The organism is Limnohabitans sp. Rim11 (genome assembly GCF_001269365.1).
Classification (GTDB): Bacteria; Pseudomonadota; Gammaproteobacteria; order Burkholderiales; family Burkholderiaceae_C; genus Limnohabitans_A.
Genome location: NZ_CXOM01000004.1, coordinates 54,944 through 112,244, shown reverse-complemented (window position 1 = coordinate 112,244; position 57,301 = coordinate 54,944). Strand labels below are relative to the sequence as shown.

General features: G+C 51.7%; 53 protein-coding genes and 1 tRNA gene (2 of these 54 cut by a window edge). 25 read left to right on the top strand and 29 right to left on the bottom strand.

Annotated elements, in window-relative coordinates:
* The 4 genes in view from lptG to AMM03_RS11610 are tightly spaced (at most 35 nt apart) and all read left to right on the top strand, a layout consistent with a single transcriptional unit that may run on beyond the window.
* Positions 1-733, top strand: partial view of an LPS export ABC transporter permease LptG gene (lptG, locus tag AMM03_RS11625; protein WP_090131808.1) — the 3' portion only. Its footprint begins 374 nt before the window's first position; only the last 733 of its 1,107 coding nucleotides appear in the window; its start codon lies beyond the left edge, outside the window; the stop codon is at positions 731-733.
* Between the two features lie 6 nt (positions 734-739).
* Positions 740-1,126, top strand: coding sequence for a sirohydrochlorin chelatase (locus AMM03_RS11620; RefSeq protein WP_090131806.1), 387 nt, complete (start codon positions 740-742; stop codon positions 1,124-1,126).
* A 35-nt stretch (positions 1,127-1,161) separates the two neighbouring features.
* On the top strand, positions 1,162-2,103 hold the full coding sequence (locus AMM03_RS11615; RefSeq protein ID WP_090131804.1) for a CysB family HTH-type transcriptional regulator: 942 nt from the start codon (positions 1,162-1,164) through the stop codon (positions 2,101-2,103).
* A gap of 19 nt (positions 2,104-2,122) precedes the next feature.
* Positions 2,123-3,283 (top strand): pyridoxal phosphate-dependent aminotransferase, encoded by a 1,161-nt coding sequence (locus AMM03_RS11610; RefSeq protein WP_228764686.1) that lies wholly within the window; start codon positions 2,123-2,125, stop codon positions 3,281-3,283.
* On the opposite strand, the gene def is transcribed toward AMM03_RS11610, so the two are convergent.
* Genes def through smc form a run of 4 tightly spaced genes read right to left on the bottom strand, consistent with a single transcriptional unit; the run spans position 3,280 to position 10,571 of the window.
* Positions 3,280-3,819, bottom strand: coding sequence for a peptide deformylase (gene def, locus AMM03_RS11605; RefSeq protein ID WP_090131800.1), 540 nt, complete (start codon positions 3,817-3,819; stop codon positions 3,280-3,282). The genes AMM03_RS11610 and def overlap by 4 nt on opposite strands.
* A gap of 14 nt (positions 3,820-3,833) precedes the next feature.
* On the bottom strand, positions 3,834-5,945 hold the full coding sequence (gene ligA, locus AMM03_RS11600; RefSeq protein ID WP_369793711.1) for an NAD-dependent DNA ligase LigA: 2,112 nt from the start codon (positions 5,943-5,945) through the stop codon (positions 3,834-3,836).
* Between the two features lie 12 nt (positions 5,946-5,957).
* A complete protein-coding gene (locus AMM03_RS11595; RefSeq protein WP_090131796.1) occupies positions 5,958-7,004 on the bottom strand; it encodes a cell division protein FtsZ in 1,047 nt (348 codons plus the stop codon).
* Between the two features lie 39 nt (positions 7,005-7,043).
* Entirely contained in the window at positions 7,044-10,571 is a 3,528-nt protein-coding gene (gene smc, locus AMM03_RS11590) for a chromosome segregation protein SMC (RefSeq protein ID WP_090131795.1), read from the bottom strand.
* Positions 10,572-10,706: 135 nt separating this feature from the next.
* On the opposite strand from smc, the gene dapC reads away from it, so the two are divergent.
* From dapC to AMM03_RS11570, 4 genes are all read left to right on the top strand, one after another.
* Complete coding sequence (gene dapC, locus AMM03_RS11585) at positions 10,707-11,924, top strand: succinyldiaminopimelate transaminase (RefSeq protein ID WP_090131793.1); 1,218 nt, start codon at positions 10,707-10,709, stop codon at positions 11,922-11,924.
* Positions 11,921-13,093, top strand: coding sequence for a succinyl-diaminopimelate desuccinylase (gene dapE / locus AMM03_RS11580; RefSeq protein WP_090131791.1), 1,173 nt, complete (start codon positions 11,921-11,923; stop codon positions 13,091-13,093). Before dapC ends, dapE begins: the two co-directional genes overlap by 4 nt.
* A gap of 4 nt (positions 13,094-13,097) precedes the next feature.
* A complete protein-coding gene (prmB, locus tag AMM03_RS11575; protein ID WP_090131788.1) occupies positions 13,098-13,967 on the top strand; it encodes a 50S ribosomal protein L3 N(5)-glutamine methyltransferase in 870 nt (289 codons plus the stop codon).
* 88 nt (positions 13,968-14,055) lie between these two features.
* Complete coding sequence (locus tag AMM03_RS11570; protein WP_090131785.1) at positions 14,056-16,071, top strand: ABC-F family ATP-binding cassette domain-containing protein; 2,016 nt, start codon at positions 14,056-14,058, stop codon at positions 16,069-16,071.
* A 95-nt stretch (positions 16,072-16,166) separates the two neighbouring features.
* Here the strand turns inward: AMM03_RS11570 and AMM03_RS11565 are convergent.
* From AMM03_RS11565 to tolB, 6 genes are all read right to left on the bottom strand, one after another.
* Positions 16,167-16,242: transfer RNA gene (locus AMM03_RS11565), tRNA-Lys, on the bottom strand.
* A gap of 26 nt (positions 16,243-16,268) precedes the next feature.
* Positions 16,269-17,060, bottom strand: coding sequence for a tRNA threonylcarbamoyladenosine dehydratase (locus tag AMM03_RS11560; protein ID WP_090131784.1), 792 nt, complete (start codon positions 17,058-17,060; stop codon positions 16,269-16,271).
* A gap of 3 nt (positions 17,061-17,063) precedes the next feature.
* The gene (locus AMM03_RS11555; protein ID WP_090131782.1) at positions 17,064-18,170 is read right to left on the bottom strand and encodes a YeeE/YedE family protein; all 1,107 of its coding nucleotides are present in this window, start codon (positions 18,168-18,170) and stop codon (positions 17,064-17,066) included.
* Positions 18,171-18,175: 5 nt separating this feature from the next.
* The gene (ybgF, locus tag AMM03_RS11550; RefSeq protein WP_090131780.1) at positions 18,176-18,955 is read right to left on the bottom strand and encodes a tol-pal system protein YbgF; all 780 of its coding nucleotides are present in this window, start codon (positions 18,953-18,955) and stop codon (positions 18,176-18,178) included.
* A 13-nt stretch (positions 18,956-18,968) separates the two neighbouring features.
* Positions 18,969-19,481 (bottom strand): peptidoglycan-associated lipoprotein Pal, encoded by a 513-nt coding sequence (pal, locus tag AMM03_RS11545; RefSeq protein ID WP_090131779.1) that lies wholly within the window; start codon positions 19,479-19,481, stop codon positions 18,969-18,971.
* Positions 19,482-19,508: 27 nt separating this feature from the next.
* Positions 19,509-20,804 (bottom strand): Tol-Pal system beta propeller repeat protein TolB, encoded by a 1,296-nt coding sequence (gene tolB / locus AMM03_RS11540; protein WP_090131777.1) that lies wholly within the window; start codon positions 20,802-20,804, stop codon positions 19,509-19,511.
* A 65-nt stretch (positions 20,805-20,869) separates the two neighbouring features.
* On the opposite strand from tolB, the gene msbA reads away from it, so the two are divergent.
* Positions 20,870-22,660 (top strand): lipid A export permease/ATP-binding protein MsbA, encoded by a 1,791-nt coding sequence (msbA, locus tag AMM03_RS11535; RefSeq protein ID WP_090131776.1) that lies wholly within the window; start codon positions 20,870-20,872, stop codon positions 22,658-22,660.
* 6 nt (positions 22,661-22,666) lie between these two features.
* Here the strand turns inward: msbA and rng are convergent, their stop codons facing one another.
* Positions 22,667-24,142, bottom strand: a complete 1,476-nt coding sequence (gene rng / locus AMM03_RS11530; protein WP_090131774.1) for a ribonuclease G — start codon at positions 24,140-24,142, stop codon at positions 22,667-22,669.
* Positions 24,143-24,169: 27 nt separating this feature from the next.
* Complete coding sequence (locus AMM03_RS11525; protein WP_090132110.1) at positions 24,170-24,499, bottom strand: ATPase with chaperone activity; 330 nt, start codon at positions 24,497-24,499, stop codon at positions 24,170-24,172.
* Positions 24,500-24,633: 134 nt separating this feature from the next.
* On the opposite strand from AMM03_RS11525, the gene AMM03_RS11520 reads away from it, so the two are divergent.
* On the top strand, positions 24,634-25,062 hold the full coding sequence (locus tag AMM03_RS11520; protein ID WP_228764695.1) for a DUF192 domain-containing protein: 429 nt from the start codon (positions 24,634-24,636) through the stop codon (positions 25,060-25,062).
* Positions 25,063-25,072: 10 nt separating this feature from the next.
* Here AMM03_RS11520 and AMM03_RS11515 read toward each other — a convergent pair whose 3' ends face one another.
* From AMM03_RS11515 to AMM03_RS11495, 5 genes are all read right to left on the bottom strand, one after another.
* The gene (locus tag AMM03_RS11515) at positions 25,073-25,357 is read right to left on the bottom strand and encodes a DUF1840 domain-containing protein (protein WP_090131771.1); all 285 of its coding nucleotides are present in this window, start codon (positions 25,355-25,357) and stop codon (positions 25,073-25,075) included.
* Positions 25,358-25,379: 22 nt separating this feature from the next.
* On the bottom strand, positions 25,380-26,402 hold the full coding sequence (locus tag AMM03_RS11510) for a hypothetical protein (protein ID WP_090131769.1): 1,023 nt from the start codon (positions 26,400-26,402) through the stop codon (positions 25,380-25,382).
* A 96-nt stretch (positions 26,403-26,498) separates the two neighbouring features.
* Positions 26,499-28,127, bottom strand: coding sequence for an FMN-binding glutamate synthase family protein (locus AMM03_RS11505; RefSeq protein ID WP_090131767.1), 1,629 nt, complete (start codon positions 28,125-28,127; stop codon positions 26,499-26,501).
* 46 nt (positions 28,128-28,173) lie between these two features.
* Positions 28,174-28,680, bottom strand: a complete 507-nt coding sequence (locus AMM03_RS11500; RefSeq protein WP_090131765.1) for a DUF1993 domain-containing protein — start codon at positions 28,678-28,680, stop codon at positions 28,174-28,176.
* 35 nt (positions 28,681-28,715) lie between these two features.
* On the bottom strand, positions 28,716-30,116 hold the full coding sequence (locus AMM03_RS11495) for a M20 family metallopeptidase (RefSeq protein ID WP_090131763.1): 1,401 nt from the start codon (positions 30,114-30,116) through the stop codon (positions 28,716-28,718).
* Between the two features lie 186 nt (positions 30,117-30,302).
* Between AMM03_RS11495 and AMM03_RS11490 the strand changes: the two genes are divergently transcribed.
* Positions 30,303-30,800, top strand: a complete 498-nt coding sequence (locus AMM03_RS11490) for a cupin domain-containing protein (RefSeq protein ID WP_090131761.1) — start codon at positions 30,303-30,305, stop codon at positions 30,798-30,800.
* A 7-nt stretch (positions 30,801-30,807) separates the two neighbouring features.
* Here the strand turns inward: AMM03_RS11490 and AMM03_RS11485 are convergent, their stop codons facing one another.
* Entirely contained in the window at positions 30,808-31,785 is a 978-nt protein-coding gene (locus tag AMM03_RS11485; RefSeq protein ID WP_090131760.1) for a Bug family tripartite tricarboxylate transporter substrate binding protein, read from the bottom strand.
* 82 nt (positions 31,786-31,867) lie between these two features.
* Here AMM03_RS11485 and selD point away from each other — a divergent pair, with 82 nt between their 5' ends.
* The 7 genes from selD to AMM03_RS11450 all read left to right on the top strand — a co-directional run bounded on the left by selD (position 31,868) and on the right by AMM03_RS11450 (position 38,516).
* Complete coding sequence (selD, locus tag AMM03_RS11480; protein ID WP_090132108.1) at positions 31,868-32,941, top strand: selenide, water dikinase SelD; 1,074 nt, start codon at positions 31,868-31,870, stop codon at positions 32,939-32,941.
* Entirely contained in the window at positions 32,938-34,014 is a 1,077-nt protein-coding gene (gene mnmH, locus AMM03_RS11475; protein ID WP_090131758.1) for a tRNA 2-selenouridine(34) synthase MnmH, read from the top strand. Before selD ends, mnmH begins: the two co-directional genes overlap by 4 nt.
* Positions 34,015-34,027: 13 nt before the next feature.
* Positions 34,028-34,540 (top strand): TlpA family protein disulfide reductase, encoded by a 513-nt coding sequence (locus tag AMM03_RS11470; protein WP_090131756.1) that lies wholly within the window; start codon positions 34,028-34,030, stop codon positions 34,538-34,540.
* Between the two features lie 136 nt (positions 34,541-34,676).
* Entirely contained in the window at positions 34,677-35,807 is a 1,131-nt protein-coding gene (locus tag AMM03_RS11465) for a transglutaminase-like domain-containing protein (RefSeq protein ID WP_090131754.1), read from the top strand.
* A 165-nt stretch (positions 35,808-35,972) separates the two neighbouring features.
* A complete protein-coding gene (locus tag AMM03_RS11460) occupies positions 35,973-36,170 on the top strand; it encodes a hypothetical protein (RefSeq protein ID WP_090131752.1) in 198 nt (65 codons plus the stop codon).
* Positions 36,171-36,289: 119 nt separating this feature from the next.
* Complete coding sequence (locus AMM03_RS11455; protein ID WP_194942873.1) at positions 36,290-37,507, top strand: MFS transporter; 1,218 nt, start codon at positions 36,290-36,292, stop codon at positions 37,505-37,507.
* 94 nt (positions 37,508-37,601) lie between these two features.
* Complete coding sequence (locus AMM03_RS11450) at positions 37,602-38,516, top strand: Bug family tripartite tricarboxylate transporter substrate binding protein (RefSeq protein WP_194942872.1); 915 nt, start codon at positions 37,602-37,604, stop codon at positions 38,514-38,516.
* Between the two features lie 16 nt (positions 38,517-38,532).
* Here AMM03_RS11450 and AMM03_RS11445 read toward each other — a convergent pair whose 3' ends face one another.
* The 5 genes from AMM03_RS11445 to AMM03_RS11425 form a co-directional block, all read right to left on the bottom strand.
* A complete protein-coding gene (locus AMM03_RS11445; protein ID WP_194942871.1) occupies positions 38,533-39,096 on the bottom strand; it encodes a hypothetical protein in 564 nt (187 codons plus the stop codon).
* Positions 39,080-40,327 carry a hypothetical protein gene (locus AMM03_RS11440; RefSeq protein WP_228764685.1) on the bottom strand — a complete coding sequence of 416 codons (1,248 nt, stop codon included), beginning with the start codon at positions 40,325-40,327 and terminating at the stop codon, positions 39,080-39,082. Before AMM03_RS11440 ends, AMM03_RS11445 begins: the two co-directional genes overlap by 17 nt.
* 52 nt (positions 40,328-40,379) lie before the next feature.
* Positions 40,380-42,527 (bottom strand): TonB-dependent receptor family protein, encoded by a 2,148-nt coding sequence (locus AMM03_RS11435; RefSeq protein ID WP_090131746.1) that lies wholly within the window; start codon positions 42,525-42,527, stop codon positions 40,380-40,382.
* Positions 42,528-42,667: 140 nt separating this feature from the next.
* The gene (locus tag AMM03_RS11430) at positions 42,668-43,138 is read right to left on the bottom strand and encodes a copper chaperone PCu(A)C (RefSeq protein ID WP_090131744.1); all 471 of its coding nucleotides are present in this window, start codon (positions 43,136-43,138) and stop codon (positions 42,668-42,670) included.
* 110 nt (positions 43,139-43,248) lie between these two features.
* On the bottom strand, positions 43,249-43,623 hold the full coding sequence (locus AMM03_RS11425) for a hypothetical protein (RefSeq protein WP_090131742.1): 375 nt from the start codon (positions 43,621-43,623) through the stop codon (positions 43,249-43,251).
* A gap of 45 nt (positions 43,624-43,668) precedes the next feature.
* Here AMM03_RS11425 and purT point away from each other — a divergent pair, with 45 nt between their 5' ends.
* The gene (gene purT / locus AMM03_RS11420; RefSeq protein WP_090131740.1) at positions 43,669-44,808 is read left to right on the top strand and encodes a formate-dependent phosphoribosylglycinamide formyltransferase; all 1,140 of its coding nucleotides are present in this window, start codon (positions 43,669-43,671) and stop codon (positions 44,806-44,808) included.
* A 55-nt stretch (positions 44,809-44,863) separates the two neighbouring features.
* Here purT and AMM03_RS11415 read toward each other — a convergent pair whose 3' ends face one another.
* Positions 44,864-45,499: an NAD(P)H-dependent oxidoreductase gene (locus AMM03_RS11415; protein ID WP_090131738.1), complete on the bottom strand. Its 636-nt coding sequence runs from the start codon at positions 45,497-45,499 to the stop codon at positions 44,864-44,866.
* Positions 45,500-45,622: 123 nt separating this feature from the next.
* Between AMM03_RS11415 and AMM03_RS11410 the strand changes: the two genes are divergently transcribed.
* On the top strand, positions 45,623-46,825 hold the full coding sequence (locus AMM03_RS11410; RefSeq protein WP_090131736.1) for an MFS transporter: 1,203 nt from the start codon (positions 45,623-45,625) through the stop codon (positions 46,823-46,825).
* On the opposite strand, the gene AMM03_RS11405 is transcribed toward AMM03_RS11410, so the two are convergent.
* Positions 46,779-48,386 (bottom strand): GMC family oxidoreductase, encoded by a 1,608-nt coding sequence (locus tag AMM03_RS11405; RefSeq protein ID WP_090131735.1) that lies wholly within the window; start codon positions 48,384-48,386, stop codon positions 46,779-46,781. The genes AMM03_RS11410 and AMM03_RS11405 overlap by 47 nt on opposite strands.
* Before the next feature lie 4 nt (positions 48,387-48,390).
* Positions 48,391-50,337: an alkyl/aryl-sulfatase gene (locus AMM03_RS11400; protein ID WP_090131733.1), complete on the bottom strand. Its 1,947-nt coding sequence runs from the start codon at positions 50,335-50,337 to the stop codon at positions 48,391-48,393.
* Positions 50,338-50,474: 137 nt separating this feature from the next.
* Here AMM03_RS11400 and AMM03_RS11395 point away from each other — a divergent pair, with 137 nt between their 5' ends.
* Both AMM03_RS11395 and AMM03_RS11390 read left to right on the top strand, forming a co-directional pair.
* Positions 50,475-51,650, top strand: a complete 1,176-nt coding sequence (locus AMM03_RS11395) for an alkane 1-monooxygenase (RefSeq protein ID WP_090131731.1) — start codon at positions 50,475-50,477, stop codon at positions 51,648-51,650.
* A complete protein-coding gene (locus AMM03_RS11390; RefSeq protein ID WP_090131729.1) occupies positions 51,637-52,545 on the top strand; it encodes an NAD(P)-dependent oxidoreductase in 909 nt (302 codons plus the stop codon). The genes AMM03_RS11395 and AMM03_RS11390 overlap by 14 nt, the downstream gene beginning before the upstream one ends.
* Before the next feature lie 10 nt (positions 52,546-52,555).
* Here the strand turns inward: AMM03_RS11390 and AMM03_RS11385 are convergent, their stop codons facing one another.
* On the bottom strand, positions 52,556-53,719 hold the full coding sequence (locus AMM03_RS11385) for an aminotransferase class V-fold PLP-dependent enzyme (RefSeq protein WP_090131727.1): 1,164 nt from the start codon (positions 53,717-53,719) through the stop codon (positions 52,556-52,558).
* A 166-nt stretch (positions 53,720-53,885) separates the two neighbouring features.
* Between AMM03_RS11385 and AMM03_RS11380 the strand changes: the two genes are divergently transcribed.
* Entirely contained in the window at positions 53,886-54,866 is a 981-nt protein-coding gene (locus tag AMM03_RS11380; RefSeq protein ID WP_090131725.1) for a tripartite tricarboxylate transporter substrate binding protein, read from the top strand.
* A 90-nt stretch (positions 54,867-54,956) separates the two neighbouring features.
* On the opposite strand, the gene AMM03_RS11375 is transcribed toward AMM03_RS11380, so the two are convergent.
* A complete protein-coding gene (locus AMM03_RS11375; RefSeq protein ID WP_090131723.1) occupies positions 54,957-55,502 on the bottom strand; it encodes a carboxymuconolactone decarboxylase family protein in 546 nt (181 codons plus the stop codon).
* A 32-nt stretch (positions 55,503-55,534) separates the two neighbouring features.
* On the bottom strand, positions 55,535-55,783 hold the full coding sequence (locus AMM03_RS11370) for a DUF3297 family protein (RefSeq protein WP_090131721.1): 249 nt from the start codon (positions 55,781-55,783) through the stop codon (positions 55,535-55,537).
* A 200-nt stretch (positions 55,784-55,983) separates the two neighbouring features.
* On the opposite strand from AMM03_RS11370, the gene AMM03_RS11365 reads away from it, so the two are divergent.
* Together AMM03_RS11365 and AMM03_RS11360 are read left to right on the top strand one after the other, a co-directional pair.
* Positions 55,984-57,057: an ABC transporter ATP-binding protein gene (locus AMM03_RS11365; protein ID WP_090131719.1), complete on the top strand. Its 1,074-nt coding sequence runs from the start codon at positions 55,984-55,986 to the stop codon at positions 57,055-57,057.
* Between the two features lie 49 nt (positions 57,058-57,106).
* On the top strand, positions 57,107-57,301 hold the 5' portion of the coding sequence (locus tag AMM03_RS11360) for an ABC transporter substrate-binding protein (RefSeq protein ID WP_090131717.1). 1,137 nt of this gene lie beyond the right edge of the window; only the first 195 of its 1,332 coding nucleotides appear in the window; the start codon lies at positions 57,107-57,109; its stop codon lies off the right edge, out of view.

The window sequence follows — 57,301 nt, the reverse complement described above, 5'->3', positions numbered from 1 at the left end:
GCCTTGGTCTGACAAGCAAGCGCAACTTCTAAAGGCCCGTTACCAAGGTCAGATCACGGTAGGGCAAACCGGCGCATGGTTGCGCGAGAAGCAAGCCAATTCTCAATTTGCGGTCAATGTGCGTGCATTGAGCAGTCAGGGGCAGCCTGAAGGTATACGCATCAATGAGTTTGACAGTGATGGGCGCATTGTTTCTATCACCTCAGCCTCTAACGGCCACATTGGCAGTGAAGGCACATGGCAGTTGAACGCAGTTGATCGACGTGTCTTTCACCTCAAGTCCAACGATGTCTCGCGCATTGAAATTTTGAATTTACCGACATGGGAATGGAAGACTGAACTGACCTCCGAAATGGTGAGTGCCGCCCTTCTAAGTCCAGACAGAATGAAAACGATCGATCTTTTTCAATACATGCGTCACTTGGCGGCCAACGGCCAAAACGCACAACGTTATGAAATTGAGTTCTGGCGAAAAGTTTTTTACCCACTCAGCTGCTGGGTCATGTTGACACTTGCTTTGCCGTTTGCTTATTTGCATTTCAGGTCTGGCAACATTGCGGGCTATGTGTTCGGAGGCGTGATGGCAGGCATCAGCTTTTATTTGCTCAACAACGTCTTTGGCTTCATGGGCAATTTGCAAAATTGGCAACCTTGGCTCACTGCCGCAGCGCCTGCCATCATCTACAGCCTGGTTTCTTTGGCAACATTTGGCTGGCTCGTCATCCGGCAGTAATTCAATATGAACGCATCACAGGCTCAACAAGGCATCGTTTTATTTGCTCACGGCTCTAGAGATCCGCTTTGGCGTTTGCCCATTGAAGCCGTGGCCAAGCAAATTCAAGCCCTTTCACCCCAAACCCAAGTGATGTGCGCGTTTTTGGAACTCACCACGCCAGACCTGCCCACTTGCGTCAAGACTCTTTCTGACTCGGGCTTGTCCCACATAGCGGTCGTGCCCATGTTCTTAGGCATTGGCAAACACGCTCGAGAAGATTTGCCCGAGCTGATGAAACAGCTTGAAGCAGACTATCCCCACATTGAATTTGATTTGCGGCGTGCCATTGGCGAAGAGCCCAGCCTGACACTGGCCATGGCCCAGATTGCACTCAAATCTATAGATCTGTAAGGCATAATAAACCCCAACTTATAGGGTTTATTGATATGAACTTACACCAGTTCCGCTTCGTCCAAGAGGCGGCGCGTCGAAATCTCAATTTGACCGAAGCGGCCAAAGCGCTTCACACCTCTCAGCCCGGCGTCTCCAAAGCCATCATTGAATTGGAACAAGAGTTGGGCATCGATATCTTTGCGCGCCATGGCAAGCGACTGAAAAGAATCACCGAACCCGGCCAGCACGTTTTAAAAAGCATCGAAGTCATCATGCGTGAAATTGGCAATTTAAAACGCATTGGCGAGCAGTACAGCGCTCAGAACAACGGCACTTTGTCGATTGCCACCACGCACACCCAAGCCCGCTATGTGCTGCCTGTGCCGGTCGCAAAGCTTCGAGAGATTTACCCACACGTCAACATCAGTTTGCACCAAGGCTCCCCCGACCAAGTAGCCCGCATGCTCATGGACGACACAGCAGAAATTGGCATGGCCACGGAATCTTTGGCCGAGTACGAAGATTTGGTTACACTGCCCTGCTACGAATGGCAACACATGTTGGTTGTGGCGCCAGACCATCCCTTGGCGCGCAAAAAACATTTGCACCTTGAAGACATTGCCAAAGAACCACTCATTACCTACCACCCTTCTTTTACGGGCCGTACGCGCATTGACACGGCATTTGCCAATAAAAAATTGCACCCGCGCATTGCGCTTGAAGCCATTGATTCCGATGTGATCAAGACCTATGTTCGATTGGGCTTGGGCGTTGGCATCGTGGCCGAGATGGCCATGAAAGACGATCCGGTAGGAGATTTGGTCGCCATACCTTTGGGCAACTTGCTCGGCAAAAATGTAGCACGCGTGGCGTTCAAGCGCGGTGCTTACCTTCGAAATTTTGTGTACCAATTTGCAGAACTGTTAAGCGACAGGCTTACTGCTGCCTTGGTCGCCAAAGCCATGACAGGCCATGTCAACGACTACGAGTTGTGAGATATCTATGAGCGACGCGATGACGCCCCCACTAATTTCAAAACACCCCAACATGGGGACCACCATTTTTTCAGTCATGTCTGCCTTGGCCGCTGAGTCTGGCGCCGTCAATTTGGGACAGGGATTTCCAGACTTCGAATGCGATCCCAAGTTGGTGGCAGATGTCTCGGCAGCCATGCACGAGAATTTGAACCAATACCCGCCCATGCCTGGCGTTGCCCCTTTGCGCCAAGCTGTTGCCGAAAAAATTAACAAACTCTATGGTCGTCAATACGACCCCAACACAGAAATAACCATCACAGCTGGCGCCACACAAGCCCTGCTAACCATCATGCTGGCGGTGGTTCACCCTGGCGACGAAGTGATTGTGCTGGAGCCTTGTTACGACTGCTACGTGCCCAACATTGACATGGCGGGCGGCGTGGTGGTGAGGGTGCCCCTAACGCCGGGTACTTTTAGGCCAGACTTTGACAAAATTCAGGCCGCCATCAGTTCGCACACGCGGGCTATTCTGATCAATTCGCCGCACAACCCCAGTGGCATGGTCTGGCGCCATGAAGACATGTTGAAGCTTCAAGAGATTTTGGCACCCACCTCCATTGTGCTCATCAGCGATGAGGTTTACGAGCACATGGTTTACCAAGATTTGAAACACTGTAGCGCGTCAAGCTACCCTGGCTTGGCGGCTCGAGCCTTTGTGGTGTCTAGCTTTGGCAAGACTTACCATGTGACAGGCTGGAAAGTTGGTACTGTGGCAGCACCGGCTTCCCTGACCGTTGAGTTTCGCAAGGTACATCAGTTCAATGTGTTTACTGTCAACACACCGGTTCAACATGGCTTGGCGAGGTACATGCAAGACCCAAGCCCCTATCTGAACTTACCTGCTTTTTATCAGCGCAAACGAGATTTGTTCCGAGAGGGTTTGGCAAAGACCCAATTCAAAATGTTGCCTGGCGAAGGCACCTACTTTCAGTGTGTCGACATCTCTGAACTGAATGTGCCCGAGAAAAACTTGGGCGAGTCAGAATTTTGCAAATGGCTCACCCAAGAGGTTGGGGTGGCAGCCATTCCCATGTCTGCGTTTTATGGCAACAGCTTTGATCAAAACGTCATCCGTTTTTGCTTTGCCAAAAAAGACGAGACCCTGAATGCCGCCCTGCAAAGACTGGCCAGACTTTAGTCGTCTGACTCAGGTGCCAGGTTGGGAAACAACACTGAGTTGTAACCAAACTTAGAAAAGTCAGTCACCCGCATGGGATACAGAATGCCCAGCAAGTGATCGCATTCGTGTTGCACCACTTTGGCATGAAAGCCATCGGCCACGCGGTCAATGGCATTGCCAAACTCATCAAAGCCGGTGTATCTAATTTTCATGGCGCGGGGCACCACAGCACGCAAGCCTGGCACCGACAAGCAGCCTTCCCAATCGTTTTGCATTTCATCGCCCAACACCGTAATGCTGGGATTGATTAAAACGGTGGGCGGTATGGGTGCCGCGTCGGGATAACGCGGAATAATTTGGCCTGTGCCAAAGATCACCAATTGAACATCCCAACCAATTTGAGGGGCAGCCAAGCCCGCACCATTAGCGGCCACCATGGTTTCTTTCATGTCAACAATGCCAGCCAGCAATTCTGGGGTGTTGAAAGCGGTGATGGCTTGTGCTTTTCGAAGCAAGCGCTCGTCACCCATTTTTAAAATTTGTCGAACGGTCATTGGGATGTCCTTCTTTAGGGGGCGGAATTGAGTAAAAACAGTAAACCCGCTTCATCTAAGACGGGCACGCCCAGAGCCAACGCTTTGTCCAATTTGCTGCCTGCCTCTGAACCCGCCACCACGTAGCTGGTTTTTTGACTCACAGAACCGGCCACCTTGGCCCCTGCTGCTTCCAGCATGGCTTTGGCTTCCTCGCGGCCTAGATTGGGCAGCGTGCCAGTCAAGACAACCGTTTTGCCAGTGAGCGGTTGAGGCGCGCGCTCGGCTGGCGGGCCCTCTTGCCAAGTGACGCCACAGGCTCGAAGTTGTTCAACAATTTCTTGGTGATGCGCTTGTTCAAAAAACGTCCGCACACTTTGAGCCACCACAGGTCCAACATCAGACACTTGCAGCAGCTCTTCTTCAGTGGCATTCATGAATGCATCGAGGGTGCCAAAGTGACGCGCAAATTCTTTGGCTGTTGCCTCACCCACATGGCGAATGCCCAGGCCGTAAATGAATCGCGGCAAGGTAGTTTTCTTAGAAGCCTCTAAGGCGTTCAAAATATTGATGGCCGATTTTTCTGCCATGCGGTCCAATTGAACCAAGGCCGTTAAGCCCAATTTGTACAAGTCTGGCAAGGTGCTGACAACGCCCGAGTCAACCAACTGATCGATGAGTTTTTCTCCCAGACCATCTACTTCAACAGCTCGCCTTTGCGCAAAGTGCAAAAAGGCTTGCTTGCGCTGAGCGCTGCAAAACAAACCGCCGCTACATCGATAGTCTGCCTCACCCTCGTCACGCAGCGCGGCACTGCCGCACACCGGACAAATTCTGGGCATGGTAAAAATTTCTGCACCACTCAGGCGCTTGTCCATCACCACGCCCACCACCTCGGGAATCACATCGCCCGCACGGCGAACAATGACGGTATCGCCCACGCGCACATCTTTGCGCCTGGCTTCATCTTCGTTGTGCAGGGTGGCGTTGGTGACTGTCACGCCGCCTACAAACACAGGGGCCAATTTGGCCACGGGGGTTAATTTGCCTGTTCTGCCCACTTGAACATCGATGGCTTGAACCGTAGTGAGTTCTTCTTGGGCTGGAAACTTGTGCGCCACAGCCCAACGAGGTTCGCGCGTCACAAAGCCCAGCTTGTCTTGAAGGGCCAAATCGTTGACCTTGTAAACCACGCCATCAATGTCATAGGGCAATGCATCGCGTTCTGTTGCAATGCGCTCATGAAAAGCGATCAGGCCCTCGGCACCATTCACACATTGTGTTTGGCTGGCAACTGGAAAACCCCAGCCTTTGAGGGTCTGTAGCAAATCAAAATGTGTTTGAAATGGCGCACTTTGTTGCGGCCATCCAAGCACTTCACCCAAACCATATGCAAAAAAACTTAAAGGCCTTTGCGCGGCAATATTGGAATCGAGCTGCCTCACTGCACCTGCCGCCGCATTGCGCGGATTGACAAAGGTTTTTTCGCCTTTGGCGCCTTCTGCAATTTTGTTGAGCTGTCGCTCATTCAGGGCATCCAAATCATCTCGGCGCATGTAAACCTCACCGCGCACTTCCAAGACATCTGGCAGGCTGCTTGCACCGGCAGAAATTTGCAACGGAATTTGGCCGATGGTCCGAATGTTGTGCGTCACATCTTCACCGGACTCGCCATCACCGCGGGTAGCGGCTTGAACCAAAACGCCCTTCTCGTATCGCAGACTCATGGCCAAGCCGTCAAACTTGAGTTCGGCGACGTACTCAATTGCAGGCGCAGTGTCTGACAAAGACAATTCACGGCGCACCCTTGCATCAAAGGCGCTGGCACCACTCGACTCATTGTCGGTTTCAGTGCGAATGCTCAGCATGGGCAATTGATGACGGACAGTTTGAAATTCAGGCAACACAGCACCACCCACCCGCTGCGTGGGCGATTGGGGCGTTTGAAGTGAAGGGTGCTTTTGTTCTAAGGCTTGAAGCTCACGAAACAAGCGGTCGTATTCAGCGTCGGGAACTTCGGGTGCATCAAGGGTGTAGTAGGCATGCGCATATCGGTGCAGCAATTGGTGCAATTGCTGAGCGCGATCGGTGTCATTTGCAAGGTCGGAAGCGCCCTTCTCTTCGCCTGCGTCAGAGAACAAGTCCAGGTTCACGATGGCTTAAGAAAACAAACGGCGTGCTTGCGGAGAACCTGCTGACAATTCGCGCAGGTCAAGGGCGTCATACAAATTCTCAAGGTCTGCCGCAATGGCGTTCAAGTCTGCTTCGGTGAGGGCATGACCCGCGCCATCGGTAATCAAACCATCCATTTCATTGCCCAAAATGCGAGCGGCTTCACGCAGGCGCGCAAAGGCGTTTTCTTCTCTAGGCACTTGAGGCACATCCAAGCTCAAAGAAAATTCACGGATGGCAGACAAAGCCGGATCGTCAGCCATCGCCGCTTGGGTATCAAAAGACAAAGACAAAATGGGTGGCAAGCCTTGCACGGGGGCGGCCAACACCATGCGGCCTGGAATCACACCCGCCACAAAACCCCAACGCGCTGCATGCTGATGAATGTAGCCAGGGCTCCAAGCAGCCGCTGTGGCCACTACGGTGAAGCTCAATTGGGCATCGTGTTCGCTGGCAAATTGATCGAGCTCGCGTGCGCGCGCCACTTCTTCCAGCATATCTGGAAACTCGGGCGAGCCATTGATGGCATCGGCAAAGGACTGGGCCTTGATGACAAATTCAGAAAATTCAATTTCGTTCAATGCGCCCACGCGATTGGCCAATTGAATGCCCGCCTGAAACGCATGGTAGCGACGGCCCGCTGTGGGGGTCTCCCATTCGCCTGTGGTGTCATTCAAACCCTCGACAGCAAATGGCTTGGTGCCCACTCGGCGCGTTGCTGGCAAAGCGGCCAAAGCGGCATCGCCAGAAACTTGATTGTCCACTTCAATGGGGGCAATGACATCGATCAGTGCATCGAGTGGTGGTTTTCTTTCTGGTACGGGCAATGTGGCCATGGCATCGTCCAGAAAACTCGGGTCTTGTGGGCCCTTCAATTCGACATTGCTGTCGAGCGTAGGATCTATCCCAACGCCCGCGTTATCCGATGAGGCCTGACGCGGGGCGTTTTGCCTTGCAGTCCACAAGTTGTATAAAACAACCCCCACCAAGGTCAATCCACCGACAATGGCCAAACTGTTTTGCAATGAGCTCATGTGTGTTTGTACTTCGAGTTGATTGGAAAAAGCTTTGTATCAGGTGAGTTCGGCCATGGAAACGGCTGCTTCCATGTCAACGGCCACAATGCGTGATACGCCCTGCTCTTGCATGGTGACACCAATGAGTTGCTCGGCCATTTCCATGGCAATCTTGTTGTGACTAATGAACAAGAATTGTGTTTCCTTGCCCATGCTCTTGACCAACTTGGCGTAGCGCTCGGTGTTGCTATCGTCCAAAGGCGCATCCACCTCGTCCAGCAAGCAAAACGGCGCAGGGTTGAGTTGGAAAATGGCAAACACCAAGGCAATGGCGGTAAGCGCTTTTTCGCCGCCAGACAACAGGTGAATGGTTTGGTTCTTTTTGCCTGGGGGTTGCGCCATGACCTGAACACCCGAATCCAAAATTTCATCGCCGGTCATGACCAAGCGGGCGTTACCGCCGCCAAACAACTCTGGGAACATGCGGCCAAAGTGTTCGTTCACAATTTTGAATGTGCCGCCCAACAGATCGCGTGTTTCGGCGTCGATTTTGCGAATGGCATCTTCCAAAGTCGTCATGGCTTCGGTCAGGTCGGCTGTTTGAGCGTCCAAGAAAACCTTGCGCTCACGTGCCGTGCTTAATTCATCCAAGGCTGCTAAGTTAACAGCCCCCAAGGCTGCAATCTCGCGGTTCAAGCGGTCAATTTCGGATTGCAAACCTGTCAACCGAACGTTGCCTTCTTCAATGGACTTGGCCAAGGCTTCTAAGTCGGCTTCGGCGTCTTGCAAGAGTTGCGTGTACTGCTCAAGGCCCAAACGGGAAGCTTGTTCTTTGAGTTGCAAATCGGTGATGCGTTGACGCAATGGATCGAGTTCGCGCTCAAAACTCATGCGGCGTTCGTCGCTGGCACGCAAACGAGCAGTGAGGTCGTCGTATTCGCTGCGCTTGGCGCCCAAGACTTGCTCGCGCTCCATCTTGATGGCCAACGCGTTTTGTAAACCCGCCTGCGCTGCAGCATCTGTCAGCCTAGACAACTCGTCTTTGGCGCGTTCTTGCTCAGCATGAATCGATTCAATTTGTTGCCCCGCGGTTTGCAAACCGCGTTGCAACTCGGAACGTCTGGCTTCTAAACTGCGCTGAGAGAAAGTGGCCTCTTGAGCAAGGCGCTCAAGGGTGCGCTGTTGCTCGCGACACTCAGAAAGTTTGCGCTCGGATTCAATGACGCGCTCGTCAAGCTGGGCATGACGTTCTTGGCTGTCTGCCAATTGCATGTCAAGTTCTTCGAAGCGGCCTTCTGCGGTCATCCTGCGCTCTTGCAGGTCTTCCAAGCTCAAATCGACTTCTGCCAAGTCGCCCGCAATTTGTTCGCTGCGCGCGCGGGTTTGTTCTGCCCATTGCGTGAGACGCAAGGTTTCAACTTGCAACTCGTGTGCTTTGGATTGGGCCTCTGAAGCTTCCTGACGCACAGAGACCAAGCGTTGGGCAGCGTCTGAATAAGCCGCTTCGGCACGCACAGACGCTGAACGGGTTTCTTCGGCAATCAGTGTTTGAGCACGTTGTTGCTTTTCAAAATTTTCGATGTCTTGAGCGCGGGCCAGCAAACCAGCTTGCTCTGAATCGGGCGCGTAAAAACTAACACTGTGTTTGCCAATGGCATGACCCGACTGAACCACAAAGCATTCGCTGCCTTGCAATTGATCGCGCCAAGCCATGGCGTCTTCCAACGACGGTGCAGTGAAATAACCCTGCAACCAATCTGTGAGCAATGCAGACAAACCGGCATCGGACAAACGCAGTAAATCAGACAAGGGCCTGCAAGCAGACGGCAAGCCTTTTCGGGCAACCGTGGTGCTGCCGTTGGGCGGCGAGTAAAAGGATAATTTGGCGGGAGGCGCGTCGGAGGCAAACGCCTTGACCATGTCTAAGCGCGAAACTTCCAAGGAAGAAAGTCGCTCACGCAGAGCAGACTCCATGGCGTTTTCCCAACCGGACTCCATGTGGATCTTGCTCCACAAGCCTTGTAAGTTGTCGAGGCCGTGTTTGCCTAACCAAGGCTTTAATTTGCCATCGGTTTTTATTTTTTCTTGAAGCGATTTGAGGGCTTCAATTTTGGCAGTGAGGTCGGCCAGTTTGGCAGACTCATCGTTGACCGCCTGTTGTTTGTCGCGTCGCTCTTGGTCAAGCAAAGGCGTTTGCGTTTCGAGTTCGGCCAATCTGGCGCCGCTCTCTTTGGCAAGTTCTTCAGCTTGCGCAAACTGCGCCTGCATGTTGATCAGTCGCTGCTCATCGGGGGCATCTAAGGCGTTGCGATCGGCAACCAGTTTCTCGCGGCGCAAGGTGAGTTGACGGGTTTGATCTTCAATGTTGCGTTGATCGGCGGCCAGCACCTGAATTTGCTGCTGAACTTGAACCACGCTGCCGCGCTGTTCGTTGGCCTTGGCTTGCGCTTGGCGCAGGGCTTCTTCCAAATCGGGCAAGGCTTGCGCTTGGTCTTCCACTTGCGCGGCCAGGGTCATGGTTTGATCTTCGGCTTGCAAGGCTTGTTCGGCCAAAGATTCGAGTTCGGCTTCGGCTTGAATCTGACGGTCAGACCAATCGGCTGACTGAGCTTGCAACTGGGCCAAACGCTGTTCTGCGCGCTGACGACCTTCAACCACGAAACGGATTTCGGCCTCTAATTTGCCCACTTCGGCACTGGCTTCGTACAACAAGCCTTGGGCCTGATTGACCTGGTCGCCCGCAGCGTAATGCGCTTGGCGAACTGTTTCTAAGTCGGCTTCGACATGCCTTAAATCGGCAATGCGTGACTCTAAGTCAATGACCGCTTTGTCAACATCGGCCTTGATTTTGACTTGGTCGGATTCAGCGTCGGCACGCTTGAAAAACCACAGCTGTTGTTGCTTGAGTGTGCTGTCGGCTTTGAGGTCGTTGAACCTTTGTGCCACTTCAGCTTGCTTTTCCAACTTTTCCAAGTTGGCATTGAGCTCTCGCAAAATGTCTTCGACTCGGGTTAAGTTTTCGCGGGTGTCCGACAAGCGATTTTCGGTTTCTCGTCGGCGCTCTTTGTATTTGGAAACGCCGGCGGCTTCTTCCAAGAACAAACGCAATTCTTCGGGCCTAGATTCAATGATTCGGCTAATGGTGCCCTGACCAATGATGGCGTAGGCACGAGGTCCCAAACCGGTGCCCAAGAAGACGTCTTGAACGTCGCGGCGGCGCACGGGTTGGTTGTTGATGTAATAACTGCTGTTGCCATCGCGGGTTAAGACGCGCTTAACCGCAATTTCGGCAAACTGACCCCATTGGCCACCGGCACGGTGGTCGGCATTGTCAAAGACCAGTTCAACGCTGGCACGGCTAGCGGCTTTGCGGGTGTTGGTGCCGTTAAAAATAACGTCTTGCATGGACTCGCCACGCAATTCGGAGGCTTTGGATTCGCCCAAAACCCAACGGCAAGCGTCCATGATGTTGGATTTGCCGCAACCGTTGGGGCCTACAACCCCAACCAACTGGCCAGGAAGCACAAAGTTGGTGGGTTCTGCGAAGGATTTGAATCCAGATAATTTGATGGAATTAAGGCGCACAGGAGTCAGATTTTGGGTCAAAAGGCACACCTTGTGCCTGAAGCCTCCATGTTAACCGACCCAAACCCAAAACAGACCCTGAAATGAGCTGAAATTCGCCCGATAAAACGATCCAGTATCCCGGATAATTGGGGGATGAATCCCTTATTGGCCTCCCTACAGCCCTACCCCTTTGAACGCCTTCGACAATTGTTCGCGGGTGTGACCCCTAACCCCCAGTTGCAACACATCAGTTTGGGCATTGGCGAGCCCAAGCACGCCACCCCCGAATTCATCAAAAAGGCCCTTACCGCCTCCCTCGATACCGCCTTGTCTGGTTACCCCGCTACAGCGGGTGAACTTCGCATGAGGGAAGCCTGCGGCAATTGGTTGCAAAGACGCTACAACATTGAAATCAATCCCGCCACCCAGGTCTTGCCAGTCAATGGCTCGCGTGAAGCTTTGTTTTCATTGACACAAGCCGTGGTCAACCCCACAAAATCAGGCAATAACCCCATCGTCATCAGCCCCAACCCCTTCTATCAAATTTACGAAGGGGCCACCTTGTTGGGCGGCGCCAAGCCTTATTACGTGCCCAACACCGCAGAAAACGACTATGCGGCCGATTGGGACGCAGTACCTGCCGATGTTTGGGCCAATACACAGCTTTTGTTTGTGTGCTCGCCCGGCAACCCCACCGGCAAAATCATGCCCTTGGAAGAATGGCAAAAGCTGTTCGAGTTAAGCGACAAATACGGCTTCGTCATCGCCTCGGACGAGTGCTACAGCGAAATTTACTTTCGCGACGAGCCGCCTTTGGGTGGGCTGGAGGCTGCCAGCCTCTTGGGCTACAAAGATTTCAAGCGACTGGTTGCATTCACCAGTTTGTCAAAACGCAGCAATGTGCCAGGCCTAAGAAGCGGCTTTGTAGCGGGCGACGCCGCCATCCTCAAAGATTTTTTGCTGTACCGAACCTACCACGGCTGCGCCATGAGCGGCGTGGTTCAAGCAGCCAGCATTGCAGCTTGGAACGACGAAGCACACGTTGTCGAAAACCGCAATTTGTACCGCACCAAATTTGCCCAAGTCACCCCTGTGTTGGCCGACGTCATGGATGTCAAATTGCCAGACGCCAGTTTTTACTTGTGGGCTGGTGTGCCAGCGGCTTGGAACAACAGCGACACAGACTTTGCGCGCGAGCTCTATGCCGCCGAACACGTGACGGTTTTACCGGGTAGCTACATTGCCCGCGAAGCACACGGTTTCAACCCTGGCCAAGGCCGCGTGCGCATGGCCTTGGTGGCTGAAACTGCAGAGTGCCTTGAAGCCGCTCATCGCATTGCCCGTTTTATTCGATCAGGTCGCCCCACATGAGCAACACACTGAGACTGACAGAACAACTGATGGCCATGCCTTCAGTCACGCCCGCCGATGGCGGCTGCATGGCCCTGATTCAATCGCATTTAGACCCTCTGGGTTTTGAATGCGAGGTGATCGATTGCGGGCCTGATACCTTTCGGGTCAAAAATTTGTGGGCCAAACGAGCCGGCACAACGCAGCAGACTTTGGCCTTTGCAGGTCATGTCGATGTTGTTCCTACAGGCCCCTTAAACCAATGGACCAGCGACCCCTTCACGCCCACCCATCGCGATGGCAAATTGTTTGGCCGCGGTGCCTGCGACATGAAAGCCTCGCTGGCTGCCATGGTGGTGGCGACCCAAGAGTTTTTAAAAGAAACACCTCAGCCTGCTTTGGGCATCGCGTTTCTGTTGACCAGCGACGAAGAAGGCCCTGCCCTCGATGGTACGGTGCGCGTTTGCGAGTTGCTAACGTCTAGAAATCAAGCGCCAGATTTTTGCATTGTGGGTGAACCCACATCTGTTAAAAAAACTGGTGACATGATCAAAAATGGACGCCGTGGTTCACTCAGTGGCAAGCTCAAAGTGATTGGCATTCAAGGCCACATTGCCTACCCCCAATTGGCAGACAACCCCGTTCACAAAGCCGCACCCGCCATTGCCGAATTGGCCAGCACTGTTTGGGACAACGGCAATGCATTCTTTCCGCCCACCACCTGGCAAATTAGCAATGTGCACGGCGGTACTGGGGCCAGCAACGTCATCCCTGGCGAGATGGTGATTGATTTCAACTTCCGCTTTTGCACAGAGTCCACGGCAGATTCATTGAAGCAACGCTTCACAGACATTCTGCACAAGCACCAACTCAAGTTTGAAATTGACTGGACCTTGGGCGGCCTGCCCTTTCTCACCACGCCAGGCAGTTTGGTCGACATGGTGCAAGAAGCCATTGTGCAGGTGACGGGCATTCAGACCGAGCTGTCCACCACGGGCGGCACCAGCGATGGCAGATTCATTGCGCAAATATGTCCTCAAGTCATTGAGCTTGGCCCACCCAATGCCACCATTCACAAAATTGACGAGTATGTGGCGGTGGCCGATTTAGAGCCCCTTAAAGACATTTACAAACAAGTCCTGGTCAAACTCAATCAAGCCTGCTTGGCAAACAACAGCGCTGCGCGCTAATGCCATGAAACTCACTCAACTCATCCAACAGGGTGCGGCACAACTTGACCAAGCGAAAGTGGCTTTTGGCCACGGCACCTTGAATGCACACGATGAAGCCACCTGGCTCATCTTGTGGCAACTTCAAATGCCGCTGGACACAGAAGTTGCTAATGAAACTACTGTCGATGCCTCTCAAGTTGCAGCTTGCCAAAATTTGATTCAGCAAAGAATTGCCACTCGCAAACCTGCGGCTTATCTCACGCAAGAGGCTTGGCTGCAGGGCATCCCTTTTTATGTTGACGAGCGCAGCATTGTTCCCAGAAGCTTCATTGCCGAGCTCATTGCCGAGGGTGCCTTTGATGGATGGCTCAAAGAAAGCAGCCACCAATTTTTAGACCTGTGCACGGGCAATGGCAGCTTGGCCGTTATTTGTGCCATGGCCTACCCCGATGTGTCGGTGGTGGGCGCAGACATTTCTGAAGATGCCCTTGAAGTGGCCAAAATCAATGTTGCCAAACATGCACTGCAAGACCGCGTGAAACTGGTGCAAAGCGATGGCTTGAAAAATGTGCCTGGCGCTTTTGATTGCATTGTTTGCAATCCGCCCTATGTTTGCCAGGCCAGTATGAATGCGTTGCCCAAAGAGTTTTTGGCCGAGCCAGAATTGGCTTTGGCTGGGGGCGAAGATGGAATGGACTTTGTCCGCCAGTTGTTCAATGATTTACCGAATCACATGAACCTCGAAGCCATTTTGGTTTTGGAAATTGGCAACGAACGCGAGCACTTTGAAACAGCTTTTCCAACACTTGAAGCCGTATGGTTAGAAACCAGCGCGGGCGAAGATCAAGTTTTATTACTGACCCGCGAAGCATTGCTTAAGTTCAAGCCCTGAGCCCCTGCATTTCACGATTTTTTACAACCGCCTTAACCACTGATTGATCTCGGCAACCTGTCTGGTCTGCCGAAGCGAAAACCATTACATGATTCAACTTAAAAACGTCACCCTGCGTCGCAGCGCCAAAGTCTTGCTAGATGCCGCATCGGTCACGATCAATCCTGGCGAAAAAGTCGGCCTCGTCGGCCGCAATGGCGCGGGCAAATCTACTTTGTTTGCGCTGTTCAATGGCATGCTTCACGAGGATGGCGGCGACTTCTCGATGCCTAAACAATGGCGCATGGCCCAGGTGGCCCAAAACATGCCCGAAACAGACGAAAGCGCCACTGATTTTGTACTGGGGGGTGACACTAGGCTGGGCGAACTGCGCGCCATATTGCACGCCGCCGAAGAAGCCGAAGATGGTATGGCCATGGCCCATGCCCACGTCGATTTGGCCGATGCCGGTGAACACGATGCTGTGCCCCGCGCACAGGCCCTCATTTTGGGATTGGGCTTTAGGTCTTCCGAACTGGATCAACCGGTCAACAGTTTTTCGGGTGGCTGGCGCATGCGTTTGCAATTGGCCCGAGCCCTGATGTGCCCATCTGATTTGTTGCTGCTAGACGAGCCTACCAACCACTTGGATTTGGATGCCTTGGTTTGGCTTGAGGCTTGGCTAAAGCGTTACGCTGGCACCATGATTGTGATCAGCCACGACCGAGAGTTTTTGGATGCCGTCACCGATGTCACCTTGCACATTGAGCATGCCAAACTGAACCGCTATGGCGGCAATTACAGCGCCTTCGAAACATTGCGATCACAGCAACTTGAACTGCAACAGGCCTCTTTTTCAAAACAGCAAGACAAGATTGCGCATTTGCAAAAGTTCATCGACCGCTTCAAGGCGAAGGCCAGCAAAGCCAAACAAGCGCAAAGCCGTGTCAAGGCATTGGAACGCATGGAAAAAATTGCACCGGTGCTGGCCGATGCAGACTTCACGTTTGAATTTAAAGAACCCGTCAACCTGCCCAATCCCATGCTGGCGATCTCCCATGCCAACCTTGGTTACCAGGTGGATGACACCCACAAGGTCATTGTGCGAGACGTCAACAAGTCTGTGTTGGCGGGACAACGCATTGGTATTTTGGGCGCCAACGGACAAGGTAAATCGACCTTGGTCAAAACCATTGCACGCAGCATCAAAGCTTTGTCAGGCGAAATTACCGAAGGCAAAGGCTTGAACATTGGTTATTTTGCGCAGCAAGAACTGGATGTTTTGCACCCCAACGACAACCCTTTGGAGCACATGATTCGACTGGTGAAGGAATTGGGCGCAACACCAGGTCAGTCTTCACGCGAACAAGATTTGCGCAACTTTTTGGGCACCTTCAACTTTTCTGGCGACATGGTCAAGCAAACTGTGGGCTCCATGAGCGGTGGCGAAAAAGCCCGCCTGGTGTTGGCCATGATTGTGTGGCAACGCCCCAACCTGTTGCTGCTGGACGAGCCAACCAATCACTTAGATTTGGCCACACGCGAAGCCTTGTCAATGGCCCTCAATGAATTTGAAGGCACCGTCATGCTGGTCAGTCACGATCGTGCCTTGCTGCGTGCGGTGTGTGACGAATTCTGGTTGGTGGGTCGTGGCGAGATCAAGCCCTTTGATGGCGACCTCGATGATTACCAACGCTATTTGTTGGACGAATCCAAGCGACTGCGTGAAGAAGCTAAAGCCAATGAGGCCAATGAAGCCCATGAGGCCAGTGCTTCAATCCAGATGGCCAAGCCGGCTGAAGCAATCAAAGCCGCACCCATCGAAGCTAAACCTGCAGTGCCCAACAGAACACCTGAGCAGAAAAAACAAGACGCTTTGCTGCGTCAACAAAAATCGGCGCTCGAAAAGCCTTTGAAGAAATCGATCGAGCAAGCCGACCAAAAAATGGCACAACTCGAAGCCCAAAAGCTAGCACTCGAAACCAAGCTGACCACACCACTGCCACCGCCAGAAATAGCCGAAGTGGGCAAGCAACTCAAAACCATTCAGAATGAGCTGGAAAACTTAGAAGTGCAATGGCTGGCATGGACTGAGGAACTTGAGCAGTTAAGCGCCTCTGCTTAAGCCTTGCTTGATTTTGCTCTTGCAAAGGGTTTTAAACCCCAAAGAAAAAACCCACACAGCTTGCGCGATGTGGGTTTTAAAAGGGTTTGAGTATTTGGTGGGTCGGGCGAGATTCGAACTCGCGACCAACGGATTAAAAGTCCGCTGCTCTACCGACTGAGCTACCGACCCATCTACTCAAGCCTTAAATTATAGCGTCATATTTTTGACTTTATCAAGCCTTCTGCAAGAAAATTTAAAGTCAATGAAGAAGCCACCATGCCAAAGCTGGCGGTGACCGTGACCACCGACCCATAACCATGGCAGTTCAAACTGCCATCGCCCTCAATTTGACATGACGGATCGGGCGGCGCCACATTTTCTCTGCTGAAAACACAAAGGACCCCCATCTTGGCGCCATCTTTGGGCGCACTTCTTTCTTTTCTAAGGCGGTACCTGACTTGGGCCAATAAGGGATCGTGCGTCACCTTGGACAAGTCGGCTTGTTCAACCAAGTGGGCTTGGCGTTTGCCACCTGCTGCGCCCAGCGTGACAAAGAATTTTTTCTGCCGAATAGCCCAGTCGGCCATAGCCACTTTGGACTTAACCTGATCGCAAGCATCAATCACAGCGCTTAAAGGCGAGCGTGTTGTTGGGGACGCTTGTAAATCTTGAATCAAAGCGATCCAGTTTTCTGGCGTTACAAAATCATCCACGGTATGCACCAAGCATTGAGGATTGATCTGCGAAATTCTTTCTTTCATGGCCGTGACCTTGGCCATCCCCAGCGTGCTCTCTAAGGCATGAATTTGTCGGTTGATGTTGGACTCGGCCACATGGTCCATGTCCACCAAAGAGATTTCTCCCACACCACTTCGCGCTAGGGACTCTGCCACCCAAGAGCCCACCCCGCCAATACCCACAATCAGCACATGCGCTTTGGCAATGTTGGCTGCGCCGACAACGCCATACAAACGATCCATTCCGCCAAATCTTCTGGCTTGCATCATGCCTTAGACGGCTTTCTTCAAGTCGTATTGCAAAGCCAAAAACGCACCGATCACGATAGAGACGGTGGCCAAAATACTCAGGAAGTTGAGCGTTGAGATACCGCTTAGCCCCTGGCCAATTGAACAGCCAATGGCCAAGACTGCCCCCACGCCCATCAAGCATCCGCCGAAAAGATGGCGCTTCAAATCGGGAGTGTTTGAGAACCCCTCCCACCGAAAACTGCCTTGTTGTTTGGCGCTGGCATACGCGCCCAATACAATGCCCAGCACACTAATCATGCCAATGGTGAGTCGCTTGGTGCCATCGCTGAAATACAAAAGCGCATCCAGTCCCAAGGCCAGAGGTGCCGTCAAACTGAAGGACTCCATTTTTCGGCTGGAGGTGGCCAAGAAAAATTCTTCAAGGGTTTCGGGATGTTCTAAGCCATGCCCTAAAACGCCAGACACCCACCACATGGCACAAACAAGCAGGCCAACAGACACGCCTGCCAGCAAATTGCGCATTGAAATGAAATGACGATCTTTGAAGATCCAGAGAAACAAGAGGAAACTGGCAAAGACAGAAGCCCACAACATACCTAGTGGCAACGTTGCGTTCAAAGCCCCAGCGGCCCACTGCCCAGCAAACAAGCCCTGCGACATTTCGATCTGCACGGGTTCAATCGATTTGACGCGAGCGACGGCTAAGACGCCTTTCAAGGTGACCAAAGCAGCCAAGCCCATCGTGACCACAACGACCAGTGACTTCAAGTTGCCACCACCCAAGCGAACCAATGACTTGGAACCACAGCCAGAACTCCATACCATGCCCCACCCAAACAAAAGACCACCTAGCATCACCGCAAGCCAAGGCGCTGATTGGGCTGGATAGATGGTGTTGAGTGGGCTGATGAGACCTGCATAACTCATGAGGCCGAAACCTAAAATTGCAACAGCGATGGCCAAGACCCACTGACGCAATCGATCAAAACTGCCCATGATGACGGCATCACTGACGGCACCCATGGTACAAAAATGTGTGCGGTGTAGTACCCAGCCAAACAAAAACGACACCAGGCCGGCTGAACCCCAAACAGCCAGCTGAAGTTGGTCTAGCTGTGCGGCATCCATGTGAGTTAACGAAGTCGCGCTAAACGGTCTTTGGCAGTTTGAGCGGCATCTGTACTCGGATGCGCTGCAACCAACTCTTCCATGGCTTTGCGAGCACCCTTAATGTCTTTCAATTCAACCAGGCAATTGGAGATGGCCAACATGGCCTCAGGTGCACGCGTGTGCTGGGGCGCAATGCTTAACAGTTTGCGGAAATTGATCACGGATTCTTTGTAATCTTTGGTGGCGTACTGTGCGTTGCCAATCCAAAACAGGCTGGATGCTGCGTAGCCACTGGTTGGATAGCGACGCAAGAAATTCAGCATGCTCAATTGGGCGGCCGCAAAATCGCCCGTACGGAATACGGCCAGCGCCGTGTCAAATTCTTTCTTTTCGGCGGGATCAGCCTGAAATTCCAAACCATCCAAAACCACCTTGATGGGTTCAAATTTTGAAAGTCGAGAGTCAACCGATTGAACCACATCTTTTTGTTTGATTTGCAGTTCTGAAAGCTCTTTGATCAATTGCTCGTTGGCGCCACGCATCTTTGACTGATCGGCTTTGAGTGCTTCAATTTGGTTTTGTAAATCAAATAAAGCACGTCGCAAAACAGCAATTTCTTCGGACTGGGTTTGAACTTGGGTTTTGAAGCTTTGCTGAGTTGCATCAAGTTTTTGACGCAAGTCCAAGATAGCGCGACGCGCTTCATCGTCTCCAAACAAAGCGGCATGGGCGCCTAAGGAGGCACCTAAAGCCAATGTCACTAAAACAAGTTTAGAAGCTTGAAAGTTGAAGCGGGTGCGCATGGGTTGTCACTGATCAATATTTGATTTCAACGCGACGATTTTTGGCGTAGGCGGCTTCGTCGGCACCTGCTGCTGCAGGCTTCTCTTTACCAAAACTCACGGCTTCAACTTGAGCGTCGCTCACACCCAGCAAAGTCAATGCACGGCGAACAGTTTCTGCACGTTTTTGACCCAAAGCCAAGTTGTATTCACGACCACCGCGCTCATCGGTATGGCCTTCCAACTGAACTTTGAATTTTTTGTTGGCTTGCAAATGAGCGGCGTTGCGCTCCAAGACGGCGCGCGCTTCAGGCTTCAGGGTAAAGCTGTCGTAATCGAAGTACACCACGTTGACGCCAGCTGGTGCAACTCCTTGAACGTTGGCGTTGCTGCTGACCACGGGTGCCACAGTGCTTTGAGCAGTGTTGGCGCTATCGTTGGCCGACGCGGCTTTGTCTTCAACAGGTACGTCGTTCAATTTGACGCCTGAAGAACATGCTGCCAGTGCGGCGGTCAGGGCCAAAATCCAAAAACTGCGTTTGATCATAAAAACTCCAAAAAAAATCTGATTCGTTTATCGGTAAGGGCCCCAAGCTGGCTCACGAATGTCACCGCTTTGTCCAGACAGTTTGGCTTTAATCTTACCGTCCAGGGTGGTGGTCATGAGGGCCTCGCGACCTTGAAGCACAGTGGCAAACACAATCAACTTGCTGTTAGGGGCAAAGCTAGGACGCTCATCGGCTGTGGTATCAGTGATGGCATTGGCCTGGCCGCTGCTTAAGTTCAAAACCTGAACTTTGAACTGCCCCCCAACACGGCTGACATAAGTTAACCAACGCCCATCTGGGCTCAGTGCAGGTGAGATATTGTAACTTCCGCCAAATGTGACTCTTTCTACCGGCCCACCCATGGCAGGGGTTCTGTAAATTTGGGGGCTGCCGCCTCGATCAGAGACGAAATAAATGGCGCTGCCATCTGGCGTGTAAGTGGGCTCTGTGTCAATGCCAGGGCTTTGCGTGATGCGTTTGGCTTCGCCACTGGCCACATCAATTTGGTACAACTGAGAGCCGCCGTCCCGGCTAAGGGTGGCCAACAAACTTCGACCATCTGGGGCCCAAGCAGGCGCACTGTTAGAGCCCCTGAAATTGGCCATGACACGGCGCTTGCCGGTGGCCAATTCGTGAACATAAATCACTGGCTTGCGTGATTCGAAAGACACATAAGCAAGCTGATTGCCCTTGGGCGACCATGCTGGTGAAATGATGGGCTCAGAACTGGTCAAAGCTGATTGCGCGTTTTCACCATCAGAGTCCGCAATCCACAAACTGTATTTACCAGCCGTTTTGGTGATGTAGGCAATGCGCGTGGCAAAGACGCCTTTATCACCCGTGAGCTTTTCGTAGACCCAATCGGCCAAGCGATGTCCAGACAAGCGAAGGTCAGCCGCAGCAACAGTCTCACGATAGTCGCCGCGCTCCTGGCCTGCCACCACGTCCCATAACTTGGCACGAATTTCATACCGACCATCTGCCAATCGGGTGGCACTGCCTGTCAGCAAGGCGTCGGCACTTTTTTGACGAAATTGCTGAAAATCGGGGCGACTGAGCTCATCCATTGTCAAACCTGACATGAGCACCGATCTAAATTGGCCGCTTCTTTCTAAGTCTGCCAACACAATGGCCGAGGTTTTTTGGGGCGCAGATTCCTCACCCTTGAAAGTGGCCACCGTGATTGGAACTTGCGTCATACCCACACCCGACACGTCCACTTTGAACTGAGCCAAAGCAAACAGCGGCGTCAAACAGCACATGGCGATCAACAGCCCCAACAAGCGGTTGAAAGTGGTCAAAAAGTTCGATGAATGGTTCATTCGGATAGATAAAGTTGAAGCAACAGCATTAATTTAGCATTGTGACACGCGCTAAAATCAATTTAATGACACAAACCCCCGCTGAAAGTCCCCAAAAGGATCTGCCTTTTTACAAGCGGATGCGCAGACTTTGGCCCTATTTTGGCCAGCAGCGCGCCTCGTGGGTTCTAGCCATCTTGGCCACCTTGGTGGCTGCAAGCACTGAGCCCCTCATTCCCGCCCTCTTTAAACCACTGCTAGACGAGGGATTTTCCGAGAACACCTTTCCGCTGTGGATGGTCCCCACTGCCGTGATCGGTATTTTTCTGGTCAGAGGTGCGGCCTTCTTTCTTTCGCAATATGCCCTGGCACGCATCGCCAATGACGGCATGAAAGCTTTGCGCGAAGCCTTGTTTCAGCGCTTGGTTCAAGCCGAAATGTCGCTGTTTACCAAACAATCCGCCAGCGCCCTGTCCAATACCCTGGTCTATGAGGTTCAAACGGGCGCTAATCAATTGATTGCGGCTTTGTTGGGCCTGTCCAGAGATGGCTTTACCTTGATTGCCCTTGTGGCTTATTTGTTTTTTCTCAATTGGAAGCTCACCTTGTTGGTCTTCATAGTGGTGCCCGGTACGGCATGGATCATGAAGAAGTTGTCCAAGCGGCTTTATAGACTGACCAAAGACAGCCAAACCGCCACTGACGATTTGGCATACGTGGTCGAAGAAAATGTGCTGGCGCACCGTGTGGTTCGATTGCATGGGGCGCAGGCTAGCCAATTAGATCGGTTCAAAGTGCTGAGCCAAAAGCTGCGCAGTTTGGCCCTGAAATCGACCATCGCCTCGGCGGCCATGTCTCCCCTTACGCAACTCATGGCCGCCATTGCGCTGTCCGTGGTCTTGGTGGTTGCGCTCATTCAAAGTCGGACAGGAATGCAAGGTTCAACCGTGGGCGGGTTTGTGGCTTTCATTACGGCTATGCTCATGTTGGTTTCACCCATCAAGCGCTTGGCAGATGTGGCCACACCGATCACTCGCGGCTTGGCTGCCCTTGAGCGAGGCTTGAAGCTGCTTGAAGACGTCAAGGTTGAAGCCCAGGGCGAAGGAGTTACCCACCCTTCAAGTAACGGCACGGGAGCATCAAGCCTGTCCTCCCCAAGCGTTGAACTCAAGGACGTCACCGTTCAATACAAAGAAGATGTACCACACGCACTTCAGCAAATTAGTCTGAAAATTGCCAATGGCGAAACGGTGGCTTTTGTAGGTGCATCGGGCTCTGGCAAAACGACTTTGATCAATTTGTTGCCACGTTTTGTGCTGCCCCAGAGTGGTCAAATTAGCATCATGGGCCAGCCCATTGAAGCATGGCCATTGAATCAACTGCGAGCTCAATTTGCATTGGTCAGCCAAGACGTGATCATGATGAACGACACGGTGGCTGCCAACATCGCATTGGGCCAAGCCATTGATCGCGACAAAATTCAACGCTGTTTAGAAGCTGCCAATTTGTCAGAGCACATTCAACGCTTAAGCCATGGCATGGATACACCACTGGGCCACAACGCAACCCAATTGTCGGGTGGTCAACGCCAACGTTTGGCCATTGCCCGCGCCTTGTACAAAGACGCACCCATTTTGATCTTGGATGAGGCCACCTCAGCACTCGACAACGAGTCAGAACGATTGGTACAAGACGCTTTGCAAAAACTCATGCAGGGCCGAACCACCTTGATCATTGCGCACAGACTTTCAACCATCGAACATGCAGACCGTGTGGTAGTGATGGCTCAGGGACACATTGTGGAGCAAGGACGACACTCAGATTTACTATTGGCAAATGGCCCCTACGCCAAGCTGCATCACAAAGCAGAAATTTGATTTTATTTAGAGCAATACAACATCGTATTGTTCTTGGCCCATGGCTGTCTCGCTTTGAAGCGAAATGGGTTTGGCAATGAAATCAGACAGTGCCGCCAAATGCTGGCTTTCTTCGTCCAATAACAACTCAATGACGCTGGGTGCTGCCACCACTCTAAATTCACGCGGATTGAATTGACGAGCCTCACGCAAAATTTCGCGCAAGATGTCATAAACCACGGTTCGGGTGGTTTTGACAATGCCTTTGCCCTCGCAACTTGGGCATGGCTCACACAACATATGCGACAAAGATTCGCGCGTACGTTTGCGCGTCATCTCCAGCAGACCCAATTGTGAAAACCCACCAGCCATGGTTTTGACCCGGTCTCTGGCCAGTTGTTTTTTAAATTCATCTAAAACGGCCGCCTGATGCTCATCGCGCGACATGTCAATGAAATCGACAATGATGATGCCGCCCAAATTGCGCAGACGCAATTGGCGTGCAATAGCATGCGCAGCTTCTAAGTTGGTCTTGAAAATGGTGTCGTCAAAATTTCGCGCGCCAACGTAGCCACCGGTATTCACATCGACAGTGGTGAGTGCTTCGGTTTGATCAATGATGAGATATCCGCCCGACTTCAAATCAACTCGCCTGCCTAAGGCCTTGGCCACTTCTTCGTCGATGGCGTACAAATCAAAAATGGGCCGTTCGCCTTTGTACAGCTGCAATCGCGCAGAAGAGGCCGGCATGTATTCTTTGGCAAACTGAGACAGCATTTCAAACTGCTCTTTGGAGTCAATGCGAATGGTTTGAGTGGCCTCACTGACCAGGTCTCTGAGCACCCTTTGCAGCAGCGTCAAGTCCTGATGCAACAAAGATTGGGCTGGCAATTTAACGGAAGCATCTTTGATTCGTGCCCAAGTTTTTCTCAGGTAGGCAATGTCTTCACCCAGCTCAGCATCAGTCGAATCTTCGGCATTGGTCCGCAAAATAAAGCCGCCGCCTTGATCTCCCACCAAGTTTTGCAAGCGCTGCCGGAGGGCGTCGCGTTGTTCGGTCGGAATTTTTTGGGATACGCCGATGTGGTCGTCTTGCGGCAGAAAAACAAGGTGCCTGCCAGCGATGCTAATTTGGGTCGACAACCTAGCACCCTTGGTTCCGATGGGGTCCTTGATGACCTGCACCATCAGGGCCTGACCTTCAAACACTTGCTTCTCAATAGGAATCAAAGGCTGTGTACTGCGGGCCACCTGGGGCGGTTCACCCTCAGGCTGGCGGTGCCACACATCGGCCACGTGCAAAAATGCAGCTCGCTCAAGCCCAATGTCGATGAAGGCCGATTGCATGCCAGGCAAGACTCGAGCAACTTTGCCCAAATAGACATTGCCCACCAAGCCTCGCTCTAAGGTTCGCTCCACATGCAACTCTTGAACAGCGCCCTGCTCCACCACGGCCACGCGGGTTTCTTGCGGCGACCAATTGATCAAAATATCTTGTTGCATGTCTCTTTGTTCTCGTTCTGACCAGCCTCAAACTGATTCGTTTGGCCAAGGGGACGTAGGAAGTGGCCATGATAGCAACTCTGCCAAGCGACAGATCACCCAAAAAGCCTCATCGGGGGTGGTGACATCGGGCGACACTAGCAGGCCCCGCCAACACCGCTCTAGGGCATCGTCTTCTGTAATGCCCAATTCAAATTGCTGATTGCTGGCTGTATTGACCAGAAGCTGCGCCAAGTCTTCGCACATTTCGTAACGCGCTGTCAGTTCCTGTCTGGGCAAGGAAGGCTTGAATCGGCCCTTGTCCAAATACAGCGCCATGAAAGACTCTGGGACAAAGCTTTGGTTTTCTTCATACATGCAATTCATTCTAGCCACATAATCAGTCACAATTTAAGGCTTCTAAAGCACCCACGTTTCAGAATTCGGACACCCTCAATATTCGATCTATGTCAAAGTTCAAAGCCAGTTTCAAGTTTTTAAAGCCCTTGCTGATGCTGTTGACGTGCTCTTTGGCCAGCCTCAATGCATTCGGTCAAGGTGTGCCTCAAACCCAACTGCCTCGCATCACCCTGAATGCGGGCATGCATCTGATTCAAGCGCAAGTGGCTCAAGATTTTGAACAACGTCAAATTGGGCTCATGTGGCGCAAAGAAATGCCCCAAAACGAAGGCATGTTGTTTATTTTTGAGCAAGCGGCCGTGCAATGCTTCTGGATGCGAAACACCCTTTTGCCTTTGACGGCAGCTTTTGTGGCAGACGATGGCACCATCGTCAACTTGGCAGACATGAAGCCACAGTCTGACGAATCACATTGCTCCAAAAAGCCTGTACGTTTTGTTTTAGAAATGAACCAAGGCTGGTTTGCCAAAAGAAATATCCAGGCAGGCTACAAACTGTCTGGGCCAAGCTTTAGCAAATAAGCGCCCCTGCTTAGACGCCCCAGACTACGTCAACTGACTTGTCCAAACAGGTCTTGAGCATTTTCAGCATCGGCTGACTTCGATTGCGCAGCGGTACTTGTTTGGGTTCTAACTTGCCTTGCGCCTCCTCTTGTTCAATGGCGCTCTCAAGGGCAGCCATGGCAGCAGACAGTTGGTCCACCACAAAGATACCCTTGACCTGATCTTCTCGGCCCATGATTTTGAGAAGCCTTTTGGCATCGGGCTCCAACATAATGAGGTCGCCTGTGGCTTTGGATTTGAATTTGTAGAGCATAAGGACTTTCAGTGAGGGACCATTAACGCACACAGTAATAAAAAAACTCTTGGCCCGGAAACTCAAAAACCGAACGAACAGGAGACGGGTTGGGCAAATCGGGCGCCATGACTTTGTTTGCTTCCATGGCCCACAGCTTGTTTCTGCTGCACGTGACACCACCATTCCAGTCACCTAAATTGGACAAGTATTCGTACTCGTCAGCAGTAGGTAAACGCGCTTGAATGGCTTTGCAGGCCAATTCAGCCGAACGTGTAGAGGGTGCTTTGCCAATCGTCGATCCTGGTGCGCCAACGAGTTCCAATTGTTTGCCACCTATTTTGACTTTGGAAGGAAATTGCGTTTGCTGAAAAGCTTCAAAAATTTGCTGCCCAATGCTTTGCATGACCTGCTCAGGATATCCCTGAGATTGAAAATGGTAGGTGTTGCCACAAGTTAAGTCGACATGAAGGGTCACCACCAAATCACCCCGGCAACTGGGCGCGTAAGAATAAGTGCCGTAAGCTACACCAGACAAGTTGCGCATGAGTTTAGGGTCCCAAACGACCTGCTTTTGAGGGTCTCGCATCTGCCTTAACAATTCATTCAAAGGCGCAGGGTTGAAAAATATGAATCGTCTAACTTGTGGACTGCGCTCGCGGTAGACCCTGTCTAATGCAGCCTTAACCGATCCTGCCAACATGACATCCATGCCTGGACTGCTGCCAGCAATACTGCGCTGGCGATTGATTTGATCGTCTATGACATTAAGCAAATCCACCATGCTTCTGGAGTCAACACCTTCGCGAATCAAGCTGCGAATGGTGTTTGTCAGTTCGGCCATTTGCTCGCTTTTTGTCCTGCCATAGGCATCGTGGTACTGGCACAAATCTTTGCCTCGCACAAACGGAATTTGAGGCCAAATATTGACCACCGCAGGCTGCGCAACTTTAGCGCCAGCATCCATTGGTATGGTGGACTTTGCATCTTGCGCATTGACACCAGTAAGGCCCAAGAACAAACATACTAAAGTCAGATTGACCCCAAAAGCAATGAGATTCTTCATAAATTCAAATCGAAACACTATTTGAATTGAATCCTACATGGCCTTGCCAATCTGCAATTGACGCAAGTCAAGAAAAACCGCTTTGAGGTTTCAAGCTTATTCAGCTGACGCCTTCAACTGAAATTGGTCAGCGCTGGCGTCAGCCCAATACTGCTCAAACAAGCCTGTTAAGTTGTATGAATTCAGCAAAGACCCAGGCGCCACGGAAGGCATCAAACTGTCTAGATTTTTAACGTCACGGTCGCTCATGCGGCGCATGATGTGCTTCAAACTTAAATCGGATGGCTGGCTCAAACCTGTGGCTTGCAACAATTCCTGCACCGACTCTAGGGTATGCCGATGAAAATTCAGCACACGCTCTGACTTGTTGGGTACCACCAAAGCAATTTGACGCTTCGGATCTTGGGTCGTGACACCCGTGGGGCAATTGCCTGTGTGGCAAGTTTGAGCTTGGATGCAACCTAAGGCAAACATAAAACCACGGGCGCTGTTGCACCAGTCGGCACCCAAGGCCACGGTTCGAAGCACATCAAAGCCGCTGATGATTTTGCCGCTGGCACCCAATCGAATGTGCTGCCGCAGATTCAAGCCCACCAAGGTATTGTGAACCAAACGCAAACCCTCCAACATGGGCATGCCCATGTGGTCGGTCAATTCCAAAGGTGCAGCACCTGTACCGCCCTCGGAGCCATCGACCACAATGAAGTCGGGCAAGATGCCAGTGGTGGTCATGGCTTTGGCTATGCCAAACCATTCCCAAGGGTGTCCAATGCACAACTTAAATCCAACCGGTTTGCCACCACTCATCTCGCGCAAGCTCTGAACAAACTGAAGCAATTGGGTGGGTGTTGAAAAACTGCTGTGGGCGGCAGGTGAAATACAGTCGACGCCCACTGGCACACCACGGGCCTCTGCAATTTCTGGCGTTACTTTGGGTCCAGGCAACACCCCGCCATGACCTGGCTTGGCACCCTGACTCAATTTGATTTCAATCATTTTGACCTGGGGCGACAAGGCATTCTTTTTGAATTTCTCGGCATTGAAAGTGCCGTCGTCGTTGCGACAGCCAAAGTAACCGGAGCCAATTTCCCAAATCAGGTCTCCCCCGTGCTCTCGGTGATAGCGCGAAATAGAGCCTTCGCCGGTGTCATGCGCAAAGCCACCTTTTTTAGCACCCAAATTCAGCGCCATGACGGCATTGGCACTCAGCGCACCAAAACTCATGGCCGAAACATTGAACAAGCTGATGCTGTAAGGCTGGGTGCATTGAGCGCCGCCCACTTGCACCCTGAAATTGTGCGAGGCAATGACGGACGGACTGATGGAATGCGTTAACCATTCGTATCCTAAGGCATGAACATCGACTTGGGTGCCAAAAGGAACTTTGTCTGTCTGTCCTTTGGCACGGGCATAAACCAAAGAGCGCTGCGATCTAGAAAAGGGCACGGCGTCGTGATCGCCCTCAATGAAATATTGCCGCAATTCGGGTCGAACAAATTCAAGCAGAAAGCGCAAGTGGCCAATGATGGGGTAGTTGCGCAAAATGGCGTGACCGGTTTGCTGCAAGTCATAGACCCCCAAGGCAACCAAGCCAGTCAACAACAAAACCCAAAGAAAACTGGCCTGCCCCACAACCAATTGCAAAGCAGAGAGCACCCAGAGCGCCACCACAGCAAAAAATGCAACGAAGCGCACAGGCACCCTTTGATCAATCCAATTCAGCATGTTTGCTTCCTAAAGTTAAGTGGCGCGCTTCCAATGAAAGGTCGTCTTAAATCTTGCCGAGGTAATCGGATTTACCGAGCTCAACGCCACTGGCACGCAGCATGCTGTAGGTAGTGGTAGTGTGGAAATGCAAATTGGGCAAGCCATGGCCTAACAAAAACTGCATGCCCTTGTAATGGGTTTCTTTCTCACCACGTTTCACCACGATGTCTTTGTCTTCGGTGCCATCAATTTGTTCCGGCTTGAAAGTTTCTAGAAAAGCAATTGTTTTGGCGATGCGCGCTTGCAAATCTTTGAGATCTTTTTCAGTGTCCTCGTGGGCAGGTATTTCAACGCCAGCCAACCGAGCCACTAGGCCTTTAGAGACATCGCAAGCAATTTGAACCTGACGACTCAATGGAAACATGTCTGGATAAAGACGCATATTCACAAACACCACGGGGTCAATTTTTTTGGCTTCCGCGTGCGCTTGAGCCTTCCCCAAAATATGTGACAGGTTGACAAGACCATTGATCAAGCGCGGGACGCTGGCGGTGTACATCGTAATTTGCATGAGTTCTCCAAAAAATTTAACAATGAGTATGCGGTTTAACTGGGCAGTCGGCTATGAGGTGTATCCCCTGCACCCAGATCCCAGTAGAGACCCGTCATGACCTGCAAGGCTTCACGCAAAAGCTCTGGGGGCAAATGTTCGTTGGGCGCATGCTGAGAACAACCAGGATACGAGTGTGGCACCCAAACAGTTTTCAGCCCCAGCACATCTGTGAAGATGTCGTTGGGCAAAGAGCCCCCCAAATTGGGCAAGATGGCGGGTGTTTTTTGTGTGGTTTTTTGCAATGACTTGGCAGCCCAGCTTACCCAGGCATCATCGGGATCAATGCGCGTGGCCTTGAACACCTCATCCCCACTTGCTTTAACTTGAACATAGCCAAAACCATGTCGATCCAGGTGTCGGCGCAGCGCACTCAAAATGTCATCGCTTTCGATGCCCACCACAAATCGCAACTGGCAAGTTGCCTTGGCTCGGGGCGGAATGGCATTGACTGGATTGTCTGGATTGCCGGTCTTAAAGGCCAGCACCTCAAAGGAACACCATCCAAAAACGCGCTCAGCAGGGCTTAAGCCTGGTTGACCCCAGTCCGGCTCGATGGCGGGGCCATTAGCGCCGCCATCGACTTGGCAATCGGCCAACACGCGCCGCACAGCATCAGGCAAAGAAGCCGGCTTCCATTCGGGTACTTTGATTTCGCCGCGATCTGAGACGATGCAACTGATGGCGTGCGCCAATTGAATACCAGGATTCGATATCAGACCACCCCAATTGCCTGAATGGTGAGCTCCTGCGCGCGATTCAATGCTGAGGTCGAAATTGATGCAGCCTCTTGAACCCAAGAAAAGTGTGGGCCGATCTGCACTCAAACGGGGGCCATCCGATGCAATCAACAAATCAGCTTTTAAGAGCGCTGCATTGTCTTGGCACACTTCCTTTAGCCCTGGGGAACCCGTTTCCTCACCCATTTCAATGAGGTATTTGGCGTTAAAGCCCAGACTGCCTCGTTGTGCCAAGACGCACGCAAGCGCTTGGAGGTTGACCGAATGTTGCCCCTTGTTGTCGGCAATGCCGCGGCCGTACCACCGGCCCTCTAGCTCTGTCAAAGCCCATGGGGACAGGCCCTCCCGCCACTCAGACTCAAGGCCTCGAATCACATCGCCATGACCGTAGCCCAAGACGCTTGGCAAGTCGGGAGATTCAATGCGTTGCGCATACAAAAATGGCGCTTTGGCCTTCGGATGCGTCAAACTTTGGCATTCAAAGCCCATGGCTTCAAAAGCGGGCTGTAATTCTTCCGCCATGTAGGACAACAATTCGGGATGCCTGGCAGGATTTTGGCTTTCGGTTGGCCGATTGATCCTCTTTGTCAGTTCTTTTTTAAAGCTTCCGTCGTCAAATGCATTTTTCGCCAATTGAATTGCAGCATCTCGGGTCATGTCTCTGTACTCATCATCACCAAAAGTTGCAGACTAACTCAAATTTCACAAGAGTGTCTTTTCGCTGTACAAAACGATTAAATTCCGTTCAAAATGTCATTAAATCAATTTTCAACCATCCAACAAATTGTTAATCAACCTATAGTTGAGCAACTACCAGTCAATTAACTAATAGTTAAAGTCAATATGTCAAATCATTCACACAGCCACGATGGATCAGATGCTACAAAGTGGAAGCATGAAGGCGTCAGAGTTGTACCGGGCAATCAATTGGATGGCAACGTGCCCTCCACGCCGGGTATGGACAGAAAAGCCGCGATCAACTTTGCGCGCGTCGGCGCTGAAAAATTGTGGGCCGGCACGGTCACCATTCATGCCAATGCCAAAACGGGTGCACACCACCATGGCCCCTTAGAAAGTGTGATTTATGTCATTAAAGGACGCGCCCGCATGCGCTGGGGCGACAAACTGGAGTTCACGGCCGAAGCGGGTCCAGGCGACTTTATCTATGTGCCGCCCTACGTGCCACATCAAGAAATCAATGCCAGCGCCACAGAAGTACTGGAGTGTGTCCTTTGCCGCAGCGACGGTCAGGCCGTGGCTGTTAACTTAGACATCGAACCCGTAGAAAAACCCGAGCACGTGCTATGGGTCGACCCGACACACCCTCAAGGGGGCGTGTAGGCCAGGCTTAGTCAATCTTGGCGCCAGAGTCTTTGACGATTTTGGCCCAACGCACCATGTCAGACTTCACAATTTGGGCCAATTGGTCGCCCGTTCCCTTGAACGTCTCGCAACCCAAAGTGGCCAGTCTTTCCTGAACGTCTTTCGAATCCAAGACCTTGGCAATGTCGTTTTGAATTTGCAGGGTGATGTTTTTAGGTGTGCCAGCGGGCGCAAACATGCCATACCAAGGGGTAGCACCAAAACCTGGCACGGTTTCACCGATGGAAGGCGCATCTGGCAAGGCCGCCAAGCGCTTCTCATTGACCACCCCCAAGACTTTGAGTTTGCCAGAGCGAATGAATGCTATCGAAGATGGCATGCTTTGCACAGAGAGTGGCACTTGCCCGCCCACCACGTCGGTCGCCGCTGCGGCAGCGCCTTTGTAGGGAATGTGCTGGAGTTGAATGTCAGTGGCTTTTTGCAACATCTCACCAATCAAATGGTTCAGAGTGCCATTGCCAGCCGAGGCAATGGACAAAGCACCCGGCTTGGATTTGGCCAAGGCAATCAGTTCTGCCACGTTATTGGCGGGCAAACTGGGATTGGCCACCAGCACATAGCCGGCTTTGGCCAAAGGTGCCACTGGCTCAAAGTCTTTGACTGAATCGAAACCCGTCTTGGCATACAAAAACGGGTTAATGACTTGGGCGCTGTCGGCGTTCACCAGCAAGGTGTACCCATCATTTTTGGCTTTGGCAGCGTAAGCTGTTCCGACGTTGCCGCCTGCACCGGGTCTGTTTTCCACCACCACAGATTGACCCCATTGGTCCGAGAGCTTTTGCGCGACTACCCGCGCAATGGCGTCATTGGCGCCACCGGCCGCTTGGGGCACTACCAAAGTCACCTGTCGACTAGGAAACTTTTCTTGGGCATGCGCCAAGCCCGTCAGGGAAAGCAAGATAGCCAAGGAACTGCTGATGAGGTGTTTGGTGTGAAAGGCCATGGGGTTGTTTCTGAAGTTGAAGCTTTTGAGATTGTTGCGTCAAGTTTGGCATTCTCCAAGTCGGGTTTGCCATAATCAAGCCATGAATGAAAAGAACCCCAACGGCCCTCGCCTCACCAGCCTTTCACATGGTGGCGGCTGCGGCTGCAAGATTGCGCCCGGTGTATTGAGTGAAATTCTTCGGTCAACCACGGCCATGCCTTTGCCCCCCGAATTGTTGGTCGGCATTGAAACCGCAGACGACGCCGCGGTCTACAAGCTCAACGATTCGCAGGCCTTGGTGGCCACCACCGACTTTTTCATGCCAATCGTCGACGACCCCTTTGAGTTCGGACGAATAGCGGCCACCAATGCCATCTCCGATGTTTACGCCATGGGCGCACAACCCATCATGGCCTTGGCTTTGGTGGGCATGCCCGTCAACGTTCTGCCCTTGAGCGTCATTGGCAAAATTTTGGATGGCGGTCAAAGCGTTTGCCGTGCAGCGGGCATTCCCATTGCTGGCGGTCACACCATCGATTCTGTCGAACCCATCTATGGCTTGGTGGCTATGGGACTGGTCCATCCCGATCACATCAAACGCAATGCAGATGCTCAAGTGGGTGACGTCTTGGTGCTTGGCAAGCCCATTGGTGTGGGCATTTTGTCGGCCGCCCTTAAAAAAGAAATGTTGCCCGACGATGGCTATCAAGCCATGATCAGCAACACCACCAAACTGAACACCGCCGGACCCGATTTGGCCAAACTCAAAGGGGTTCATGCCCTGACGGACATCACTGGCTTTGGACTTGCAGGTCACCTGCTAGAAATGGCCCGTGGCGCCAAATGCACAGTCCGCCTCAATTGGACGGAAGTGCCACTGCTACCAGGCGTCAAAGCCTTGGCCAATCAAGGCTGCATCACGGGGGCTTCAGGCCGAAACTGGCAAGGTTACGGCTCAGAAGTATCGTTGCCAAGCAACTTTTCAAGCGTTGAGCAAAGCTTGCTGACAGATCCACAAACCAGTGGTGGCCTGTTGGTGTCTTGCGCTCCAGATTCAGTCAACGATGTTCTGGGTATTTTCAAACAACATGGCTTTGACCATGCCACAGTGGTTGGCCATGTTGAGGCGCAACAAAAACACGGTCTGGTGGTCGATCAAAAGGCGCAGGCATGAGCGTCAATCCCGTCAGCGCGCAAGACGCCATTGCACGCATGCGCCTGCCCATCGGATCACCAGGCGCATACAGCGCCATCATTGATGCCCGAACCGAAGACGAATATGCACTCGATCACTTGCCGGGTGCTCAAAATTGGCCGTCGCTTAACAATGAAGAACGCATTGTGATTGGCACCTTGTACAAACAAGTCGGACCCTTCGAAGCCAAGAAAAAAGGCGCGGCCATGGTGGCCGCCAACATTTCGAAACACCTAGAAAAGCATGTGTTCGATTTGCCCAAAGAGTGGCAACCCTTGGTTTATTGCTGGCGCGGCGGCAAGCGCAGTGGTTCGCTGGCGCTTATTTTGGGACAAATTGGTTTCAGGGTGTCCATCATCGAAGGTGGCTACAAAGCCTTTCGCAGTGCCATGGTGGCTGCCATACCGCCTCTGGCTGAACGCCTATCATGGCGCGTCATTTGCGGTCCTACTGGCTCGGGTAAAACCAGATTGCTCCATTGTTTAAGAGAACAAGGCGCCCAAGTCTTGGACCTTGAGGGCTTGGCCAATCACCGCAGCTCGGTACTGGGCATCATTCCTGGCGAGCCACAACCTAGCCAGAAACACTTTGACACGCTGCTGTGGGATGCGCTTCGGAATATGGACCCCAGCCTACCTGTGTATGTGGAGTCGGAAAGCCGCAAAGTGGGCAATTTGGCGGTCCCTGAGTCCTTGATCTTGGCCATGCGCGCAAGCCCTTGCTATCAACTCGAGTTGTCGGATGAAGAGCGCGTTAAGTTGTTGCTCGAAGACTACGATTTCTTTGTCAAAGACCCTGAAATGTTCAGCAAGCGTCTTGATGCCTTGGTGGCCATTCGAGGCAAACAAGTGGTGGCAGATTGGCAGACTCAAATCGCAGCAGGACAAATTGAAGATGTGGTTCGTGACTTGCTTAAATTGCATTACGACCCCACTTACTTTGCATCAATGAAACGCAACTTTTTGCAAATAGAACAGGCCCAATTGGTGCGTGCAGACAGTCGTTCAAACGAAAGTTTGAGCGCAGTCGCCAAGTTCATCTTGCAGGCGTAGAGCCGCCTCTAATATGTTCCGAATTTATCTTCGAATCATTTGGGGCTTGCTCTTCAGCCTTTCATGCCTTGGACTGGCCCATGGCCAGTATGAAAAAACACCTTGGCCCAGCGCTCAAAAAACGCCGCCTATCTTGTTCAAAGATGTCAATGGCCGCGAATACAAAGCCGAGTCCTTGCGTGGCAAAAAAGTGGTTTTGAACTTCTGGGCGACTTGGTGCGCTCCCTGCAAAGAAGAGCTTCCTTCATTGCAGATTTTTTCTGACTTGCAAAACCCAGAGCAAGTTCTGGTGCTGACCATCAACGTCAAAGAGCCTTCCAGCCGGGCCCAAAGGTTCATGCAAAACAATCAAATTAATCTGCCTTTGATTTCTGACACCCAGGGCGAGTGGGCTCAAAAGTTTGGCGTCAAGGTTTACCCCACCACCCTGCTCTTGGACACCCAAGGTCAAATTAAGTGGCGAGTGATGGGTGAAGTTGATTGGACATCGGCCGAACCGCAGGCCTGGGTTAACAGCCTGCGATAATCGAGAGGTTGAAAGGCGATTTTGCTTTTCAATAACCTGCCTTCGGGGCATTGGTTTTAGTCATTCAAGACAACTTGAACTGAACAATAAACCTCGTATGTGCCGACAGGTTTAACTTTATTTCGGAGATCTCTTCATGACCCCCGCTCGTCGCTCCCTTCTCAAGGGTGCTGCGTCTATTGGTGCTCTTTCGTTGGCACCTTGGCACCCAGCTTCCGCTCAAACACCCTCAACCCCAACAGCAGCTCGCACCTTCTCGCCACAGCCAGGCCAATGGCGCAGCTTTGAAGTCACCACGCGCGTTGACATTCCGAAGGCCAATGGCATCACACGCGTTTGGTTGCCCGTGCCCAGCGTCAATACATCATGGCAAAAATCTGAAGCCAGCTCGTTCACCAGCAATGGCATCACCCGCCTGCGCAGCGACGGCCTACAAGGCGTCCAAATGTTGTATGCCGAATTTGCAGAAAACATCGAAAAGCCTTACGTTGAAATCACAAGCCGCGTGCAAACGCAAAACCGCGCGCCCATTGCGGAGGGTCAAAAACCTGCTGCAGCAGAAGACGCCAGCACGCTTCAGTATTTCACGCGGGCGACTCAATTTTTGCCCACCGATGGCATTGTCAGAACCACCGCCCAAAAAGCCATTCAAGGTGCTAAAACTGATCTTGAAAAAGTGCGTGCCATTTACGATTGGGTGGTTTCAAATGCTTGGCGTGAGCCCAAAGTTCGCGGCTGCGGCGAAGGCGATATCAAAACGATGCTAGAGACCGGCAACTTGGGCGGCAAGTGTGCAGACATCAACGCTTTGTTTGTCGGCCTGTGCCGATCTGTCGGCATTCCTGCACGCGACGTGTATGGCTTGCGCTTGGCACCTTCAGCATTTGGCTATAAAGAACTTTCGGGCAACTCTGCCAGTTTAAAAGGCGCGCAACACTGCCGCGCTGAGGCTTATGTCAAAGGCCAAGGTTGGATGGCCATGGACCCAGCCGACGTGGCCAAGGTCATGCGTCTAGAGACCCCCGAATGGCTCAAGACCACAGAGCACCCAGTCGTCAAGCCTGTCTACAACACCTTGTTTGGTGGTTGGGAAGGCAATTGGGTTGCTTTCAATACGGCGCACGATTTGACTTTGCCCAACAGCAAAGGGGATCGGATTGGTTTCTTCATGTACCCCACAGCCGAAAACAATGAAGGTCGTCTTGATTCTTATGCGCCTGATGATTTCAAGTATCAAATATCGGCCAAAGAAATCAAAACAATTTGAATCGAATCGGCTTTGAATGCATCTTGAAATGCGTCGATATCAACGTTGATGCCTGTTTAAAGTTGACAAAAATAATTAAATATTTAGGTCAACAAGTGTGTCTCCCATGCCGTTGAATGATCACTCCCGATCGGTGGAGTTTTCAAACAACATGAAGGAAACATCATGACTAAACTTCTCGCTACCTTGATCATCGGCGCATTCTCAGCAGCCGCATTCGCTACAACGCCAGCAGCACCCGCTGCCGCAGCGGCCCCCGCAAAAGCTGAGGTCAAAGCAGAGGCAAAGCCTGAAGCCAAAAAAGCAGATAAAGCGACCAAAGAAGTAGCTAAAGAAGCCACCAAAGAAACAGCCAAGAAGTAATTCACTGGCTCTACTGCCAGCGTTTCACATCTGTGAAGCGCTGGCTTTTTCATTGCAAGCAGCATATTCAATGATCAGCTAAGATCAATCGGTCTATTTGTTTGCAAAGCATTTTCGCCATGGCATTTTTCCCCAGCATGAATCACCGAGGTGTTTGGATCACCACCCTCATGGCGTCAGCCATTCTCATGATCACCATGGGCACGCGTCAGTCCATGGGCCTCTATGTTGGCCCACTCAACACAGACACAGGTTTGGGCATTGTTGCAATCAGCTTGGCCATGGCCATCGGTCAATTTGTTTGGGGCGCCATCCAACCCGTAGCAGGTGCCTTTGCAGACAAATATGGTCCCCGGCCTGTGCTGCTGACAGGCATTTTCATTTTGGTCATTGGCACGGCTTTAACGCCCTTCATCAGCAGCAGCACAGGCTTGATCATGACCATGGGCATTTTGTCTGCCATTGGCGCAGGCACTTGCAGTTTTTCAGTTTTATTGGGTGCTGCAGCACAGCGGATGCCCACCGAGTCCCGGGGCGCCGCATCTGGCATCATCAATGCGGGTGGTTCCTTAGGTCAATTTGTTTTTGCGCCCATCATTCAAAGACTGATTCAAAGCATTGGTTGGATGGGGACGATGTGGTCTATGGCGGTGGTCACCTTGCTGGCCATCCCGTTGTTGAACAAACTCACCAGCGATACACACGCCCCTGTCAAAGCCCCCGACCCTGAAGGCGGCCTCAAAAAAGCAGTGGCTGATGCTTTGCACAACCCCAGCTATTTGCTGCTTCACTTGGGCTTTTTCACCTGCGGCTTTCACATCGCGTTTTTAGTCACTCACTTGCCCACTGAAGTCGGCTTGTGTGGTCTGTCGCCTGCTGTGGCCAGTTGGTCATTGGCCATCATTGGCCTGGCCAATATTGCGGGGAGCTTGTATGCCGGCTCTTGCGTCAATGTCTATCGAAGCAAATACGTGTTGGCAGTCATGTATGCCTCGCGCGCCGTTTTAATTGCTTTGTACTTGGTCGCCCCCAAAACCGAATGGACTTTTTATGCATTTGCATTAGGCCTTGGGTTTACTTGGCTTGCCACCGTGCCGCCAACAGCGGCCATTGTGGGCAAATTATTTGGTGTCCGTTACTTGGCCACTTTGTTTGGCCTAACTTTGTTGTCTCACCAAATCGGTGGATTTTTAGGCGCCTACTTGGGCGGCCTGGCACTGACCATCAACGGCGACTACCAATGGATGTGGTGGGCTGACATCGCCCTCTCGGCCATGGCGGCCTTGATCAACTTACCCATCAAAGAAGCACCGATTATCAAGCCACAATTGGCTTAAGATTCAATTTACTTTTCTGAGGATAACTACCATGAAATCTATGCGTCCTTTGCGTCAATTACTCTCTGCTCTTGCTTTCATCGGATTGACCTCCTTGACAGCAAACGCCCAAAGTTTTCCTAATAAGCCCATTCAAGTTGTGGTGCCTGTAGCCGCCGGCGGCGGTACCGATTTATTGGCCCGAAACCTTAGCCAAAAAGTGAGCGAGATTCTTGGTCAAGCTTTGGTGGTTGAAAACAAATTAGGCGCTGGCGGCAACATCGGTGTTGAGTACGTCATGAAATCAAAAGCAGACGGCTATACACTTCTAATTAGCCCTGCAACCATTGCCACCAACGTTGCTGTTTATAAAAAAATCCCCTACGACTTGGTCAAAGACCTTCAAGCCATTACCCTGATTGGGCAAACAGGTGTGGTGTTGGTGGTACATCCCTCCGTAAAGGCCAACAACCTCAAAGAATTTGTGGAGCTCATGAAATCGAAAAATGGTGACATGAACTACGGCTCGGCTGGAATGGGAAGCCCTCAACACTTGCAAGCAGAATTTTTCAATCAACTGGTCGGCTTGAAATCGAATCACATCCCCTACAAAGGTCAATCGCAAGCGATGAACGACCTTATTGGCGGTCAACTGAGTTATATGTTCAGCCCCATTCAAAACGCCCTGCCCCAAATTCAGCAAGGTCGTCTCAGAGCTTTGGCCGTGGCTTCTGCTGAACGCCATAAAGCGATGCCGCAAGTGCCAACCCTCAACGAGCAAGGCTACAAAGGTGTAGAACTCACCAACTGGTTTGCGGTTTATGCACCTATCAATACACCACCGGCTGTTGTCAAAAAACTCAATGCAGCATTCACACAAGCTGGAAAGGAAGCCAAAATGAAGGAGAAATTAGATTCTCTTGGGTTTGAAAGCTTCTTTACAAGCTCTGAAGAAGCCACCGATTTCATGCGTTCAGAAATCGTCCGTTGGGCCAGGGTGGCTGCTTATGCCGGAATCAAAGCGGAATAAAACAGCTGGCTTTCCTCTACAAATTCAGCCATCGCTTGAGCATGTCTGGCGTGGGTGGACCAATTACTTTTTGAAGCTTGCCAGTGGCATCAATCATCACCACATAGGGTGTGACGTTAGGCCAAGCAGGGTCCACCGACTGCCGAATTTCAGGCTCGAATCCTTCGAAGGCATACATTTTGGTCATGCCCTTAAAGTGGTTGGCATGCCTCAATGCTTTGGCACCACTGGCATCCATCATGACAGCCATCAGTGGGATTGATTTTCTTTGTTCTTTCGTTGCCTGATGAAGCACTTCAAAGGCTGCTGGGCACGTGCTGCAATAGGTGGTGGTAAACAAGTAAGCTGCTGGCTTGGGGCCATCTTTTAAAAGTTGAGCCCAAGTTTTTTCTGTGAACACCAGCGTTGATTTGACTGAGCCAGATTGATCGGCAGCCTTGCCGAGGGCATTGTGCGAATGTTCATGTTTGTGATTTTGCGCATGCAACGGCATGCACAGCATGAGGTTAAGGGCAGCAATGCCAATCACCAAGCCAAGCCGTTGAACAAGCTTGTCAGTTGAGTTATTGAGAAACGTCATAAACTTTGATCTCCTTGGTATCACGCCACACCACCAGCATTTTTTCAGAACGCTGAACGATGCGCGGATGATCATTAGGACCTGTTGTTTGGCCCAACACTTTTAAACTGAAATTCTGACCTTCGTCATCCGAGACCCAGGCCTTGAGGCTTGTAGCGCTGCCATCGCTGGCACGCCAAACCACCACCACACGCTGTTTGTGCGCCATGACATCGGCATGCTCGGCGCGGGCGTCTGGCAAAGCTCTGACTGTGTCCAACAAGGGCTGACCCTTGTCATTTAAACGTGCATAACGCACACCCGCCACATCTTGTCCCTCTTGTTTGCGTATGCCAAACCAAACCATGTGAAAACCCGTTTGAGTAGCCTTGGCGTTGTTAACAGCAAGACCTGGCCCATGGTGAGGACACGCATTGATTTGCCAATCGTCAAAGGTGCTTCGAACGGGTATTTTGGTTTGACCCTGTGCAGGCACTGCCGACGCGTCTGGCAAAAAGGCAAAGCCATGGTCACGCGTTTGCTCACCAAACACATGACGCCACACAGCGGCAACTTTGCCATCGGGTGTATGGGTCATGGCGATGCGGCAACATTCACAAGAGTGATCGGCCAGTTTGTAATCTTGGCCAAATGTGGTGCCGCCATCTTTGGAAACATTGCCATAAATGGCTGCGCCAATGTACTTCGGCCCTGTCCCTTTGGGCGGCATGTCGCGCTTGTCAATCCAAAGCGTGTGCAAGTTGCCCTGCGCATCAAAGAGGATCGATTCGAAACGATGGGTAATTTCTTGACGATCTTGGTGTACTGTGAAAGGGGCTGAGAAAGTTTGCCCACCATCTGTACTGCGTAACATTCTGACAAAACCGGTATAAGGTTTTGGCAATGGTTGCGTGTAGGTCACTACGGCCCAGCCTTGAGGGCCAAAGGCCATTTTGGGACGCGACTCCCCTTCTGCGGCAATCTCGTCTTGTTGGGTATTGAGCACGACGGGTGCTGTCCACTGACCTAAGGCTTGTGCGGGTGAAGACTGTGTGAACAATTGACCGCGTTCATTCAGTCCCACAACCCACAAGCGACCATCGGGGGCCAAAGCAGCCCCCGTGGCCAGTTGAGCGCGATGAGCGTGTTTCATGGGTTTGTTTTGCGCACTAACAGAAAGCGATGTCGCCATGCCTGCAATTAGCAGACCACAAAGCATCCAAGCAAACCCCGATTGTTTTAAAAATCGCATTGAAATTCCTTTCAAATCAAACACACCAAGTCACTCAACATTCAAAGCAACTTCAAGTTCCAAAGGACTTGTTCAAGCCCACCATGAAGCTGCGAGGCGCACCCAGTTGGTAGGTGTTTTGTGTATTGGGGGAATACGTGCCTGTTCCCTTATACGAGCTCGACGCGCTGTCAGAGTAACGCTGGTTGGTCAGGTTGCGAATTTGCCCCCACACCTCCCAAGCACCTTGAAGCTTTTGGCTGGCATACAGATTGAACAAAGTGTGCCCTTCGTATTTCACCGTGTTGGCATCGTTCATCCAAGAACTGCCCTGCTTGATCATGCTCAAAGCAACGCGCGCACCCGGTGCAAACTTGTAAGTCACAGCCGCATTGATGGCATGCGATGGTGCCTGCTTCATGGTTTTGCCTGAGTAGTCTTCAAGTGCGCCTGCTTTGTCGCTCACTTTGTAGGCCACATACGTGTGCTTGGCCCAAGTGGCACCCAAGCGCCAGTCAACCCATTGACTTTCTTGATTCAGTGCGACTTCCAGACCCTCGCTGCGGGTTTGACCGGCATTTTTGTTGCCACTGTCACCGACCGCTGGGGTGTAACTCACAATGGTGTCCTTGCCGTCTAGCCTGTAGATGGCTGAATCCAATTTCAGACTGCCATCCAACAAAGCAGCACGCCAACCCAACTCGGTGTTGTCATAGATGGCTGGTTTCAAATCAGGCACTGCGGTTTTGCCATACAACTGGCTCACCTCAGGCGGTGTAAAACCTTGGCTTAAGTTGCCATACAAACTGTTGCGGGTGTTCAGCGCAAAGGTACCGCCCAGTTTAGGCGTGAATCGACTGAAACTTCTGACCTCGTTGGCAGCTCCAAAGTTGGCACCAGGCGTTAACTTGTTTTGAAAATCGTACGAAATGCTGTCATACCTACCACCCGCCACAATGCGCAAATTGTCGACAGGCACAAACTCAAATTGGGCAAAGGCGGCATTGTTGGCAATGTCGGCGCTGTAGTTTCGAACACCCAATGGGTTGTTTACGCTGTTGAGGGTGTATGAAACATAACGACCCGTTGCGGTATTGCGAGTGATGGCCAAATTGTCAGACACATAATCGTTTTGACTGCGATCGATGGTCAAGCCCGAGACCAACTTGGCTTTGTTCCCATTTAACTTTTGTTCGTGCTTGACGTCCAGGCCCAATGACTCAACATGGTTGTTGTTCAAAGTGCCTTTACAGACTGCACCAGAGCATCCCGAAATGGTGTAGTTAGGCAACTGGCCATGGTCATTTTTGCGCGCAAATGCCGTCAGCGTAGTCACCCCTCCTGCTGTAGTTTCACCTTCCCAAGCCACATTGGCGCGCGTCGTGATGTCTTTGCGCCAAGTGAACGTGTTCAAACTTTTGCCCACCGTGTTGCGATAGTCTGTTTCAAACAAACTGCCTGGCGTTTCAGTGTCCAAATCGGTCTTAATTAAAGAGGCCCGCATCCAAGATGTGGCCGACAAGTTGTAATCGGTTCGCAGAGAGAAAGAGTCCTTGCTACCGCCACTGTATTCTTGCCAATTTTGACTCCGGCGGTGCGAACTGTAGTGAGAAAACCGCAAGCCCAAGTCGCCCCAAGTGTTGCTAGCGCCTGAGTCAACACGCGTAAAGCCATCAATGTCATCGACACGAACGCCCAAATAACCCGTAGGCGTTTTAGAGGCGCGCTGGGTTAAAAAGTTGACGGCACCCCCCACAGCATTGCTGCCATACAAAGAAGATGCAGCACCTTTTACAACCTCAACACCCGAAGCGGCATTCATGTTGTTTTCATTCAACGCGTTGTGATTGAAAACGCCCAAGGGTCGAATTGGAATACCATCTTCAAGGTATTGATACACCGCATTGGTGCTGATGGGTAGGCGGATGGACATGCTGTGCTGCTCATTGCCCAAGTCGTTCCAAAACACGCCAGGAATTCGGTTAATGATGTCGCCAATTGATTTGGGCTTTTCTTCATCCCATTGGCTGCGGCGGACCACACCAATAGAGGCTGCGGTTTCTGAAAGTTTGGTTTCTGATCTAGAGCCAGAAACCACCACAGTGTCGTTCGCAGTCGTTTGGTTTGGCGTGTTTTGAATTTGAGCCTGCACCTGAAAAGCGGAGCAACTCAATGCATAGGCCACGCAGGCCAAAGAAATTGGTTTGTATTTGAATGTCATGTCATTGATTCGTTTGCAGTGAAGCAAACGCAAAGCAGCGTCACTCAGAGGGCGCCAAGCATTGCTTCACAAAATATGGAAAGTCATGGCTGGCTGGGTTGTAACCCATCAGGCCATGCTGAAGACCGAAGTCTGCTCGGTCAGTGCTTCATGCCAGAGTGCCCACCATGGGATGGCTGGGCTGGCGCGCTCATGTTGCGGGCTGTCGCTTTAACTTCCATGGTTTGGCGTTTGCCATCCTTGGTTTCAAAGGTCAGCGTCAAAGGCACCACATCGCCATCTTTCAATTGGGACTTGAGGTCCATCAACATGACGTGATAGCCACCTGGCTTTAAATCCACAGCTTTGCCCATGGGCAAGGCCAAGCCATCCACAGCACGCATTTTCATGACGCCGGCATCCATGGCCATCTCGTGCACTTCCACCACACCGGCAACGGCTGACTTGGCACTGATTAATTTGGCATCTTGTGCAGATTGCAACTTCATAAATGCACCCGTGGCTTTTTGCTGAGGTACTGTGGCACGAACCCAAGGTTCAGACACAGTCACTTGAGCGGTTGAAGACAATGCAGCCAAAGCCAAGGACATCAACAAGGTAAAACGTTTCATGAAAAATCTCCGTCTGTGAGTTGGCAAAAAAGGCCTAACTCTTTGAAATAAGCACTGAACTGGTTGCTTTCAAAAAACCTGATGGTTTGATGAAAACAGCACTTGAAGTTTCAAATGACGGGGGGACCGCGAGATGGCAGGGGTGGCGCAGTCTGGGTGGCAATCAGTGCTGCAGCGATGGGATGCAGTGAATGCGCTAACGGACTGGCGTGATCAAAAGAGGCTGAGCGAGACTGCAAAGGCACACAGACTGGCGCGCACAAAGGGCAGTCCATGTTGGTGGCCGCTTGGGCTTTGTCAGAGGCTTTGTCGGAGGCGCTATCGTTTGCGCCAGAGACCACCATCTTCATGCCACTCGCACTAGAGCAAACCATTTGCGTTTCGGTGGGGTTCAAAATGGGCGACGCAATGGCCACGCCGATGAACAACGCAAACCACACCAACACGAGTCGTGCGAATGATTTGTGTGTGGCGGCATTGAACATGTGGCGTATTATCGCTGAAGCAAATCCCCTATTTTCTCAAGCACCATGAAAAAAATACTACTTTTGGGTTCAGGTGAACTCGGCAAAGAATTCGTCATCAGCGCCAAGCGTTTGGGCTGCCACGTCATTGCCTGTGACAGCTACGCGGGCGCCCCCGCCATGCAAGTTGCCGACGAATTCGAAGTTTTTAGCATGCTCGATGAAGTGCCTTTAAGAGCCGCCATCGCCAAACACAAGCCCGACTTGATCGTTCCAGAAATTGAGGCCATTCGCACCGAGGTCTTGTTAGAAGTCGAAAAAGAAGGCTTTGAGGTGATTCCGAGTGCGCGTGCCGCCAACCTCACCATGAACCGCGATCGCATCCGCGATGTGGCCGTAGGTTTAGGCGTTCGCACCGCCAAATTCAATTACGCAGAGTCTAGCGATGAACTCATGGCACAAGCCAAGGCCATTGGCTTTCCGGTGGTCATCAAACCAGTCATGAGCTCTTCTGGCAAAGGCCAAAGTGTGGCCAAAACCGAGGCCGACATTCAAGCCAGCTGGGACTATGCCTGTGCAGGCATGCGTGGCGACAGAAAAAAAGTCATCGTGGAAGAGTTCATCAAATTTGAATTTGAAATCACCCTTCTCACCATCCGCCAAAGAAATGGCCAGACTTTGTTCTGCCCACCCATCGGCCATGTGCAGGAGCGCGGCGATTATCAATACAGTTGGCAGCCCCAACCCATGGCTGCAGATTATTTAAAAGCGGCCCAAGACATGGCCGAAAAAGTGACTGCCGATTTAGGCGGCGCTGGCCTGTTTGGCGTGGAGTTTTTTGTCACTGCCAAAGAAGTCATCTTTAGCGAACTCAGCCCACGTCCCCACGACACAGGCATGGTGACCTTGATCAGTCAAAACCTCAGTGAATTTGATTTGCATGCACGCGCCGTTTTAGGTCTGCCCATCCCAGTCATTGAGGCGGTAGAAGGCGCCAGTGCAGTGGTGTTGGCCGACCGAGAAGGCACACACCCCACTTATTCAGGCGTATCAGCCGCATTGCAAGAGCCCGGCGTAGATGTGCGTATTTTTGGCAAACCCACAACGCGCCCCTTCAGGCGAATGGCGGTGGCCTTGGCCAAGGGTGAAAACGCTTTGGCCAGAGCACGAGCGGCTGCTGACAAAATTAGCGTGCATGTGAGCTAAAACAAAAAAAAGGTGCACGCCTTTCGGACGTGCACCTTTTTCAGATCTAAAAAAATTACTTCACTTCAGTGATGAAATTTTCTGTGGTGCGACGCACCTTCTTCATATTGACCAGCCAGTCTTTGTCGGCCTCACGGTAACCCAAAGGCAACAAAATAGTGCTGCGCAAACCGCGCGCAGCCAGGCCCAAAATTTCATCCACAGATGCGGGGTTGAAACCTTCCATGGGTGTCGCATCCACTTCTTGTTCGGCGGCAGCAATGAGTGCTGTGCCAAGGGCAATGTAGGACTGTTTGGAAGCGTGTTGGAAATTGGCTTCAGCGCCTTTGGCGGGGTAATTCTTCAACAGCATGTTGCGGTAGTTTTCTGCGCCTTCGTTCACAAAGCCGCGCACTTCGTTGTTGTAGTCAAACATCATGTTGATGCGTTCGGGCGTGTAATCGTTCCAAGCAGCAAACACCAACAAATGTGAGCCTTCTGTAATCTGGGCTTGGTTGTTGGCCACAGCTTGAATCTTGGCGCGAACTTCACGGTTGGTCACCACAATCATTTCGAAAGGCTGCAGACCGCTGGAGGTCGCCGTCAGGCGAATGGCTTCCAAAATGCGTTGCACTTTGTCTTCGGGCACCTTTTTAGAGGGGTCCATTTTTTTGGCGGCATAACGCCAATTCATCGCTTTGAGCAAATCCATTTTTGACAATCCCAATATTTAAAAACAGCGGCGAGTTTAACCCCCCTCAGAAAATGGGGCTCAAAGTCACCCAGATGACCCCCCTCCATACTAAGACTGACCCTAGCGGTTAGGATCCATGCCATGAACAATTGGCTGCCCCTGCTTGCAACGTTATTCATACAAGCCATGGTGGCCATGGCCTTACTGACTTTGCCTGTCATGGCGCCCGTGGCAGCCAAAGATCTGGGTGTGTCGCCCGCCATGGTGGGCTTTTACGTCTCCATCACCTACGCTGGCGCCATGTTTGCCAGCCTTACCTCTGGCACCACTGTGAGTCGTTTTGGCCCTATTCGGGTCAGTCAATTGGGTTTGTTCATTTGTGCCGTCGGGCTGTGCCTTTGCGCTTCTGCCTGGTTGCCCATGATTGCGCTGGGTGCTTTGCTCATTGGCTTAGGCTACGGCCCGATTACGCCCGCCAGCTCCCAAATTTTGGCCCGAACCACACCACCTGAACAAATGGGTCTGGTTTTTTCGATCAAGCAAACAGGTGTACCTGTGGGCGCCATGATGGCGGGCGCCATTGTGCCCTCCCTCATGTTGGCCATCAATTGGCAATGGTCGATGGTCATGGTGGCTTTGGCTTGTGTAATCAGTGCTTTGTTGGCCCAGCCCTTGAGAAAAGAGTCAGACGATTTGCGACAAGCCAATTTGCCATTTCAAATGGGGACGCTCACCCAACCCATTCGGATGGTGCTAGGTCATCGCGCCTTGGCCACCATGGCCGCTTGTTCGTTCATGTTTTCCATGATTCAAATGTCGCTCACCACCTATTTGGTGACCTATTTGCATGACGACTTGTCTTATGGTTTGGTCAGTGCCGGACTGCTGTTGTCTGTGACGCAAATGGGCGGCATCGGAGGCCGCATTGTGTGGGGCGTGGTGGCTGACAAATGGCTTGGCGCACAAAAGGCATTGGCCTTGCTGGCCGCATTGATGGCTTGCAGCTCAATGGCCACTGCTTTGCTTTTGCCCCAATTGCCCATTTGGGGTGTTTGGTTGGTCTTGATTGTGTTTGGTGCCTCTGCCATCGGTTGGAACGGCGTTTATTTGTCCGAAGTGGCCAGACAAGCGCCGGAAGGCAAGGCCAGTGTGGCCACCGGCGGCACCCTCACCTTTACTTTTTTAGGCGTGGTCATTGGGCCGCCCATTTTTGGCGCCCTGTCCACAGCCTTTGGCTCTTATCGCGCAGGCTTCCTAGCCTTGGTGGTCACATCGAGTTTGTGCGCTTGGGTTTTGTTCAGGCTGCAGCGCGGACAAAATCAACGCCCTTCTCTGCAATCATGATGGTGGGTGCGTTGGTGTTGCCTGTGACCAAATTGGGCATGACGGAAGCATCAATGACCCGCAGATTTTGAAGACCGTGAACTTGAAGTTGGGCATCGACCACCGCCAAGGGGTCCGATGAAGGACCCATTTTGCAAGTGCCCACAGGGTGGTATTCGGTATCTGAATGATCGCGCAAGAAAGATTTGATGTGTTCAACCTGATTGCGCTCTATGGGGTAAAGCATGTTGCCTCGATAAGGCTTTAAAGCCTCTGAGTTCATGATGTCCAAGCCCAATTGGGTGCCCGCAATCAGGGTGTTGATGTCGTCAGGGTGCTTGAAAAAAGCGGGATCAATGAGGGGCTTGTCCATGGGGTTGCGACTGGCCAAGGTCAGTGTGCCGCGGCTCTTGGGCCGCATGAGTGTGACGTGCAAGGTATAGCCATGGCCCCAATGCAATTTGCGGGCGTGATCGTCCACAATGCCCGTGCACAAAGCCAACTGAATATCGGGGTGGTCTTGGTTGCCTTGCGTTGAAACAAAGCCCTGCGTTTCGGACACATTGGAGGTGATCCAGCCTGTGCGTTGCGAGCGCCATTCAAAAATGGCTTTGATGAAATTCCAAGTACCGCGCAAGGAATAACCCATGGCTTCATTGATCTTTTGCGTTTTGTAAATCAAAACCGTGGTGACATGGTCTTGCAAGTTTTGACCCACGCCCGGCAATTCATGAACCAATGGAATGCCCATGTCTTGCAAATGCAAAGCTGGCCCCACCCCTGACAACATCAACAGCTGAGGCGATCCAAATGCACCGCCAGAAAGGATGACTTCCTTTTTGGCTTTGACCTCGTGCTCAACCCCGTCAATGCTGTACTTCACACCCACAGCGCGCTTGCCTTCGAACACAATTTGCGATGCATGCGCATGCGAGACGATCTTTAAATTGCTTTGATGTCTGTGCGGATCAATATATGCCCTGGCTGCATTCCAGCGTTCACCGCCCTTTTGAGTCACTTGTCCGGGCGACACGCCATATTGCTGGGCGCCGTTGTAATCTGGGTTGGTAGGAATGCCCTGCTCGTTACATGCCTTGATAAAGGCATTGTTCAAAGGACTGGGGCTTCTTAAGAAACTGACATTCAACGGCCCGCCCACACCGCGGTAGTCATTGGCACCAAAGCACTCGTTGTTTTCTGACTTTTTAAAGTAAGGCAAAACATCTTGGTAAGACCAGCCAGCATTGCCAAGCCTTGCCCAAGTGTTGTAGTCGTTGGGGTTGCCGCGTGTATAGACCATGGCATTGACGGACGAACTGCCGCCCATGACTTTGCCGCGGGGCTGAAAACCTTTTCGGCCATTGAAGCCCGCTTGCGGCACGGTGTTGAAACCCCAACTGTTGATGTTGAATGGGGCTGTCGCAGCAAAGCCTAAAGGCGCTCTGACAAAAACTGAATCGTCTGATCCGCCAGCTTCTAGCAAACAAACGGAAGTGGCAAGGTCTTCACTTAAACGGCCCGCCACACAGCAACCCGCTGAGCCGCCACCCACCACCACATAATCAAATTCTGAAATTGACATTGAGTTACCTTGTCACAATGGAAAAATTACCGGGCGCCTTGTCCAGCATGCTAAAAAACGAAGCCAAATCGATGGTGCTACCGTCTATTTTGGTTTGATCCGACAACAACAAATCTTTGCCACCGGCTTGACCCAAAACCATTTTTAGAAAGAAGGGTTGGGTCAGTGTCAATGTGGCATTGGCGTCTTTTTCGGGGGCTTTCTGCGCATGGTGCAAGACCGAGTTGTGAATGCGCAATACATAGCTTTGCTTGGTGTCAGAAAAAACCAAATTGATTTTCAGATTTTTACCATCCGCCTTGCTTGCGTTGAGAGATGCCGCCATCGCTTCTAAGTAGCGTTCAATGGGCGTTTGATTGAGCATGTCAATCAAGTTCTCTCTGGGCATGCCTTTTTCTGGCGGGCCTTCACGCAACTCCATTGAACCGGTTAAATAAAAGTTACGCCAGGCCGAAGACTCCGAGGCAAAACCCAGGTGATCAAAAGTTTCAGCCAACAAACTTTTAGCTTCCTTATTTTTGGGCGACACATAGACCACATGCTTGAGCAATTCTGCGGCCCAACGGTGTTCACTTTTTGCGACAGCTTCTTTAGCGGCAGCCACCACTTTGTCTTCGCCCCCCATCAACTTGACGTAACGTTCTGAAGCCTCAAGGGCTGGGAGCGGATCGAGGTTGGCTGGGTGAGCATCAAACCAACCCATGTAGTTTTGATACACGGCCTTGACATTGTGACGCACCGTGCCGTAATAACCCCTCACGCTCAAATGCTCGTCCAGTGCTTTGGGCATTTTGACCAGTTCTGATATTTCGGATGCGTTCAGACCTGCATTGATGTGTCGCACGGTTTGATCGTGAATGAATTGGTACGCATCTCGCTGCTTTGAGATGAAATCCTGAATGTTTGCTGCGCCCCAGACTGGCCAGTGGTGCTGGTTGAATACAACTTCTGAATTTTGAACGTGGCGCAAAGAATCGTTCAAAACCGACGCCCACTTGGTGGCATCGCGCACTTTGGCCCCTCGCAAGGTGTACAAATTGTGGAGGGTGTGCCCCATGATTTCTGCACCGCAATAGGCTTTGAATTCTGGCAAGTAAAACGTGAATTCAGAAGGCGCTTCGGTGCCTGAAGCATTGTGAAAAACAAATTGCACACCATCCAGGGTCAATGACTGTTTGTCTTGGGTTACCGTGATGGTGGGCGCCAAAATGCCCATCTTGCCAAAGGCCACCGCCTTGCCCAAACCATTGTCCACCAGGCCCCTCTCATTTTTGGGCAGACGGCTGCCATACATGTACATGGCCCGTCGTCCCATGGCCGGCCCCATCAAAATGTTTTCACTGGTGGCCTCCTCCATAAAGCCTGTTGGCGCCACAACGGGTATGTTTTCAGATTTGACTTCTTGCGCACTGAGCACCCCTAAAGCACCACCAAAATGATCGACATGGCTGTGCGTAAAGATAAGCGCCGATACTTTTTGATTTCCCAAATGAATGCGCGCGAAGGCCATAGCCGCAGCAGAAGTTTCTTGGGATGTCAGAGCATCCACCACGATCCAACCTGTTTTCCCTTGAATCAGGGTCATGTTGGCCAGATCAAATCCGCGCAGTTGCCAAATGCCCTCACTCACCTTGAATAAACCGATTTGATTGTTCAAAGTGGCTTGTCGCCAAAGACTTGGGTTGACCGTTGCAGGCGCATTGCCGTGAATGAATTTAAACGCATCAAAGTCCCATATGACCTTGCCTTCTGAATCTTTGACCTGTCCTGTAGGCGCCGCAATGAAGCCTTTTCTGGCATCGCTTTGATCTAGCCAGGCTTCAGAGACCTGCGTTTGAGCAGAATCAGCAACCGTTTTGGGTGCAGTAGATGTCTCCGACTTTTGACAAGCCATGGTGAGCAAACTCAAGAACACCACCAAAAGTAAACGAACTCTGAGGTTCGATGTCATACCGCAGCCCTGCATGTCTAAAACTCCTTAGCTGAGGAGTTATAGAGCATGTCGGGCATTTGACCTAGGGGTAATACCCTGTTCATTTAACGAGCAAGGCTCATACTTTGGGTGTTCCATCAAGGACCTCATTTTTCATGTCCAATCTTGCCGTTGATACTGGCCCCCCGCCCACTCCGCTCTACATCGATAAAAAACGCTATGCCTGGTTGTTTTCGGTCATAGGACCTGGCCTTTCATTGGTAGGGCCAGTCAGCGTGAGCATGTTTGATGTTGGCGCATGGGTCTTATTTTTTCCTTTGGTGTTTTTCTATGTTTTCATCCCCTTGCTAGATTTTTGGATAGGCGAAGACACCAGCAATCCACCTGAGTCTGAGGTGAAAGCGCTCGAAAGCGATGGCTATTACCGTGCCATCACCTATGCCACCATTCCCGTTTTGTGGGTGGCTGTAATTTTCAATTGCATATTTCTGTGCACGCACACCCTCAGTATTTGGGAATGGTTGGCCACCGTCATCATCACCGGATCGGTCTTGGGTTTTGGTCTCAATGTCAGCCATGAACTTGGGCACAAGCTGGGCACACTACCCCGCAAAATTGCATTGATCAATACAGCGCTAGGCGCTTATGGCCATTTCTCCATTGAACACAACAGGGGGCATCACCGGCATGTCAGCACCCCAGAAGATCCTGCCTCTTCCAAAATGGGCGAAAACATTTACCAATTTGCATGCAGAGAAATGCCGGGTGCGGCACTCAGGGCCTGGCATTTAGAAGCCGATCGATTGACCAGAACAGGACGTTCAACCTGGCATCCTGACAATGAAATTTTGCAAGCTTTGTGCATTACCACCTTGGTCTATGGCACGCTTATTTATGTCTATGGCTTGGCCATGGTGGCAGTTCTGGTGCCTGTCGCTCTTTGGGGTGCTTTTCAATTGACGTCTGCCAACTATGTGGAGCATTACGGCATTCAAAGACTCAAGACTGAACAGGGCACCTACGAAACTTGCAAGCCACATCATTCATGGAACAGCAACCACTTGGTGTCCAATTTGGTTTTGTTCCAACTGCAACGTCACTCCGATCATCACACCCACCCCGGTAGAGGCTACCAATCACTCAGAGATTTTCCCAACTTGCCTAGACTTCCTTCGGGCTATTTTGGTATGTTCTTTTTGGCCTACATTCCACCTCTCTGGTATCGGGTAATGGACCCCTTACTCATCAAGACTGTCGGCTCCGATGCACAACGAATTAACTTCTTACCAAGCGCTCAACAACGCTTGAAACAAAAATATGGCATTGAGTAAGTTGGGCTGGGTTGGCTTCATCGGCATTGGCAACATGGGTTTCGCCATGATGGCGCGACTTTTGTCACAAGGCTGGCCAGTGGCTGTATATGACATTGACCAACAGGCCCTGCAAAAAGCAAAGCTGTTAGGCGCCACGGTATTGAGCAGCCCGGCTGAAATTGCCAAACAATGCAGCAGCACCTTTGTGGTGGTGGTCGATGCCACCCAAGTCAATGAGGTCCTGAACGGACATGACGGATTTCTATCTGGCGCACAAGCAAACCAAGTCCTATTTTTGTGCCCCACACTGGGCCCATTGGATGTGGCTAAGTTTGCAGCGCAGGTTCAATCACGGGGATTGCAATTGATCGATGCCCCCATGTCGGGTGGCCCCACCAGAGCCAGAGAGGGCCAGATGAGCTTCATGTTGGCGGGTGCTCAAACAGTGCTAGCGGCACAAGAAGCATTACTGAATGCCATCACCCCCCATCGGTTTGTCATTAGCGAAACCGCCGGCGATGCCGCCAAGACCAAGCTGTCTAACAACCTCTTGGCTGGCATCAATTTGGCTGGAGTCAGTGAAGTTTTGGCCATGGCCCAATCTTGGGGATTGAATCCACAAACCACACTGGCTGTGATGCAAGCCAGCAGTGGTCAAAGTTGGATTGGTCAAGACAGAATGCAGAGGGCCCTGCAAAATGATTTTGAGCCCCGAGCGCACACCACGCTGTTGGCCAAAGACACGCGTTTGGCTTTGGAAGCATGCAAAGACATGTCTGTCAAACAACCAGCGCTGGGCGTGGTGGCCACTGAGCAGTTTGCGGCAGCTTGTCTGAACGGCTTTGCGCACCTAGACGATGCCAGCCTGTTTTTGCAGGCCGGCGGTCAACCTATTGCTCAATCAAAACACTGAGCCTGATTAATCAGGCCAATGCTGGCTCTGGCTTTTGAACAGGCGCGTAGCCCATCTCATCTAATGCATGGGCCAAGTGTTGCACACTGCGCGATGGATTGTGCAATTTTTCGAGGCCAAACAAACCAATGCGGAAAGTCATGAAGTCTTTGGGTTCGTCGCACTGCAAAGGCACGCCGGCTGCTGTTTGCAGACCCAAACTCAAAAACTTTTTGCTGTTGTGAATGTCGGCATCTTGGGTGTAACTGACCACCACGCCAGGCGCCTGAAAACCCTCGGCAGCCACACTTTGAAAGCCACGCGATTCCAACAAGTCTCGCACTTGATTGCCCAACGCCTGCTGTTCTTGCTTGACCTTGGCAAAGCCATAAGCCTGTGTTTCCATCATGACTTCACGAAGTCGAGCTAGCGCATCGGTGGGCATGGTGGTGTGGTACATGTGCGCGCCGGACTCATAGGCTTCCATGATTTGCAACCATTTTTTTAAGTCGCAGGCAAAGCTGGAGCTTTGCGTGGATTCAATGGCTTGCCTTGCGCGCTCGCTGAGCATGATCATTGCGCAGCAAGGTGAGCCGCTCCAACCCTTTTGGGGGGCACTGATCAAAACATCAACGCCCGTGGCTTTCATGTCAACCCACATAGCGCCAGAAGCAATACAGTCCAACACCAGCAGCCCGCCTACTTTGTGAGCAGCCTCCGAGACACGCTTCAAATAAGCGTCGGGCAAAATCATGCCAGCGGAAGTTTCGACGTGAGGCGCAAAAACGACTGCAGGTTTTTCAGCAGCAATTTGGGCTTCGACTTCTTCAATGGGACAAGGTGTCCAGGCCGATTTGGTGTCAGCACTTTGTTGCCTTGCTTTCAAGACAACAGAGGCACTGGGAATGGCACCCATGTCAAAAATTTGGGTCCAACGGTAGCTAAACCAACCATTGCGAATGACCATGACTTTTTTGCCATGGGCAAATTGTCTGGCCACAGATTCCATGCCAAAGGTGCCACTGCCAGGAACCAAGGCCACTGAATGGGCGGCATAAACCTCTTTCAAAATGGCAGAGATGTCTTGCATCACACCTTGAAAGCGTTTGGACATGTGGTTCAAGGCACGATCGGTGTAGACCACTGAAAATTCAAGCAATCCATCTGGATCGATGTTGGGCAGCAATGCAGGCATGGCTTGGCTCCTGTTGGGTAGGGGAACTTTTTATTTTAAGCCTTTAGGGCTGATTTGTCAGCCCAACTGGGGGGCTTAGGCCTTGAATATCCACACAAACAGAGGGTTTACACCAGCCATTTTAAAAAGACATCACACTAGGATCTGAAAAAAGGGACAAATTCAAATGCTTTCAAAACCACAGATATCACTGCGCGCCAAACAACTTTTATGTTTAGCCGCCCTGCTTCCCACCTTGGCCTTCTCACAGGCTTGGCCCACCAAGCAGCCCATTAAATTGGTGGCTGTGTTTCCGCCTGGCGGCTCTGTTGACCAAGTGTCCCGAATCATTGCGCCTGTACTTGCCCAACAATTAGGCCAAAGCGTTGTGGTGGAAAACAAAGGTGGTGCGTCTGGCGTCATTGGAACGGCTAGCGTTTTGTCTGCACCCGCTGACGGCTATACCTTTGCGGTGGTCTTTGACACCCACGGTGTGAACCAAAGCCTGATTCCCAACATGCCTTACGACAGCAAGAAGGACATTGTGCCGCTCATTTTGGTGGGCACATCGGCCATGGTGCTGACGTCCAATGTGGGCAACGAATACAAAACTTTTGCCGACGTGGTGGCTGCGGCCAAGGCCAAAAAGAATGTTTCTTTTGGCACCATTGGCAACGGCAGTTTGGGTCACTTGGCCATGGCTTTGTTAGGCAAAAATGCCAACATGGAGTTCAATCACATCCCCTACAAAGGCGGAGGTCCTTTAATGACCGATGCGGTTGCAGGACATGTGCCTTTGGCCATGGGCACCGTGTTTTTGAGCAAACCCCACATCGACAACAAACGCATTCGCCCTTTGGCCGTGACATCTCTCAAGCGCGTGCCTGAATTTCCTGAAGTGCCCACCATTGCCGAAGCAGGCTTTCCAGGTTTTGAAGCACCCGCTTGGTGGGCTTTGTTGGCTTCTGCCAAAACACCCCCAGACGTTGTCAAGCGCATGAACGAAGAGCTCAACAAGGTATTGCAAAACCCAGAAGTTTCTCAACGCCTTAGCGCACAAGGCATTGAAATTTCGGGCGGCAGTGTGGACAAAGCCAAAACCTTCATCGACAAGCAAATTGACACGTGGGCCAAAGTGGTTCGCGAAAACGGCATCAAACCCGACTAAATGAATGCAAACAAAAGCGCCTTTGAAAGGCGCTTTTTAAATGGCATATAAAAAGGCGTATGCGCAAGGCGTCTTTGTGGCCTTTTTAAATTAGGCTTCAGGCGTAATTTGAAGGGCTACCAAAATACGAGCCACCATGTTGTAGGTGGCAATGGCGGTGGTCAATTCAAATATTTCAGTGGTGTTCATGCGGGCTTGTAGTTTTTTGAACAAGGCATCGTCCACCTTCACGTGCAGCGTCATTTGGGCTGCGTATTGCACCACCCACTGCGACATTTCGTCCAAGCCGCCATCCGAAACACCCTCTGAAGGATTGGCTTTAACGGCCCGCTGAAGTGCATCTAACTCTGCTTGGGTGCCACCCGCTTTGATGTAGTCGGGTGCATGGTGGTGGTACTCGTAATGCGCACCCGTTAACAGCGCCACTGTGCAGATACCCAGTTCACACAACTTGCGGGATGCCGAAAGTCCTGTGCGCACATTTCGCAAATAAACATTCCAACCTGCTGCAACGGGCTCACTCCACAAAAGTGCTTTGTCCAAATTCAGAAGAGCGCCCCCCCGTCTGGCCAAAATGGCATCGACCAATTCTTGGGGTTGGGGATGTTGTTCGGGAGTCCAATCTGGAATGCGCATGATTAAAAACCTTAGATGTGAATGTTGTGTGCTTATTTGTAAAAGACTTCTAACTTGCCCTTGAGCTTGATCAGCAAGGGCTGGCCTTTTCGATCAAGCGTTTTGCCGGCCGGCACTTTGACCCAGCCCTCGCTGAGGCAATATTCCTCAACGTCTTGGCGGTCTTTGTCATTGAAACGAATGCCAATGTCGTGCTTTAAAACTTCGGGGTTGTAAAAAGGACTGCGAGAGTCGATCGACAGATGATCTGGGAGTTCGGGGCGTGAGGGTGTGTCGCTCATGTTTCAAGTTGGATGAAGTCAAACTCCTATGATCGTAACAGTGAAACATGTCTTGGCTCGTTCCGAATAACCCTCATCTGGTCAGACCAATTAGGGTTATCTTGGATAGAGCACGCCGGTTTAGCGTGTGATACTGCAAACAGATTCGAGTTACCGAAGATCTGCTGTTTAGATCTCAGTTTTATTTCAGGAATTAATCAATGGCCAGTGTATCGATCCGATCCGTCAAAAAGAATTTTGGCGATGTTCCCATCCTTCACGGTGTTGACATTGAAATTAAAGACGGTTCTTTCACCGTCTTGGTGGGCCCCTCCGGTTGCGGCAAATCCACCCTGCTCCGCATGATTGCCGGCTTAGAAGAAGTCTCTTCTGGCGAAATTCACATTGGCAGCAACAAGGTCAATGACTTGCCCCCCAAAGAGCGCGACATCGCCATGGTGTTCCAAAACTATGCGCTCTACCCGCACATGACGGTGGGTGAAAACATGGCTTTCTCGCTCACCTTGGCCAAGCGCCCCCAAGACGAAATCGACAAAAAAGTAGCCCGTGCAGCCGACATCTTGGCCTTGGGCTCTTTGCTAGATCGCTTTCCCCGTCAATTGTCGGGTGGTCAACGCCAGCGTGTGGCCATGGGCCGCGCCATTGTTCGCGATCCCCAGGTGTTCTTGTTTGACGAGCCTTTATCCAACCTCGATGCCAAACTGCGTGTCGCCATGCGCAGCGAAATCAAAGAGTTGCACCAACGCCTTCAAACCACTTCAATCTACGTCACGCACGATCAAATTGAAGCTATGACCATGGGCGATCAAATTGTAGTCATGCGCGATGGCCGCATTGAACAAACTGGCTCACCCCTCGAGCTGTACGACTTCCCGGCCAACCAATTTGTTGCTGGCTTCATTGGCTCTCCCGCGATGAATTTCTTGCCTGGCAAGTTGCGCATTGAAGGTGGCCAGCATCAAGTTGAATTGAACGATGGCCTCAAACTGAATTTGCCACGCCCCGTTAATGGCCAAAACGGCCAGCCCGTGGTGTTTGGTACTCGCCCAGAACACCTCAGCTTGGCCGACAGCGGCGGCATCTCAGCCCAAGTGGCTGTCATGGAGCCCACCGGCATGGATACCTTTGTGGCCTGCCGCCACGAAGGTGTCGAGTTCTCAGCGGTCTTCCGCGAGCGTCACGAATTCCAATTAGGCCGCACCATCAATTTACAACCCGACATGGACCGCGCGCACGTCTTTGACGCTGCGTCGGGCAAGCGTCTGGTGGCCTAATTTCGCCCCTTTTTTCTCGTCGCTAAACCACTCAAATAGGAGACATTTCATGACAAAACTGAATCGACGCGACTTCCTGGAAAGCTCAGCCGGCGCTGCGGCAGCTACCACCACCTTGGGTATGGGCGCCATGGCGGTTAGCCCCGCTGCCCAAGCTCAGACCATGAGCTTCAAGCCCGAAAAAGGCGCCAAGTTGCGCGTTTTGCGCTGGAGCCGTTTTGTGCAAGGCGACATCGACGCCTAC

Excerpts from the sequence above, each read along its gene's own strand:
- AMM03_RS11620 (WP_090131806.1), top strand. The coding sequence starts at position 740 with ATGAACGCATCACAGGCTCAACAAGGCATCGTTTTATTTGCTCACGGC.
- AMM03_RS11615 (WP_090131804.1), top strand. The coding sequence starts at position 1,162 with ATGAACTTACACCAGTTCCGCTTCGTCCAAGAGGCGGCGCGTCGAAAT.
- AMM03_RS11610 (WP_228764686.1), top strand. The coding sequence starts at position 2,123 with ATGACGCCCCCACTAATTTCAAAACACCCCAACATGGGGACCACCATT.
- def (WP_090131800.1), bottom strand. The coding sequence starts at position 3,819 with ATGACCGTTCGACAAATTTTAAAAATGGGTGACGAGCGCTTGCTTCGA.
- AMM03_RS11595 (WP_090131796.1), bottom strand. The coding sequence starts at position 7,004 with ATGAGCTCATTGCAAAACAGTTTGGCCATTGTCGGTGGATTGACCTTG.
- dapC (WP_090131793.1), top strand. The coding sequence starts at position 10,707 with ATGAATCCCTTATTGGCCTCCCTACAGCCCTACCCCTTTGAACGCCTT.
- dapE (WP_090131791.1), top strand. The coding sequence starts at position 11,921 with ATGAGCAACACACTGAGACTGACAGAACAACTGATGGCCATGCCTTCA.
- prmB (WP_090131788.1), top strand. The coding sequence starts at position 13,098 with ATGAAACTCACTCAACTCATCCAACAGGGTGCGGCACAACTTGACCAA.
- AMM03_RS11570 (WP_090131785.1), top strand. The coding sequence starts at position 14,056 with ATGATTCAACTTAAAAACGTCACCCTGCGTCGCAGCGCCAAAGTCTTG.
- AMM03_RS11560 (WP_090131784.1), bottom strand. The coding sequence starts at position 17,060 with ATGATGCAAGCCAGAAGATTTGGCGGAATGGATCGTTTGTATGGCGTT.
- AMM03_RS11555 (WP_090131782.1), bottom strand. The coding sequence starts at position 18,170 with ATGGATGCCGCACAGCTAGACCAACTTCAGCTGGCTGTTTGGGGTTCA.
- ybgF (WP_090131780.1), bottom strand. The coding sequence starts at position 18,955 with ATGCGCACCCGCTTCAACTTTCAAGCTTCTAAACTTGTTTTAGTGACA.
- pal (WP_090131779.1), bottom strand. The coding sequence starts at position 19,481 with ATGATCAAACGCAGTTTTTGGATTTTGGCCCTGACCGCCGCACTGGCA.
- tolB (WP_090131777.1), bottom strand. The coding sequence starts at position 20,804 with ATGAACCATTCATCGAACTTTTTGACCACTTTCAACCGCTTGTTGGGG.
- msbA (WP_090131776.1), top strand. The coding sequence starts at position 20,870 with ATGACACAAACCCCCGCTGAAAGTCCCCAAAAGGATCTGCCTTTTTAC.
- rng (WP_090131774.1), bottom strand. The coding sequence starts at position 24,142 with ATGCAACAAGATATTTTGATCAATTGGTCGCCGCAAGAAACCCGCGTG.
- AMM03_RS11525 (WP_090132110.1), bottom strand. The coding sequence starts at position 24,499 with ATGTATGAAGAAAACCAAAGCTTTGTCCCAGAGTCTTTCATGGCGCTG.
- AMM03_RS11520 (WP_228764695.1), top strand. The coding sequence starts at position 24,634 with ATGCTGTTGACGTGCTCTTTGGCCAGCCTCAATGCATTCGGTCAAGGT.
- AMM03_RS11515 (WP_090131771.1), bottom strand. The coding sequence starts at position 25,357 with ATGCTCTACAAATTCAAATCCAAAGCCACAGGCGACCTCATTATGTTG.
- AMM03_RS11510 (WP_090131769.1), bottom strand. The coding sequence starts at position 26,402 with ATGAAGAATCTCATTGCTTTTGGGGTCAATCTGACTTTAGTATGTTTG.
- AMM03_RS11505 (WP_090131767.1), bottom strand. The coding sequence starts at position 28,127 with ATGCTGAATTGGATTGATCAAAGGGTGCCTGTGCGCTTCGTTGCATTT.
- AMM03_RS11500 (WP_090131765.1), bottom strand. The coding sequence starts at position 28,680 with ATGCAAATTACGATGTACACCGCCAGCGTCCCGCGCTTGATCAATGGT.
- AMM03_RS11495 (WP_090131763.1), bottom strand. The coding sequence starts at position 30,116 with ATGACCCGAGATGCTGCAATTCAATTGGCGAAAAATGCATTTGACGAC.
- AMM03_RS11490 (WP_090131761.1), top strand. The coding sequence starts at position 30,303 with ATGTCAAATCATTCACACAGCCACGATGGATCAGATGCTACAAAGTGG.
- AMM03_RS11485 (WP_090131760.1), bottom strand. The coding sequence starts at position 31,785 with ATGGCCTTTCACACCAAACACCTCATCAGCAGTTCCTTGGCTATCTTG.
- selD (WP_090132108.1), top strand. The coding sequence starts at position 31,868 with ATGAATGAAAAGAACCCCAACGGCCCTCGCCTCACCAGCCTTTCACAT.
- mnmH (WP_090131758.1), top strand. The coding sequence starts at position 32,938 with ATGAGCGTCAATCCCGTCAGCGCGCAAGACGCCATTGCACGCATGCGC.
- AMM03_RS11470 (WP_090131756.1), top strand. The coding sequence starts at position 34,028 with ATGTTCCGAATTTATCTTCGAATCATTTGGGGCTTGCTCTTCAGCCTT.
- AMM03_RS11465 (WP_090131754.1), top strand. The coding sequence starts at position 34,677 with ATGACCCCCGCTCGTCGCTCCCTTCTCAAGGGTGCTGCGTCTATTGGT.
- AMM03_RS11460 (WP_090131752.1), top strand. The coding sequence starts at position 35,973 with ATGACTAAACTTCTCGCTACCTTGATCATCGGCGCATTCTCAGCAGCC.
- AMM03_RS11455 (WP_194942873.1), top strand. The coding sequence starts at position 36,290 with ATGGCATTTTTCCCCAGCATGAATCACCGAGGTGTTTGGATCACCACC.
- AMM03_RS11445 (WP_194942871.1), bottom strand. The coding sequence starts at position 39,096 with ATGACGTTTCTCAATAACTCAACTGACAAGCTTGTTCAACGGCTTGGC.
- AMM03_RS11440 (WP_228764685.1), bottom strand. The coding sequence starts at position 40,327 with ATGCGATTTTTAAAACAATCGGGGTTTGCTTGGATGCTTTGTGGTCTG.
- AMM03_RS11435 (WP_090131746.1), bottom strand. The coding sequence starts at position 42,527 with ATGACATTCAAATACAAACCAATTTCTTTGGCCTGCGTGGCCTATGCA.
- AMM03_RS11430 (WP_090131744.1), bottom strand. The coding sequence starts at position 43,138 with ATGAAACGTTTTACCTTGTTGATGTCCTTGGCTTTGGCTGCATTGTCT.
- AMM03_RS11425 (WP_090131742.1), bottom strand. The coding sequence starts at position 43,623 with ATGTTCAATGCCGCCACACACAAATCATTCGCACGACTCGTGTTGGTG.
- purT (WP_090131740.1), top strand. The coding sequence starts at position 43,669 with ATGAAAAAAATACTACTTTTGGGTTCAGGTGAACTCGGCAAAGAATTC.
- AMM03_RS11415 (WP_090131738.1), bottom strand. The coding sequence starts at position 45,499 with ATGGATTTGCTCAAAGCGATGAATTGGCGTTATGCCGCCAAAAAAATG.
- AMM03_RS11410 (WP_090131736.1), top strand. The coding sequence starts at position 45,623 with ATGAACAATTGGCTGCCCCTGCTTGCAACGTTATTCATACAAGCCATG.
- AMM03_RS11405 (WP_090131735.1), bottom strand. The coding sequence starts at position 48,386 with ATGTCAATTTCAGAATTTGATTATGTGGTGGTGGGTGGCGGCTCAGCG.
- AMM03_RS11400 (WP_090131733.1), bottom strand. The coding sequence starts at position 50,337 with ATGACATCGAACCTCAGAGTTCGTTTACTTTTGGTGGTGTTCTTGAGT.
- AMM03_RS11395 (WP_090131731.1), top strand. The coding sequence starts at position 50,475 with ATGTCCAATCTTGCCGTTGATACTGGCCCCCCGCCCACTCCGCTCTAC.
- AMM03_RS11390 (WP_090131729.1), top strand. The coding sequence starts at position 51,637 with ATGGCATTGAGTAAGTTGGGCTGGGTTGGCTTCATCGGCATTGGCAAC.
- AMM03_RS11385 (WP_090131727.1), bottom strand. The coding sequence starts at position 53,719 with ATGCCTGCATTGCTGCCCAACATCGATCCAGATGGATTGCTTGAATTT.
- AMM03_RS11380 (WP_090131725.1), top strand. The coding sequence starts at position 53,886 with ATGCTTTCAAAACCACAGATATCACTGCGCGCCAAACAACTTTTATGT.
- AMM03_RS11375 (WP_090131723.1), bottom strand. The coding sequence starts at position 55,502 with ATGCGCATTCCAGATTGGACTCCCGAACAACATCCCCAACCCCAAGAA.
- AMM03_RS11370 (WP_090131721.1), bottom strand. The coding sequence starts at position 55,783 with ATGAGCGACACACCCTCACGCCCCGAACTCCCAGATCATCTGTCGATC.
- AMM03_RS11365 (WP_090131719.1), top strand. The coding sequence starts at position 55,984 with ATGGCCAGTGTATCGATCCGATCCGTCAAAAAGAATTTTGGCGATGTT.